Annotated in this window: 55 protein-coding genes and 2 pseudogenes (2 of these 57 only partly in view); 32 read left to right on the top strand and 25 right to left on the bottom strand. The window is 67.3% G+C overall.

Annotated features, from left to right (window positions below; genetic code table 11):
• A protein-coding gene (gene gcvA / locus DID98_RS10220) for a transcriptional regulator GcvA (protein WP_124489037.1) crosses the window boundary here: on the bottom strand, positions 1–150 show its beginning. Its footprint begins 750 nt before the window's first position; only the first 150 of its 900 coding nucleotides appear in the window; it begins with the start codon at positions 148–150; the stop codon falls past the left edge of the window.
• A 120-nt stretch (positions 151–270) separates the two neighbouring features.
• On the opposite strand from gcvA, the gene DID98_RS10215 reads away from it, so the two are divergent.
• Positions 271–975 (top strand): SDR family oxidoreductase, encoded by a 705-nt coding sequence (locus DID98_RS10215; RefSeq protein WP_124523727.1) that lies wholly within the window; start codon positions 271–273, stop codon positions 973–975.
• Between the two features lie 48 nt (positions 976–1,023).
• Here DID98_RS10215 and DID98_RS10210 read toward each other — a convergent pair whose 3' ends face one another.
• The 3 genes from DID98_RS10210 to DID98_RS10200 form a co-directional block, all read right to left on the bottom strand.
• Positions 1,024–2,163 (bottom strand): patatin-like phospholipase family protein, encoded by a 1,140-nt coding sequence (locus DID98_RS10210; RefSeq protein WP_124523729.1) that lies wholly within the window; start codon positions 2,161–2,163, stop codon positions 1,024–1,026.
• Between the two features lie 118 nt (positions 2,164–2,281).
• Positions 2,282–2,623 carry a cupredoxin domain-containing protein gene (locus DID98_RS10205; RefSeq protein WP_124489034.1) on the bottom strand — a complete coding sequence of 114 codons (342 nt, stop codon included), beginning with the start codon at positions 2,621–2,623 and terminating at the stop codon, positions 2,282–2,284.
• A gap of 35 nt (positions 2,624–2,658) precedes the next feature.
• Positions 2,659–3,603 carry a metallophosphoesterase gene (locus DID98_RS10200; protein ID WP_044846687.1) on the bottom strand — a complete coding sequence of 315 codons (945 nt, stop codon included), beginning with the start codon at positions 3,601–3,603 and terminating at the stop codon, positions 2,659–2,661.
• A gap of 244 nt (positions 3,604–3,847) precedes the next feature.
• Here DID98_RS10200 and DID98_RS36210 point away from each other — a divergent pair, with 244 nt between their 5' ends.
• From DID98_RS36210 to DID98_RS10185, 3 genes are all read left to right on the top strand, one after another.
• Entirely contained in the window at positions 3,848–4,102 is a 255-nt protein-coding gene (locus DID98_RS36210) for a phosphate transporter (protein WP_260426322.1), read from the top strand.
• A gap of 80 nt (positions 4,103–4,182) precedes the next feature.
• Positions 4,183–5,937 (top strand): ABC transporter permease subunit, encoded by a 1,755-nt coding sequence (locus tag DID98_RS10190; protein WP_124551245.1) that lies wholly within the window; start codon positions 4,183–4,185, stop codon positions 5,935–5,937.
• A gap of 11 nt (positions 5,938–5,948) precedes the next feature.
• On the top strand, positions 5,949–7,295 hold the full coding sequence (locus DID98_RS10185; protein ID WP_124521867.1) for an AAA-associated domain-containing protein: 1,347 nt from the start codon (positions 5,949–5,951) through the stop codon (positions 7,293–7,295).
• A 27-nt stretch (positions 7,296–7,322) separates the two neighbouring features.
• On the opposite strand, the gene DID98_RS10180 is transcribed toward DID98_RS10185, so the two are convergent.
• Positions 7,323–8,201, bottom strand: a complete 879-nt coding sequence (locus DID98_RS10180) for a MurR/RpiR family transcriptional regulator (protein ID WP_124521865.1) — start codon at positions 8,199–8,201, stop codon at positions 7,323–7,325.
• A gap of 368 nt (positions 8,202–8,569) precedes the next feature.
• Between DID98_RS10180 and ggt the strand changes: the two genes are divergently transcribed.
• Positions 8,570–10,321, top strand: coding sequence for a gamma-glutamyltransferase (gene ggt / locus DID98_RS10175; RefSeq protein ID WP_124521863.1), 1,752 nt, complete (start codon positions 8,570–8,572; stop codon positions 10,319–10,321).
• A gap of 227 nt (positions 10,322–10,548) precedes the next feature.
• Positions 10,549–11,877: a dicarboxylate/amino acid:cation symporter gene (locus tag DID98_RS10170; protein ID WP_044846692.1), complete on the top strand. Its 1,329-nt coding sequence runs from the start codon at positions 10,549–10,551 to the stop codon at positions 11,875–11,877.
• Here DID98_RS10170 and DID98_RS10165 read toward each other — a convergent pair.
• Positions 11,874–12,263 (bottom strand): DUF3331 domain-containing protein, encoded by a 390-nt coding sequence (locus DID98_RS10165; RefSeq protein ID WP_124521861.1) that lies wholly within the window; start codon positions 12,261–12,263, stop codon positions 11,874–11,876. The two genes, DID98_RS10170 and DID98_RS10165, sit on opposite strands and share 4 nt — an antisense overlap.
• Positions 12,264–12,307: 44 nt before the next feature.
• Positions 12,308–13,600 (bottom strand): NAD(P)/FAD-dependent oxidoreductase, encoded by a 1,293-nt coding sequence (locus DID98_RS10160; RefSeq protein WP_124521859.1) that lies wholly within the window; start codon positions 13,598–13,600, stop codon positions 12,308–12,310.
• A gap of 147 nt (positions 13,601–13,747) precedes the next feature.
• On the opposite strand from DID98_RS10160, the gene DID98_RS10155 reads away from it, so the two are divergent.
• Positions 13,748–14,401, top strand: a complete 654-nt coding sequence (locus DID98_RS10155; RefSeq protein WP_124521857.1) for a TetR/AcrR family transcriptional regulator — start codon at positions 13,748–13,750, stop codon at positions 14,399–14,401.
• Between the two features lie 211 nt (positions 14,402–14,612).
• On the opposite strand, the gene soxR is transcribed toward DID98_RS10155, so the two are convergent.
• Positions 14,613–15,089 (bottom strand): redox-sensitive transcriptional activator SoxR, encoded by a 477-nt coding sequence (soxR, locus tag DID98_RS10150; RefSeq protein ID WP_044846696.1) that lies wholly within the window; start codon positions 15,087–15,089, stop codon positions 14,613–14,615.
• A gap of 79 nt (positions 15,090–15,168) precedes the next feature.
• On the opposite strand from soxR, the gene DID98_RS10145 reads away from it, so the two are divergent.
• The 4 genes from DID98_RS10145 to DID98_RS10125 all read left to right on the top strand — a co-directional run bounded on the left by DID98_RS10145 (position 15,169) and on the right by DID98_RS10125 (position 23,052).
• Positions 15,169–16,395, top strand: coding sequence for an efflux RND transporter periplasmic adaptor subunit (locus DID98_RS10145; protein WP_124521855.1), 1,227 nt, complete (start codon positions 15,169–15,171; stop codon positions 16,393–16,395).
• 13 nt (positions 16,396–16,408) lie between these two features.
• Positions 16,409–19,582, top strand: coding sequence for an efflux RND transporter permease subunit (locus tag DID98_RS10140; protein ID WP_124570651.1), 3,174 nt, complete (start codon positions 16,409–16,411; stop codon positions 19,580–19,582).
• Positions 19,579–21,075 carry an efflux transporter outer membrane subunit gene (locus DID98_RS10135; RefSeq protein WP_124521853.1) on the top strand — a complete coding sequence of 499 codons (1,497 nt, stop codon included), beginning with the start codon at positions 19,579–19,581 and terminating at the stop codon, positions 21,073–21,075. The genes DID98_RS10140 and DID98_RS10135 overlap by 4 nt, the downstream gene beginning before the upstream one ends.
• A 459-nt stretch (positions 21,076–21,534) precedes the next feature.
• Entirely contained in the window at positions 21,535–23,052 is a 1,518-nt protein-coding gene (locus tag DID98_RS10125) for a cytosine permease (protein ID WP_260426256.1), read from the top strand.
• 189 nt (positions 23,053–23,241) lie between these two features.
• Here the strand turns inward: DID98_RS10125 and DID98_RS10120 are convergent, their stop codons facing one another.
• Both DID98_RS10120 and DID98_RS10115 read right to left on the bottom strand, forming a co-directional pair.
• Positions 23,242–23,997, bottom strand: coding sequence for a glucose 1-dehydrogenase (locus DID98_RS10120; RefSeq protein WP_124488201.1), 756 nt, complete (start codon positions 23,995–23,997; stop codon positions 23,242–23,244).
• A gap of 43 nt (positions 23,998–24,040) precedes the next feature.
• Positions 24,041–24,574, bottom strand: a complete 534-nt coding sequence (locus DID98_RS10115) for a VOC family protein (RefSeq protein WP_124521849.1) — start codon at positions 24,572–24,574, stop codon at positions 24,041–24,043.
• A 407-nt stretch (positions 24,575–24,981) separates the two neighbouring features.
• Here DID98_RS10115 and DID98_RS10110 point away from each other — a divergent pair.
• Together DID98_RS10110 and DID98_RS10105 are read left to right on the top strand one after the other, a co-directional pair.
• Positions 24,982–25,218: pseudogene (locus DID98_RS10110) on the top strand (MFS transporter); the annotation flags it as partial.
• Positions 25,219–25,368: 150 nt separating this feature from the next.
• Positions 25,369–26,619 (top strand): MFS transporter, encoded by a 1,251-nt coding sequence (locus tag DID98_RS10105; RefSeq protein WP_124521848.1) that lies wholly within the window; start codon positions 25,369–25,371, stop codon positions 26,617–26,619.
• Between the two features lie 265 nt (positions 26,620–26,884).
• Here the strand turns inward: DID98_RS10105 and DID98_RS10100 are convergent, their stop codons facing one another.
• Complete coding sequence (locus DID98_RS10100) at positions 26,885–27,361, bottom strand: nuclear transport factor 2 family protein (protein ID WP_124521846.1); 477 nt, start codon at positions 27,359–27,361, stop codon at positions 26,885–26,887.
• 259 nt (positions 27,362–27,620) lie between these two features.
• On the opposite strand from DID98_RS10100, the gene DID98_RS10095 reads away from it, so the two are divergent.
• Positions 27,621–28,007 carry a helix-turn-helix domain-containing protein gene (locus tag DID98_RS10095; RefSeq protein WP_124521845.1) on the top strand — a complete coding sequence of 129 codons (387 nt, stop codon included), beginning with the start codon at positions 27,621–27,623 and terminating at the stop codon, positions 28,005–28,007.
• A 297-nt stretch (positions 28,008–28,304) separates the two neighbouring features.
• Here the strand turns inward: DID98_RS10095 and DID98_RS10090 are convergent, their stop codons facing one another.
• A complete protein-coding gene (locus tag DID98_RS10090) occupies positions 28,305–28,679 on the bottom strand; it encodes a YXWGXW repeat-containing protein (protein WP_124521844.1) in 375 nt (124 codons plus the stop codon).
• Between the two features lie 612 nt (positions 28,680–29,291).
• Here DID98_RS10090 and DID98_RS10080 point away from each other — a divergent pair.
• A complete protein-coding gene (locus DID98_RS10080) occupies positions 29,292–30,398 on the top strand; it encodes a porin (protein WP_044846708.1) in 1,107 nt (368 codons plus the stop codon).
• 186 nt (positions 30,399–30,584) lie between these two features.
• Here the strand turns inward: DID98_RS10080 and DID98_RS10075 are convergent, their stop codons facing one another.
• Positions 30,585–30,983 carry a GreA/GreB family elongation factor gene (locus tag DID98_RS10075; protein WP_044846709.1) on the bottom strand — a complete coding sequence of 133 codons (399 nt, stop codon included), beginning with the start codon at positions 30,981–30,983 and terminating at the stop codon, positions 30,585–30,587.
• 514 nt (positions 30,984–31,497) lie between these two features.
• Here DID98_RS10075 and DID98_RS10070 point away from each other — a divergent pair.
• A complete protein-coding gene (locus tag DID98_RS10070; protein WP_044846710.1) occupies positions 31,498–31,827 on the top strand; it encodes a DUF4148 domain-containing protein in 330 nt (109 codons plus the stop codon).
• 153 nt (positions 31,828–31,980) lie between these two features.
• Here DID98_RS10070 and DID98_RS10065 read toward each other — a convergent pair whose 3' ends face one another.
• Positions 31,981–32,442, bottom strand: coding sequence for a CBS domain-containing protein (locus DID98_RS10065; RefSeq protein ID WP_044846711.1), 462 nt, complete (start codon positions 32,440–32,442; stop codon positions 31,981–31,983).
• Positions 32,443–32,619: 177 nt separating this feature from the next.
• Between DID98_RS10065 and ribA the strand changes: the two genes are divergently transcribed.
• Positions 32,620–33,270 carry a GTP cyclohydrolase II gene (gene ribA, locus DID98_RS10060; protein ID WP_044846712.1) on the top strand — a complete coding sequence of 217 codons (651 nt, stop codon included), beginning with the start codon at positions 32,620–32,622 and terminating at the stop codon, positions 33,268–33,270.
• Positions 33,271–33,526: 256 nt separating this feature from the next.
• Positions 33,527–34,096: a GNAT family N-acetyltransferase gene (locus DID98_RS10055; protein ID WP_124570650.1), complete on the top strand. Its 570-nt coding sequence runs from the start codon at positions 33,527–33,529 to the stop codon at positions 34,094–34,096.
• Between the two features lie 21 nt (positions 34,097–34,117).
• Here the strand turns inward: DID98_RS10055 and DID98_RS36625 are convergent, their stop codons facing one another.
• The 5 genes and pseudogenes from DID98_RS36625 to DID98_RS10035 form a co-directional block, all read right to left on the bottom strand.
• Entirely contained in the window at positions 34,118–34,345 is a 228-nt protein-coding gene (locus DID98_RS36625; protein WP_409362335.1) for a hypothetical protein, read from the bottom strand.
• A 49-nt stretch (positions 34,346–34,394) separates the two neighbouring features.
• A pseudogene (locus DID98_RS36620) lies at positions 34,395–34,445 on the bottom strand (hypothetical protein); the annotation flags it as partial.
• Positions 34,446–34,837: 392 nt separating this feature from the next.
• Positions 34,838–35,605, bottom strand: coding sequence for a hypothetical protein (locus tag DID98_RS10045; protein ID WP_185640840.1), 768 nt, complete (start codon positions 35,603–35,605; stop codon positions 34,838–34,840).
• A gap of 52 nt (positions 35,606–35,657) precedes the next feature.
• Complete coding sequence (locus DID98_RS10040; protein ID WP_124488193.1) at positions 35,658–36,269, bottom strand: acyl-homoserine-lactone synthase; 612 nt, start codon at positions 36,267–36,269, stop codon at positions 35,658–35,660.
• A gap of 209 nt (positions 36,270–36,478) precedes the next feature.
• Positions 36,479–36,922, bottom strand: coding sequence for a DUF4902 domain-containing protein (locus tag DID98_RS10035; RefSeq protein WP_044843158.1), 444 nt, complete (start codon positions 36,920–36,922; stop codon positions 36,479–36,481).
• A gap of 73 nt (positions 36,923–36,995) precedes the next feature.
• Here DID98_RS10035 and DID98_RS10030 point away from each other — a divergent pair, with 73 nt between their 5' ends.
• Positions 36,996–37,715 (top strand): autoinducer binding domain-containing protein, encoded by a 720-nt coding sequence (locus DID98_RS10030; protein WP_124488191.1) that lies wholly within the window; start codon positions 36,996–36,998, stop codon positions 37,713–37,715.
• A 48-nt stretch (positions 37,716–37,763) separates the two neighbouring features.
• Here DID98_RS10030 and DID98_RS10025 read toward each other — a convergent pair whose 3' ends face one another.
• The 5 genes from DID98_RS10025 to DID98_RS10000 all read right to left on the bottom strand — a co-directional run bounded on the left by DID98_RS10025 (position 37,764) and on the right by DID98_RS10000 (position 43,770).
• On the bottom strand, positions 37,764–38,471 hold the full coding sequence (locus DID98_RS10025; protein WP_044843160.1) for an MgtC/SapB family protein: 708 nt from the start codon (positions 38,469–38,471) through the stop codon (positions 37,764–37,766).
• A gap of 318 nt (positions 38,472–38,789) precedes the next feature.
• Positions 38,790–40,349: a TolC family protein gene (locus tag DID98_RS10015; RefSeq protein WP_124570649.1), complete on the bottom strand. Its 1,560-nt coding sequence runs from the start codon at positions 40,347–40,349 to the stop codon at positions 38,790–38,792.
• Complete coding sequence (locus DID98_RS10010) at positions 40,336–42,450, bottom strand: FUSC family protein (RefSeq protein WP_124570648.1); 2,115 nt, start codon at positions 42,448–42,450, stop codon at positions 40,336–40,338. Before DID98_RS10010 ends, DID98_RS10015 begins: the two co-directional genes overlap by 14 nt.
• On the bottom strand, positions 42,431–43,480 hold the full coding sequence (gene mdtN, locus DID98_RS10005) for a multidrug transporter subunit MdtN (protein ID WP_124570647.1): 1,050 nt from the start codon (positions 43,478–43,480) through the stop codon (positions 42,431–42,433). Before mdtN ends, DID98_RS10010 begins: the two co-directional genes overlap by 20 nt.
• Positions 43,477–43,770, bottom strand: coding sequence for a hypothetical protein (locus DID98_RS10000; protein WP_124488186.1), 294 nt, complete (start codon positions 43,768–43,770; stop codon positions 43,477–43,479). The genes mdtN and DID98_RS10000 overlap by 4 nt, the downstream gene beginning before the upstream one ends.
• A gap of 494 nt (positions 43,771–44,264) precedes the next feature.
• Here DID98_RS10000 and DID98_RS09995 point away from each other — a divergent pair, with 494 nt between their 5' ends.
• The 4 genes from DID98_RS09995 to DID98_RS09980 all read left to right on the top strand — a co-directional run bounded on the left by DID98_RS09995 (position 44,265) and on the right by DID98_RS09980 (position 48,001).
• Positions 44,265–45,413 carry a metallophosphoesterase gene (locus DID98_RS09995; protein WP_124570646.1) on the top strand — a complete coding sequence of 383 codons (1,149 nt, stop codon included), beginning with the start codon at positions 44,265–44,267 and terminating at the stop codon, positions 45,411–45,413.
• Positions 45,414–45,508: 95 nt separating this feature from the next.
• A complete protein-coding gene (locus DID98_RS09990; protein WP_044843167.1) occupies positions 45,509–46,114 on the top strand; it encodes an alpha-ketoglutarate-dependent dioxygenase AlkB in 606 nt (201 codons plus the stop codon).
• 356 nt (positions 46,115–46,470) lie between these two features.
• Positions 46,471–46,677, top strand: coding sequence for a hypothetical protein (locus DID98_RS09985; RefSeq protein WP_044843168.1), 207 nt, complete (start codon positions 46,471–46,473; stop codon positions 46,675–46,677).
• A 379-nt stretch (positions 46,678–47,056) separates the two neighbouring features.
• Entirely contained in the window at positions 47,057–48,001 is a 945-nt protein-coding gene (locus DID98_RS09980; RefSeq protein WP_124488184.1) for an IclR family transcriptional regulator, read from the top strand.
• A gap of 120 nt (positions 48,002–48,121) precedes the next feature.
• On the opposite strand, the gene DID98_RS09975 is transcribed toward DID98_RS09980, so the two are convergent.
• The gene (locus DID98_RS09975) at positions 48,122–49,201 is read right to left on the bottom strand and encodes a porin (RefSeq protein WP_124520793.1); all 1,080 of its coding nucleotides are present in this window, start codon (positions 49,199–49,201) and stop codon (positions 48,122–48,124) included.
• Between the two features lie 451 nt (positions 49,202–49,652).
• Between DID98_RS09975 and DID98_RS09970 the strand changes: the two genes are divergently transcribed.
• From DID98_RS09970 to DID98_RS09930, 9 genes are all read left to right on the top strand, one after another.
• On the top strand, positions 49,653–49,970 hold the full coding sequence (locus DID98_RS09970) for a non-heme iron oxygenase ferredoxin subunit (RefSeq protein WP_006758060.1): 318 nt from the start codon (positions 49,653–49,655) through the stop codon (positions 49,968–49,970).
• 3 nt (positions 49,971–49,973) lie between these two features.
• Complete coding sequence (locus DID98_RS09965; RefSeq protein WP_044843171.1) at positions 49,974–50,285, top strand: recombinase-like helix-turn-helix domain-containing protein; 312 nt, start codon at positions 49,974–49,976, stop codon at positions 50,283–50,285.
• A 60-nt stretch (positions 50,286–50,345) separates the two neighbouring features.
• Positions 50,346–51,416 carry an aromatic ring-hydroxylating dioxygenase subunit alpha gene (locus DID98_RS09960; RefSeq protein ID WP_124570645.1) on the top strand — a complete coding sequence of 357 codons (1,071 nt, stop codon included), beginning with the start codon at positions 50,346–50,348 and terminating at the stop codon, positions 51,414–51,416.
• On the top strand, positions 51,409–52,179 hold the full coding sequence (locus tag DID98_RS09955) for an SDR family oxidoreductase (RefSeq protein ID WP_124570644.1): 771 nt from the start codon (positions 51,409–51,411) through the stop codon (positions 52,177–52,179). Before DID98_RS09960 ends, DID98_RS09955 begins: the two co-directional genes overlap by 8 nt.
• Before the next feature lie 33 nt (positions 52,180–52,212).
• Entirely contained in the window at positions 52,213–52,740 is a 528-nt protein-coding gene (locus DID98_RS09950) for a cupin domain-containing protein (RefSeq protein ID WP_034180369.1), read from the top strand.
• 18 nt (positions 52,741–52,758) lie between these two features.
• Positions 52,759–53,655 carry an alpha/beta fold hydrolase gene (locus tag DID98_RS09945; RefSeq protein WP_124520789.1) on the top strand — a complete coding sequence of 299 codons (897 nt, stop codon included), beginning with the start codon at positions 52,759–52,761 and terminating at the stop codon, positions 53,653–53,655.
• 100 nt (positions 53,656–53,755) lie between these two features.
• Positions 53,756–54,613, top strand: a complete 858-nt coding sequence (locus DID98_RS09940) for an IclR family transcriptional regulator (protein WP_124570643.1) — start codon at positions 53,756–53,758, stop codon at positions 54,611–54,613.
• Positions 54,610–55,407 carry an SDR family oxidoreductase gene (locus DID98_RS09935; protein ID WP_124488178.1) on the top strand — a complete coding sequence of 266 codons (798 nt, stop codon included), beginning with the start codon at positions 54,610–54,612 and terminating at the stop codon, positions 55,405–55,407. The genes DID98_RS09940 and DID98_RS09935 overlap by 4 nt, the downstream gene beginning before the upstream one ends.
• Positions 55,400–55,417, top strand: the beginning of a protein-coding gene (locus tag DID98_RS09930) for a thiamine pyrophosphate-binding protein (protein WP_124570642.1). It continues 1,653 nt past the right edge of the window; only the first 18 of its 1,671 coding nucleotides appear in the window; its start codon is at positions 55,400–55,402; the stop codon falls past the right edge of the window. The genes DID98_RS09935 and DID98_RS09930 overlap by 8 nt, the downstream gene beginning before the upstream one ends.

The following is a 55,417-nucleotide window of genomic DNA, read 5'->3' as shown; positions in this document are numbered from 1 at the left end:
CTCCAGATGCCTGACCTGTTGCGCCACCGCGCCCTGGGTCACGCCGAGTTCGTCGGCGGCCAGCCGGAAATTGAGGTGTCGCGCGGCGGCCTCGAACGCGCGAAGCGCATTGAGCGGCGGGAACCGGCGGATACGCGATAGCGCCTTCATGCAGTAGAAATTCTACAGGGTGGGTGGAGAAATCATGGTTCGACAAGCCGATTATAGAGTCCTACAGTGCTGCCATGGACGATGATCGCGGCGCTGCGCCGACCCATTCAGGAGAACAGCATGACTGTAGAGAAAGTGGCTTTGGTGACGGCGGCGGGCAAGGGCATGGGCGCCGCGATTGCGCGGGATCTCGCGGGCAACGGTTATCGCGTCGCGCTGATGTCGCCGTCCGGCAGCGCGGTCGAACTGGCGAAGGAACTCGGCGGGTTCGGCGTGGCGGGGTCGGTCACCGAAGACGCCGACATCGCGCGCTTCGTGAACGAGACGCTCGCGAAGTACGGCCGTATCGATGCGGTCGTCAACAATACCGGGCATCCGCCGAAGGGCGACCTGCTCTCGATCGACGACGACAAATGGCACGAAGGGCTCGACCTGATCGTGCTCAACGTCGCGCGCGTGCTGCGCCGCGTGACACCGGTCTTCCTGAAGCAGGGCGGCGGCGCGGTGGTCAACATCTCGAGCTTCGCGGCCGACGCGCCCGAGCAGGCGATGCCGGTGTCGTCCGCGCTGCGCGCGGCGCTCAGCGCCTTCACGCGCCTGTACGCCGACCGGTACGCGAAGGACAACATCCGCATCAATTCGGTGCTGCCCGGCTTCATCGACAGCTGGCCGGAGACGCCCGAGATCGTGGCCCGCATTCCGGCCGGCCGTTTCGGCAAGACACAGGAGATCGCGCAGACCGTGACGTTCCTGCTTTCGGAAGGCGCCGGCTACATTACCGGGCAGAACATTCGCGTCGACGGCGGCATCGTCCGCGCGCTTTAAGCCGCTGCCGGGCAGGGCGGTGCGCGCGCGGACGTTGCGCCGGCTGCCTCAGTTGTGCCGTTCGCCGATCCGGTTCTCCTCCGGGCTCCAGACGCTGAGCCCTTCCGTCGGGTCCATCGGCTGATCCCACGGTCTCGCGGCGATCGCCTGCATCGTCGCGTCGAACCCGGCCTGCCGGCGCGCCGCGATGCCGTCCGGCGTGAAATCGATGTCCTTCCACTGATCGTCGCCGTCGAGCCGCGGCGCCGCGAGCTTGATCACGTGCATCGTCGTCTGGCAGCCCCACGCGGCGAGCGCCTGCACGTCGGCCGACGTGCGCTCCGCCTCCGGCAGCCGCATCACCAGTTCCTTGATCACGTGGCGCAGCCGGTGAATCTGCTGTTGCCGCGCGATGTTGCCGTCCGTGCGGCTCGCGTACTGGATGTCCTTCTGCCGCTCCGACACCTGCCAGATGCTTTGCGGCTCGGGCCCGACCGGATTCCACATCTGCACCGAGAAGATGATCGAGCTGCGGCGCGGCGCATCGTCGAGCACGACCTCGACCGGCGTATTCGAATAGATGCCGCCGTCCCAGTAGGGTGCGCCGTCGATCCGCACGGCCGGAAACGCGGGCGGCAGCGCGCCCGAGCTCATCACGTGGTCGAGGTCGAGCGGCCGGTCGCGCGAATCGAAATATCGCATCGTGCCGGTGCACGCGTTGACCGCGCCGACGGTCAGTCGCGGCCGGCACGCATTCAGCAGGTCGAGGTCGATCAGCGACGCGAGCGTGTCGCGCAGCGGCTCGACCACGTAGTACGACGCGTGCTCGACGCCGACCCGCGCGAGCGGCCCGAGCCACGCGGCGGGATTCGGCCGAAAGAATCCCGTGAGGCCCGCGCCGATCACCGCGAGTTCCGAGCCGATCTTGTCCCAGGTCGTCGGGAAGCCCGGCACGGTCACGGCGGGCCGTTCGGTGACGTGGCGCCAGAATTCGGCCATTCGCTGCGCGCGGTGCGCGGGCGCGTTGCCGGCGATCAGCGCCGCGTTGATCGCGCCGATCGACGTGCCGATCACCCAGTCGGGCTGGATGCCCGCCGCGTCCATCGCCTCGAATACGCCGAGCTGGTATGCGCCCAGTGCGCCGCCGCCCTGGAGCACGAGCACGACCTGCCCAGGTAGCTTCGGGTGTGCGGGTTGACTTGCCGTCATCGCTTGCCTCGTGGTCGGTGACGGCCGGCGGGGGCCGGCCGGTTGGAACCAGTGTAGGCGATCGGCGGGCGTCGCTCCGCGGTGCCGGACCTTCGCGCGCGTGGCGCGGCGCGCCGCGTCATTCCACGGTGATGGTCTCCTTCATGTACGGATGAATCCCGCAGAACACCTTGTAGACCCCCGGCTTGTCGAAGCGGAACGAGTAGGTCTCGTCCTGGTCGAGCGCATTCGAATGGAAGATGCCCGCGTCGTTGACGACGGTATGCGGTTCCGCGTCGAGGTTCTTCCACGTGACCGTCGTGCCGGCCTTGATCGTGGTCGACATCGGCGAAAACATGAAGTTGTGGATCGTCACGAGCGGGCCGGCCGGGGGTTGCGCGAATGCGGCGAGCGGCGTGCCGGCGGCGGCCGCGCACAGGGTCAGCGCCGCCAGCAGCGTCGAGGGCTTGAGGATGGTCATGTCGGTCTCCTTGCGTAGCGGAATCGGGCGAGGGATCAGGCCAGCGTCGTGTCGCGCAGCGACGCCGCCACGGGATGGCCGGCGAAGTCGACGGTCGTCACGCCGAGCATCGCGGGCAGCCGGTCGCGCGGCACGGTGAGCGGCACCGGGCCGGGGCCGTTGCCGGCGGTCGGCTGCGGGAACGCGGTGGAGCGCGCGGTGTGGAACGTCACGTTGCCTTCGACCTTCGACACGATCTGGTGAATGTGCCCGTTCAGCACGGTGACCGAGCCGAATCGGCGCAGCAGCGCCATCGTCTGCGGTGCGTCGCCGGTGCCCCAGCCCCACGGCTCGTAGATGGTCCACATCGGCATGTGCGAGAACACGACGATCGGCGTGCTCGACGATTGCCCCTTCAGATCCTGCGCGAGCCACGCGAGCTGCTCGTCGCCGAAGCTGCCGAGCCCGTTCGGCTTGAAGTGCATCACGTTGACGAGCGCGACGAAGTGCACGCCCGCGTGATCGAAGCTGTAGTAGCCGCGGTTGTCCGACGCCTTGCCGAAGCGGCTGAAATATTCGGCACCCGAGCCGTCGGTCACGTCGTGTTCGCCAGGCACCGTATGCAGCTCCGGCACGCGCAGCGCGGACAGCAGCTGCGACGCCTGGTCGAACTCCGCTGCCTTGGACAGGTGCGTGATGTCGCCGGTATGGATCGCGAGCGCGGGCGTGGCAGGCATCGCGTTGACGAGCTCGATGGTCTGCCGCAGCGTGGCCGCGACGTCGGGATTCGCGTCCTTGTTGAAGCCGATGTGCGTGTCGCTGATCTGCACGAACAGCGGCCGGCCCTTGTCCGCGGGGAGTGCGGCGCCGCTTTGCGCGAGCGCGAGGTCGAACGGCGTCAGGATGCCGCCCGACAGTGTAAACAGCGTGCCGAGGCCGCCGAACGCCATGCATTGCAGGGCCTTGCGACGCGACGGGCGGGTGGGATTCGATGAAGACATGTGAGCCTCGCATTCGTGTGACGGAACCGGACGGCCGGATCGTCCTGGAATAAGCCGGCGCCTTCGTATGCCATACCGCTGCGGCGGCGGATTTATTCCCGCGCGTTGCGAGGTTGCTCGCGGCTTGCGGCGCAATGACCGACCACCGGCGGATGACCTGTCAATGTCCTGTAAGTGACACGTCACGTTTGCGTCATGTCCGCCCGATAGCCTGCGACACCGAATCACTTCTCCGGAGCCCCTCATGCCGAATCTCGCGGCAACGGAAACCAGCGGTGCGGGCGGTCATCGCACGCGCACCATCGGCTTCGCGCCGTTCGTGCCGATCGTTGCCTGCGGCATCGTCTACGTCGGCGTTCACCTGAGCGTGGATCCCGGTCCGGTCAAGGAAGGTTCGGTCCTGCCGATTATGCTGCCCGCCGTCGCGCGGGTGCTGGTCTTGCCCGCGTCGATCGCGCGTTCGGCGGTCCTGTGCCGGGCCCGCCACAAGCCGTTCTGAGCCGCGCCGGCTAACGGCGCATCCGGCCGCGCGTCACGCGGCCGATCCCATCGATTTTCAATTCGACCAAGACGCTACCGATGGATATCAGTTTCTTCGATCCGAATCGCACCGCCAACGCGTCCGCGTGGCGCGTGCTCCCCAACCGCTGGGATGCGGTCGCGTTTCCGCTGATCATCGGCATACTCGCAATGGCGATCGTCGGCTTTCATCAGACGATGGCGCCGATCGCCGTGCTGCAGACGCAGAAGATCTCGCTCGATCCGTCGAACCTGCCCGAATACGCGTTGCGCACCACGCTGCGGATGCTCGCCGCGATGGTCGCGTCGCTCGCGTTCACGCTGGTGTACGGCACGCTCGCCGCGAAAAGCCGCCGTGCCGGCATGGTGCTGATCCCGATCCTCGACATCCTGCAGTCGGTGCCGGTGCTCGGCTATATCTCGTTTACGGTCACGTTCTTCCTCGCACTGTTCCCGGGCCGCGTGCTCGGCGCCGAGCTCGCGGCGATCTTCGCGATCTTCACGAGCCAGGCGTGGAACATGACGTTCAGCTTCTACCAGTCGCTGCGCACGGTGCCGCGCGACCTGAGCGAAGTGTCGCGCGGCTTCCACCTGACGCCGTGGCAGCGCTTCTGGAAGCTCGAGGTGCCGTTCTCGATGCCGGGGCTGATCTGGAACATGATGATGTCGATGTCGGGCGGCTGGTTCTTCGTCGTCGCGTCGGAGGCGATCACCGTCGGCAACCAGACGATCACGCTGCCGGGCATCGGCGCGTATCTCGCGCAGGCGATCGCCGACAAGAACCTCGGTGCGGTGGGCTGGGTGATCGTCGCAATGTCGGTCGTGATCCTCGCGTACGACCAGTTCCTGTTCCGCCCGCTCGTCGCGTGGGCCGACAAGTTCCGGATGGAAAACACCGCGTCGGGCGATGCGCCGCAGTCCTGGCTGCTCGACATGCTGCGCCGCACGCACCTGATCCACCAGCTGCTCGTGCCGGCCGGCTGGCTGCTGTCGCAGGCCGCGCGGATTCCGTTGCGCGTGCCGGCGCTCACGGGCAAGCGCTCGCGCGGCACGTCGGCGCGCGGTTCGTCGCGCGTCGGCGACGTCGTGTGGGGCGCGTTCGTGATCCTGCTGACGGTGTACGTCGGGTGGCGCGTCGTCAGCTTCGTGGCGACCGGCGTGACGATGGGCGAGGTCGGCCACGTGGTGGTGCTCGGGCTGATCACGTTGCTGCGCGTGCTGGTGCTGATCGCGATCGCGTCGGTGATCTGGGTGCCGCTCGGCGTGCTGATCGGGCTGCGCCCCGCGCTGGCCGAGAAGATCCAGCCGCTCGCGCAGTTCCTCGCCGCGTTCCCGGCGAACCTGCTGTTCCCGGTGTTCGTGATCGTGATCGTCCATTTCCATCTGAACGCGGACATCTGGCTGTCGCCGCTGATCGTGCTCGGCACGCAGTGGTACATCCTGTTCAACGTGATCGCCGGCGCGATGTCCTATCCGAACGACTACAAGGAAGCGACGAAGAACTTCCGCATTCGCGGCTGGCAGTGGTGGCGCCAGGCGATGCTGCCCGGCATTTTCCCGTACTACGTGACCGGTGCGATCACCGCATCGGGCGGCGCGTGGAACGCGAGCATCGTGTCCGAGTTCGTGCAGTGGGGCGACACCAGGGTCGTCGCGCATGGCCTCGGCTCGTACATCGCACAGATGACTGCCGCCGGCGATTTTCCGAAGATCATCCTGGGCATCGCCGTGATGTCCCTGTTCGTTACCCTGTTCAACCGTCTGCTGTGGCGTCCGATGTACGCCTATGCGGAATCCCGGCTCCGTCTCGATTGAGAGTAAGCGCGATGCAAAACCAGACCGTAATCAACGCCCCTGTCCAGACGTCCCAGCCGCTTCAGCCGCCGCGCCTCGGCGAGGAAATCCTGCGCGTCGAACACGTGAATCGCGGCTTCAACAAGTCGCAGGGCGAGTTGCTCGTGCTCGACGACGCGAACCTGTCGTTGCGCGAAGGCGAGATCGTCGGGCTGCTCGGCCGCTCCGGTTCGGGCAAGTCCACGCTGCTGCGGATCATCGCCGGGCTGATCGAGCCGACCGGCGGTGACGTGACCTATCTGGGCAAGCCGCTGCGCGGCCCGGCCGAAGGCGTCGCGATGGTGTTCCAGACCTTCGCGCTGTTTCCGTGGCTGACCGTGCTGCAGAACGTGGAAGCCGGCCTCGAAGCACTCGGCGTCGGCGCACGCGAGCGGCGCGAACGCGCGCTCGCCGCGATCGACCTGATCGGTCTCGACGGCTTCGAGAACGCGTATCCGCGCGAACTGTCGGGCGGCATGCGCCAGCGCGTGGGCTTCGCGCGCGCGCTCGTGGTCGATCCGACGATCCTGCTGATGGACGAGCCGTTTTCCGCACTCGACGTGCTGACCGCCGAGACGCTGCGTACCGACCTGCTCGACCTGTGGACGCAAGGCCGCATGCCGATCAAGTCGGTGCTGATCGTCACGCACAACATCGAGGAAGCGGTGTTCATGTGCGACCGCATTCTCGTGCTGTCGTCGAATCCGGGCCGCGTGATCGCCGAGATCAAGGTACCGTTCAAGCATCCGCGCAACCGGCTGGATCCGGATTTCCGCAAGCTGGTCGACGACATCTACGCGAAGATGACGGCCCGCCAGACCAACGAGGCGACGAAGAAGGGGCTCGAGCTCGGCAGCTGGATGCCGCGCGTGTCGACCAACCTGATGGCCGGCCTGATCGAGACGCTCGCGATGGCGCCGTATCACGGTCGTGCCGACATGCCGGAAATCGCGCGCACGCTGCATCTGGAAGTGGACGAACTGTTTCCGATCGCCGAAGTGCTGCAGTACCTCGGTTTCGCCGACGTGCGCGAAGGCGACGTGTTCCTGACGCCGCCCGCGCGCGTGTTCGCGGAATTCGGCACGCAGGAACGCAAGCTGATGTTCGCGGATCACCTGCTGAAGCACGTGCCGCTCGCCGCGCGGATCCGGAAGGTGCTGAACGAGCGCCCCGGCCATCGTGCGCCGCGCGTGCGTTTCGAGCAGGAGCTGGAGGATTTCCTGTCGGACGAGGCGGCCGAGGAAACGCTCGACGCGGTGATCGACTGGGGGCGTTACGGCGAAGTCTTTTCGTATAACGACAAGACGGAAGTGTTCAGTCTCGAGGACGTGGAGAGCTGACGTCCGCGCCCGAATGACGCGCGACCGTCATTCGGGCAAATCCCGCTGATTCGCGTCCTGCGCGCTGCCGCCCGTACTGAGCCGCTCGATCTTTTCCATCCTCTGCCGCGCCAGTTCGGGAAGCCGGTTCGTCACGCCGATCACCAGCGCTTCGGCGAGCGCCAGCGCCGGCACGTTGGTCTGCAGCATCGCGAACGGGCGCCCCTGGATCCGCAGCACGATCTCGGCGAACGCGCTGATCGGCGAGCGCCATTCGTCGGTGATCAGCAGCACGCGCACGCCGAGCTGGTGCGCGGCCTGCGCGAACCGGATGCTGTCCTTCTGATAGCGGCGAAAATCGAAAATGACCAGCACGTCGCCGGGCCCCATGTCGGTCAGCGACACCGACGCGAGATTCAGGTTCGGCTCGACGTACTGCACATGCGGGCGTGCATACGCGAGCGTGAACGAAAACAGCGACGCGAGCGGCGCGGTATAACGCCCGCCGCCGCAGAACACGCGGATTTCCGGATCGGCCAGCAGCGTCACCGCTTCGTCGAACGCCGCCGCGTCGAGTCCCTCGATCGTGGTGGCAAGCGATTGCGAGAGCCGCTGGAAGATCGCCGCATGGCTGTCGCGCATCCCCGATTCCGAGTGGAACGCATCCATCCGCGCGAGCGGCGAATTCATCGCGGTATCGATCTCGTCGTGCAGCGCCTGCTGGAACGACGAGTAGTTCGGGAAGCCGATTCGCACGACGAAGCGGAACACGGTCGGGTCGCTGACTTCGGCTTGCTTCGCGAAGCTCGCGATCGGCCCGAGCCCGAGGCTCGGATAGCGATCCAGCAGCGCGTGCGCGACCTTCTGTTCCGACGGCGTGAAGCTATCCATCTGGGATAGCAGCAACGCCCTGATGCTTGTCCCCATCGGGCACTCCGGCTTGTTTTTATCTGAATGAATGACAAACGGCAGGCATGCGTCTGCCGGCGACGCCGTGCATGTTAGCCGATCGCCGCGCCGCGGACCGTGTGAGGCCACAGATTAGAGGGGCGCATCATTCGGGTCGTCAATCGGCTGATTATGTAATGTATTAAACATTATCGATCGGAACGTTTCCATAAATTCATCGAGAATTCAGTAATTACCCTAGGTTTTGACATGAAAATGCCGATGCTATGATCGCGGCCTCGCCGGAATGTATGGTTTATTACATGCCGGATCAGCGGCGTCGTCCGGCCTTCCGAGTCGGTTGCGCATCCCGGTATGGCCCGGTCATTCGTCTGGAGGATTCCGTCATGAGGCGGCTCGTCGTACTTACTCTGTTGTCGGCCATCAGCGCAGGCGCGCTCGCCGCTTCGGAACCCGCGGTGGAAGCGAAGAACGGCATGGTCGTGTCGTCGCAGCACTTCGCGTCGCAGATCGGCGTCGACATCCTCAAGGAAGGCGGCAACGCGGTGGACGCCGCAGTGGCGGTCGGCTACGCGCAAGCGGTGACCAATCCGTGCTGCGGCAACATCGGCGGCGGCGGCTTCATGACCCTGCACCTGGCCGACGGCCGCGACCGCTTCATCAACTTCCGCGAGACCGCGCCGGCCGCGGCGTCGGCGAACATGTATCTCGATGCGAACGGCAACGTCATTCCGGACGACAGCCTGTACGGCTATCGCGCGGTCGGCGTGCCGGGCACGGTCGCGGGTCTCGACCTCGCGCAGCGCAAGTACGGCAAGCTGACGCGCAGGCAGGTGATGGAGCCGGCGATCCGGCTCGCGCGCGACGGCTTCGTGCTGACGCGCGGCGATACGGACATCCTCGACACGACGATCCAGCGCTTCAGGAAGGACCCGGAAGCCGCGCGCATCTTCCTGCGCCCGGACGGCACGCCGCTGCAGCCGGGCGACCGCCTGGTGCAGAAGGACCTGGCACGCACGCTCGAGCGCATCGCGGAGCAGGGCCCCGACGCGTTCTATCACGGCGAGATTCCGAAGATCGTCGAAGCCGCGGCGAAGCGCGGCGGCGGCGTGATCACGGCGGCCGATTTCGCGTCGTATCGTGCGCAGGACATGGCGCCGCTGACCTGCACGTATCGCGGCTACGAGTTCGTGTCGGCGCCGCCGCCGAGCTCGGGCGGCGTGACCATGTGCGAGACGCTGAACGTGCTCGAAGGGTATGACCTGCGCAAGTTCGGCTACCAGTCGGCGTCGGTGGTCCACTACATGACCGAGGCGATGCGCCACGCGTATGAGGATCGCAACACGCTGCTGGGCGACCCGAACTTCATCGACAATCCGGTCGCCAAGCTGACGAGCAAGCAGTATGCGGCCGAGATCCGCAAGCAGATCAGCGGCGACATGGCGACGGCATCGGTCGACGTGCAGCCGGGTGTCGGCGTGCACGAGAAGCCGGAGACGACCCACTACTCGATCATCGACCGCGACGGCAACGCGGTGTCGACCACGTACACCGTCAACGGCCGCTTCGGCGCCGTGGTGATCGCGCCGGGAACGGGCTTCTTCCTGAACGACGAGATGGACGACTTCACGGTCAAGGTCGGCGCGCAGAACCTGTTCGGCCTCGTGCAGGGCACGCGCAACTCGATCGCGCCGGGCAAGCGTCCGCTGTCGTCGATGGCGCCGACGATCGTGAAGAAGGACGGCAAGGTGTTCATGGTGGTCGGCTCGCCGGGCGGCTCGCGCATCATCACGATCACGCTGCAGACCGTGCTGAACGTGATCGACTACGGGATGACGCCGCAGGATGCGGTCGGTGCGCCGCGCATCCATCATCAATGGCTGCCGGATCAGGTCTATTACGAGACCCGCGGCCTGTCGCCCGACACGCTCGCGATCCTGCGCAACATGGGCTACAAGATGGTCGAGCAGACGCCGTGGGGCGCCGCCGAGCTGATCATGGTCGGCCTGCCCGGCACCGAGGCGGTGAGCCATCAGAGTTCCGGCAACGATTCGTCGGTGTCGGGCAACGTGCGCGTCGGCTACATCTACGGCGTCAACGATCCGCGCCGACCGGCCGGTTCGGCGATCGGCTACTGACCTGAGCTGATTTGATTTGATCTGATTGCACCAGGCTGAACGGTTGCCCCGGCGTTCGCCATCGCGCGAGCGCCGGGGCAGCGACAGCGCGTCCGTTCGCGGACGTCCGCAGTATCGGGCGGGGCGGGTGCCCGGAATGCCGGGCCCGACCGACCCGCAATGCGCGCCGTGGCACGGCACTGACGCGCGCATTTTTTTCATTCCTGCTCCGTGCATCGAGTTCCGTTATGAACAAACGAATGTCTGCGGCAGTCTGGATCCTGCTCGCGATGGCGGCCGGCATCTTCATCGGCTACATGATCTATACGCAGTTTCCGGACAAGCAGTCCGCGACCGAGATCGCCGGCTACATCTCCCTCGTGTCCGACGTGTTCCTGCGGTTGATCAAGATGGTGATCGGCCCGCTGGTGTTCTCGACGCTCGTCGTCGGCATCGCGCACATGGGCGACGCTTCGTCGGTGGGACGCGTGTTCGTGAAGGCGTTCGGCTGGTTCGTCACCGCGTCGCTGATCTCGCTGCTGCTCGGGCTGCTGATGGCGAACCTGCTGCGCCCGGGCGAGAACCTCGGCCTGCCGCTGCCGGACATCGGCGCATCCGCGCATCTCGCGACCTCCAAGTTCACGCTGAAGGATTTCGTCAGCCACATGGTGCCGAAGTCGATCGCCGAGGCGATGGCGAACAACGAGATCCTGCAGATCGTCGTGTTCTCGATGTTCTTCGGCGTCGCGCTGTCGGCGCTCGGCGAGCGCGGCAAGATCCTCGTCGCCGCGATCGACCAGCTGGCGCACGTGATGCTGAAGATCACCGGTTACGTGATGAAGCTCGCGCCGCTCGCGGTGCTGGCGGCGATGGCCGCGACCGTCGCGGTCAACGGGCTGTCGGTGTTGTTGAAGTTTGCGGTGTTCATGGGCGACTTCTACGTGAGCCTGTTCCTGCTGTGGAGCACGCTCGTGATCGCCGGCCTGCTGTTCCTCGGGCCGCGCGTATTCAAGCTGCTGGTGCTGATCAAGGAAGCGTTCATGCTGTCGTTCGCGACGGCGAGCTCCGAAGCCGCGTATCCGAAGATCCTCGACGCGCTCGACCGCTTCGGCGTGAAGCGCAAGATCTCGAGCTTCGTGATGCCGATGGGCTATTCGTTCAACCTCGACGGCTCGATGATGTACTGCACGTTCGCGTCGCTGTTCATCGCGCAGGCGTACAACATCCACCTGTCGCTCGGCACGCAGGTCACGATGCTGCTGGTCCTGATGCTGACGTCGAAGGGGATGGCCGGCGTGCCGCGCGCATCGCTCGTCGTGATCGCGGCGACACTGCACCAGTTCGACATCCCGGAAGCAGGACTGCTGCTGATTCTCGGCGTCGACACGTTCCTCGACATGGGGCGCTCGGCCACCAATGCGGTCGGCAATTCGATCGCCAGCGCGGTGGTCGCGAAGTGGGAGGGCGAGCTGATGTCGGAGTCCGAAGCGCAAGCACATGCCGCGCATCTCGACGCGGAACTGGAACGGCAGAACCGCGATCCGGCCTATGGTGCCGGTCAGGCGACGTCCGTTTAAGCGGCACACGCCTCGTCGATGCACGCCGCCAGCACCATCGCGGCGGCGTTGCCCGGCGCCGAGCCGAGCAGTTGCGGCGCGTAGACGCTGTCGCCGCGCGCGATCGGCCGCCCCGACAGCGCGCAGACGCCGCGCTTGCGCGTCGTGAACAACCGCCGCTTCTGGTAGCCGTAGTGGCCGGTGCACGCGTCGCACCACGAAATCATCACGGTGTCGGCCGTGGGCCGCTCGAGCACGCTGATCGACGGCTGGCTCGTCGCATCCCACGACGGCAGGCGATCGCGCGTGATGCTGCGCCGTCGCGGGGCGGCCCATGAAACGGACGGCATGTCGAAGCTGCCGATCGCGGCGACGGTCCTGAGCCAGGCAACTGCACTGTTGCTCATCTTTGCTTTCCTCGAAACGTTGGGCGACGCCGCGAAACGCGGCGTCACGACAGGCGGATGCGCGGTTGCACGCAGCCGTTGATCCGTTCGGCGAGCCACAGCAGCGTCGCCTTGGAGAATCCGTGCAGCGCCTGCTGGTGGCGCCGGTACAGCATCAGGTGGCTGAATTGCGCGAAACGCCCCTGGATGAAGCCGCCGCGGAAGAACCCGAATTGGCCGAGCGTGCCGAACGCGTCGTAGTCGCTGATCGACACGAGCGCGCCGAAATCGTGGAACGCGAACGGCGGCATCGGCTTGCCGTCGAGCCAGGCGGGCAGGTGTTTCGCGAGATGTTCGGCCTGCTGGGTCGCCACCTGCGCGGTGGGCGGCAGCGGCCGTTCGTGGCCGTCGGGCTGCAGGCTGGCGCAATCGCCGATCGCGAACACGTGCTCGTCGGCCGTGGCCTGCAGCGTGGGCCCGACCAGGATCTGGTTCGCGCGGTTCGTGTCGAGCCCGCCCAGTGCCTGCATGAAATCGGGCGCCTTCACACCCGCCGCCCACACCATCAGATCTGCTTCGGCGAACGAACCGTCGCCGTAGTGGAAGCCGTTCGCATCGGCCGCCGTCACGCGCGTGGACGTCAGCACGTGAAAGCCGATCTGCTCGAGCCGCCGCTGCGCCGACGCGGAAATCCGCGGCGGAAATGCGGCGAGAATGCGCGGGCCACTCTCGAGCAGCGTGAGCCGCAGCCGCTCGCGCACCGTCGCGTCGCCATACGCCTGCGCCACTTCCAGCAGCCGGCTCAGTTCCGCCGCCAGCTCCACGCCCGTCGCGCCCGCGCCGACGATCGCGACGCGAAACGGCTCGTCGCGCGCGATGCTGCGGAACACGCGCATCCGCAGCGCTTCATTGAAGGTTTCGGCCTGCCGCTGGCTGTCGATGAAGTAGCAGTGCTCGCGCACGCCCGGCACGCCGAAATCGTTGGCCTGGCTGCCGAGCGCGAGGATCAGCACGTCGTATTCGAGTTCGCGCGCGTCGACCACGCGTTCGCCGTCCTGCGAGCGAATCTCGCCGAGCTGCACGCGACGGCGCGCGCGATCGAGCCCCGTCAATTCGCCGGGCTGGTACGTGTAGCCATGATCGCGCGCATGGGCGAGAAAGATCACCTGCTGTTGCTGCACGTCGCGCGTACCGGCCGCGATCGTGTGCAGCATCGGCTTCCAGACATGGGTCGGGCTGCGGTCGACCACGGTGACCTGGGCACGCCCGGTGCGGCCGAGACGTTCGCCGAGGCGGGTTGCGAGCTGCAATCCGGCGATGCCGCCGCCGACGATCACGATGCGAGTAGGGGTTGTCATGAATAAATCATCACGTGATGAATAAGGTATGATCCTAGCGCTTCCCGGCTTCGCGTGTCAACGGAGCCGGGCAGGCGACCCGGTTCCGCGGACGCGAACCGGGGCCCGGACACGGGCATTCGATTCATTCAACGGGAGCAGGAAAACGTGGCTGAAGTCACTGAGCGCGCGCCGTCGAAGCGGCGTACGCGCGGGCGGCCGCTGGCGGAGGCGTCCGTCGGACCGGACGTGATATTGCGGGCCGCGCGCCGCACGTTCGCGAAGCGCGGCTATGACGCGACGAGCGTGCGCGAGGTCGCGCGCGAGCTGGGCATCGACGCGGCGCTGATCGCCCATCATTTCGGCGCGAAGGAGACGCTGTGGCTGGCTGTCGTCGGGCAGATCGTCGACCTGGCCGAGCCGCTGTTCGACGCGTTGCGCGCGCTGCGCACGTCGTCATTGCCGCATCGCGAGCGCGTGCGGCGCGCGATCGAGCTGTGCGTCGATCACGAGTTCGCGGAGCCGGACATCGGCATGTTCTTCTCGACGGCAGCGACCGAGGAGGGCGGGCGGCTCGACTGCCTGCAGCAGCGGATCGTGCGCCCGTATCACGACGCGATGTTTCCGCTGCTGGCCGACGCGGTCGAGGCCGGCGAGATCCGCCCGGTCGATCCGAACGTGCTGTTCTTCATGATCGCGAGCGCGGTCGGCACGACGGTGTCGTACAGCCACATGATGCTGGAGTTCACGTCGCTGCCCACGCGGCAGGAGGCGTTCCGGCAGGCCGTGCTCGACGTCGCGCTCGGCATCCTGAGCGTCTGAGCGCCGCGCGCGACGCGAAGCCGGCTGGCGCGCCGGCGCGATTGACCTTACGCCGGGCAGGGCCCGGACTGCCATTGCTGCCAACCGGCAACGTCTGCGCAGACTGGCGCCCTCACGGGCACGGCGATCGCGGTGAGCGGCGGGGCGGGCGGGTCGGGTGACGCGGGACGCCGGCGCGGCATCGTGCATCGCGCCGGCCGCCGCGCATGCGTCAGTCGAGATCGGGCGGCGTATCACCGAGCCAGCGCCGTGCGCCCGGCCCGTTGCGTCCCGCGCGGTCCTCGGGATTGGTCAGCTTGCAGCGCTTCAGCGACAGGCAGCCGCAACCGATGCATTCGTCGAGATTGATGTAGAGCCGCTGCAGTTCCTCGATCCGGTTCGCGACGCGCTGTTTCCAGCCGCGCGACAGCCGCTGCCAGTCCTTGTTGGTCGGCGCGGTGTCTTCCGGCAGGCTCACGAGCTGTTCGGCGATCTCGTCGAGCGAATAGCCGATCTTCTGCGCGAACACGATGAACGCGATCAGCCGCAGCACCGCGCGCGAATAGTGGCGATGGCTCGAGCCGTTGCGGTGCGACTTGATGAGCCCGCGCGTCTCGTAGAAACGCAGCGTCGATGCCGGCACGCCGCTGCGCGCGGCCACTTCGCGGATCGACATCAGCGGCCATTGCGGGATTTCGTCGATACCCATGACGCCCTCCGGGAAAGCTTGACTTGAAGTTAACTTCAACTTTTATGCTACGCGGCAGTTTAACCCGTCGCGAGGCATCATGCTCTCCTTATCCCTACGCAGGACCTCGCCTTTGGGCGCGGCCTGCGCACTGCTGCTGGCGTTGTCGGGCTGTCACGACGGCAAAGGCGAAACGGCGGCCCAGCCGCTTCCCGAAGTCGGCGTGACGACCGTCGCGCCGCGCACGATTCGCCTCGCGGACGAGTTCAACGGACGCGTCGAAGCAGTCGACGCGGTCGAGCTGCGGCCGCGCGTGAGCGGCTATCTGCAGCGCATCGCGTACAAGGAGGGCGACCTCGTCGCACAGGGCGCGGTGCTGTTCGAGATCGATCCGCGTCCGTACCGGATCGCGCTCGACCGCGCGAACGCACAGCAGCAGCGGGCGCGCGCGGCCGCGAGCCTCGCCGATGTGCAGCTCAAGCGCGTGCGGACACTGATCGATGCGCATGCAACTTCCGAGGAGGAACTCGACAACGCGCGCGCGACCGCCGAGCAGGCGCGCGCCGACCTGCGGGCGGCCGACGCGGCCGTCGCCGACGCGAAGCTCAATCTCGGTTTCACCGAGGTGCGTGCGCCGATCGCGGGGCGCGTCGGCCGCGCGATCGCGACCGCCGGCAACCTCGCGCGCGCCGACGACACGCTGCTCACGACCGTCGTGTCGCAAGACCCCGTCTACGTGTATTTCGACTGCGACGAGCAGAGCTACCTGCGCTACAACGCGCGGCGCGCCGACCCGAAGCATCGCGCGATCGGCGCCGATCCGGTGCGCGTGGGGCTCGCGAACGAGACGGGTTTCCCGCACGCGGGCACCGTCGATTTTCTCGACAACCGGCTCGATCCGCAAACCGGCACGATTCGTGCGCGCGTGCGGCTGCCGAACGCGGACCACACGTTCACGCCGGGCCTCTATGCGCGCGTCCAGCTCGTCAGCGGTCGCGACCAGGATGCGCTGCTCGTCGACGACAAGGCGGTGCTCACCGACCAGGACCGCAAGTACGTGTACGTGATCGGCGCCGGCGACAAGGCGCTGCGTCGCGACGTCACGATCGGCCGTGCGCTGGACGGCGAGCGGATCGTCGAGAAGGGGCTGGAGCCGGGCGATCGCGTGGTCGTCGACGGCGTGCAGCGGATCTACTATCCGGGCGCGCAGGTGAAGCCGAAGGTGCTGCCTGCACGCGCGGATGCGGACACCGGCACCGGCCCGGGCAGCGGCACGCAGGCCGCAGCGGTGGCGGTGGCCGACGCCGGCGCGCCGGCCGCGCGGTAACGGGAGGCCCGCAATGGATTTCTCCCGCTTCTTCATCGACCGGCCGATTTTCGCGGTCGTGTTGTCGATCGTCATCTTCGCGATCGGCCTGATCTCGATCCCGATGCTGCCGGCCGGCGAATATCCGGAAGTCGTGCCGCCGAGCGTCGTCGTGCGCGCGACGTACCCGGGCGCGAACCCGAAGGAAATCGCCGAATCGGTCGCCGAACCGCTGGAAGAGGCGATCAACGGCGTCGAAGGCATCATGTACATGAAGTCGGTCGCCGGTTCGGACGGCAGCCTGCAGGTCGTCGTCACGTTCCTGCAGGGCGTCGACCCCGACACGGCTGCCGTGCGCGTGCAGAACCGCGTGAGCCAGGCGTTGTCGCGCCTGCCGGACGAGGTGCGCCAGTACGGCGTGACCACGCAGAAGCAGTCGCCGACGCCGCTGATGTACGTGAGTCTCTATTCGCCGGACAACAGCCGCGATTCGCTGTATCTGCGCAACTACCTGACGCTGCACGTGAAGGACGAGCTGTCGCGCCTGACCGGCATCGGCGACGTCGGCGTGTACGGCTCCGGCGACTACGCGATGCGGCTCTGGCTCGACCCGAACCGGCTGGCGTCGCGCGGGCTGACCGCGAGCGACGTGATCGCCGCGGTGCGCGAGCAGAACGTGCAGGTGTCGGCCGGCCAGCTCGGCGCGGAGCCGACGCCGAAGAAAAACGACTTCCTCGTGTCGATCAACGTGCGCGGCCGGCTGCGCACCGCGCAGGAATTCGGCGACATCGTGCTGCGCAACGGCGACGACGGCCAGGTCGTGAAGCTGTCCGACGTCGCGCGCATCGAGCTCGGCGCGGGCGACTATACGCTGCGCTCGTACTTCAACGACAGGCACTCGGCCGTGGTCGGCATTTTCCTGTCGCCTGGCGCGAACGCGCTCGACGTCGCGAAGGCGGTGTATGCGAAGCTCGACGAACTGTCGAAACGTTTCCCGCCGGGCGTCGCCTATCGTCCCGTGTGGGACCCGACCGTGTTCGTGCGCGAATCGATCCGCGCGGTGCAGCACACGCTGATCGAGGCCGTCGTGCTGGTCGTGCTCGTCGTGATCCTGTTCCTGCAGACCTGGCGCGCGTCGGTCATTCCGCTCGTCGCGGTGCCCGTGTCGGTGGTCGGCACGTTCGCGTGGCTCTACCTGCTCGGCTATTCGATCAACACGCTGACGCTGTTCGGGCTCGTGCTCGCGATCGGGATCGTCGTCGACGATGCGATCGTGGTGGTCGAGAACGTCGAGCGCAACATCGCACAGGGTTTGAGCCCGCGCGACGCCGCGCACCAGGCGATGCGCGAGGTGTCGGGGCCGATCGTCGCGATCGCGCTCGTGCTGTGCGCGGTGTTCGTGCCGATGGCGTTCATGTCGGGTGTGACGGGCCAGTTCTACAGGCAGTTCGCGGTGACGATCGCGATCTCGACGGTGATCTCCGCGGTGAACTCGCTGACGCTGTCACCCGCCCTCGCCGCGAAACTGCTGCGTCCGCACGGTGCGCCGAAGGATGCGTTGACCCGCGTGCTCGACCGCGCATTCGGCTGGCTGTTCCATCCGTTCAACCGCTTCTTCGAGCGCAGCTCCGATCGCTATCACGGCGTGGTCGCGCGCACGCTGAAGCGGCGCGGCGCGGTGTTCGCGGTCTATGCGACCTTGCTCGCCGCGACCGCGCTGCTGTTCAACGCGGTGCCGGGCGGCTTCATCCCCGTGCAGGACAAGCTGTACCTGTTCGCCGGCGCGAAGCTGCCGGAGGGCGCGTCGCTCGCCCGCACCAGCGCGGTCACCGAGCAGATGACGAAGATCGCGCTCGGCACCGACGGCGTCGAGATGGTGCCGGCGTTTGCCGGGCTGAACGCGCTGCAGGGCGTGAACACGCCGAACATCACGAACTCGTACGTGATCCTGAAGCCGTTCGACCAGCGTCACCGCAGCGCCGCGCAGATCAACGCGGACCTGAACGCACGCTTCGCGGCGATCGGCGGCGGCATCACCTATGCGCTGATGCCGCCGCCGATCCAGGGCCTCGGCAACGGTTCGGGCTACTCGCTGTACCTCGAGGATCGCGGCGGGCTCGGCTACGGTGAATTGCAGAAGGCACTGACGGCGTTCCAGGCCGCGGTCGCGAAGACGCCTGGGATGAGTTACCCCGTCAGCTCGTACCAGGCGAACATCCCGCAGCTCGAGGTGAAGGTCGACCGGCTGAAGGCGAAGGCGCAAGGCGTCGCGCTCACCGACCTGTTCAACACGCTGCAGGTCTATCTCGGCTCGATGTACGTGAACGACTTCAACGCGTTCGGCCGCGTGTACCGCGTGATGGCGCAGGCCGATGCCGGTCACCGGCAGACGGCCGCGGACATCGCGAACCTGCGCACGCGCAACGCGAAAGGCGAGATGGTGCCGATCGGCTCGATGGTGACGGTCGCGCCCGCGTATGGGCCGGACCCGGTCGTCCGCTACAACGGCTATCCGGCCGCGGACCTGATCGGCGACGCCGATCCGAAGGCGATGTCGTCGTCGCAGGCGATCGCGAAGCTGCAGCAGATCGCGAAGGACGTGCTGCCGCCGGGCATCACGCTCGAATGGACCGATCTCAGCTACCAGCAGGTCACGCAGAGCAACGCGGCGATCGTCGTGTTCCCGCTCGCGGTGATGCTCGTGTTCCTGGTGCTCGCGTCGCTGTACGAGAGCTGGACGCTGCCGCTTGCGGTGATCCTGATCGTGCCGGTGTGCATGTGCGCGGCGCTGTTCGGCGTGTGGCTGTCCGGCGGCGACAACAACGTGTTCGTGCAGGTCGGTCTCGTCGTGCTGATGGGGCTCGCGTGCAAGAACGCGATCCTGATCGTCGAGTTCGCGCGCGAACTCGAAATCCAGGGCAAGGGTGCGATCGCAGCGGCGCTCGAGGCATGCAGGCTGCGGCTGCGCCCGATCGTGATGACGTCGGTCGCGTTCATCGCGGGCTCGGTGCCGCTCCTGATCGGCGGCGGCGCGGGCAGCGAAGTGCGCGCCGCCACCGGCGTCACCGTATTCGCGGGGATGCTCGGCGTCACGTTGTTCGGGCTGTTCCTGACGCCCGTGTTCTACGTGGCGATCCGCAAGCTCGCGCGCGGCACGCCGGCCGTGTGGAGCGAACAGCACGGCACCCTCGAAGGAGAAAACCGATGAGCGCCGCATTCCGTCTTTCCGCGCTCGCGCTGTCGGTGATGCTCGCCGCGTGCGCGGTCGGCCCCGATTTCAAGCGGCCCGATACGGCGAGCGCCGCGCGCTTCGCGCGCGACGCGCATGCGACCACGCCCGATGCGTCGCCGCCCGTTGCGTCGGCCGCTGCCGATGCCGCGTTCTGGCGCGGCTTCGGCGACCCGGCGCTCACGCAGCTGATCGATGCGGCGCTCGCCGCGAACCAGGACCTGCAGGTCGCCGTATCGCGCTACGACGCATCGAACGCGCTGCTGTCGCAGGCCGCGTTCGACCGCTATCCGACGATTACCGCGAGCGGCCGGATCGGCCATCAGCTGACGAGCAGGGACCAGGCGTTCGGCGCGCCGCGCAGCCAGCGCGATACGCCGATCTCCAGTGTCGGGATCAATGCGGCGTGGGAACTCGACCTGTTCGGCCGCGTGCGCCGCTCGATCGAGTCGCAGTGGGCGGAAACGGCTGCGAGTGCGGCCGACGTACGCGCGGTGCGTGTCGCGATCGCGGGCGAGGTCGCGAGCACGTACGTGGATCTGCGCGGCTCGCAGGAGCGGCTGCGGATCGCACGCGAGAACGCCGACAACCAGAAGCAGACGCTCGCGCTGATCAATGCGCGCGTCGGCGCGGGACGTGGCTCCGAACTCGATGCGGCGCGAGCGCGCGCGCAGTACGAATCGACGACGTCGCGGATCGCCGTGTACGAAGCGGCGATCGGCGTCGACGAGCATCGGCTCGCGGTGTTGACCGGGCAGACGCCGGATGCGCTGATCGGCCGGTTCGACATCCCGAACGCTGCCGCATCGAAAGGCGCGCCGGTACCGCTGCCGGCGCTTGCAGCCGACATCGATCCCGGCACGCCGGGCGACCTGCTGCGCCGCCGCCCCGATGTCGCTGCCGCCGAAGCACGGCTGCACGCGGCGACCGCGCGCGTCGGCGTCGCGACAGCCGACCTGTTTCCGCGCTTCACGCTGTCGGGGCTGCTCGGCAGCGCGACGAGCAGCTACGGATTCTTCCGTGCGGGCAGCGATACGAACCTGATCGCGCTCGGCATCGACTGGTCGTTCCTCGACGTCGGCCGCGTGCGCGCGCGGATCGCGGCGAGCGACGCGGACGCGGCCGGCCAGCTCGCGCAGTACCGGCAGACCGTGCTCGGCGCGCTGGAGGAAACGGAGAACGCGCTGCTGCGTGTCGCCCGCACGCAGGAGGAGACCGCGCACCTCGTGCGCGCGGCGGACGACAGCGCTCGCGCGGCACAGCTTGCACAGACGCGCTTCTCGGCCGGTGCGATCGACTACTACGAAGTGCTCGACGCGCAACGGACGCTGCTGCAGGCGCAGGACGCGGCGGCCGACGGGCGGATGCGCAGCGCGGCATCGACGGTCGCGCTGTACAAGGCGCTCGCGGGCGGCTGGCCGTCGGAAACGGCGCAGCAGGCACCCGGTCCGCTCGCGCGATCGGGGGAGTAGGGCGAGGGTCGCACGGCGGGCAGGGACGTTGGGTCCGCCCGCCGGGCGATCGACTTCGCATCGCCGGGTTGGCGCCTGCGTCCCCGTTGCCGGCGCGTAACGGCGTCGCATGGACTGACGACGTTCGATGCGGCGCCGGTCCCGTGGATCGGCATGGCGCTCCGTGTGCCTGCCTTACAGCGATGCCGGCCGTTCGGCGGGGCCGGATCGCCGGTCGGCTCGCGCGCCGGCGGCGGCCCGGCGCATCGGTCGGCGCACCTTGCATCGCCCGGGCCGCCCGCGCGGCGCGCCAACCGGTCGATTCCCCGTCGCGAAACATTGTTCTGCCTCGTCGTAAACGTCTCGAATGCGTGATATTTGCGCTGCCCGATCCGGTTTAGAGTGGCCGCAAATCGATGACGATGTGTCGTATGGCCGCAGTCGCGGGCCGTACCGATGCACCAGAGGAGCTGGAGACAAATGACTGAAGGCAGGATTACCCAAGTCGAATCGTTCGGTTTCGAGCGTATTCCCGACGTATCGCGCTATGCGCGTCCGATCGATCTGTTCCGGTTGCTGTTCGGCGGCTGCAACACGTTTTCCACGTCGGTGCTCGGCAGTTTTCCCGTGCTGGTCGGGCTGTCGTTCAAGGCCGGCATGTGCGCGATCGTGCTGGGCGTGCTCGCCGGCACCTGCATCCTCGCGCCGATGAGCCTGTTCGGCCCGCGCAACGGCACGAGCGACCCCGTGTCGTCCGGCGCGCATTTCGGCATTCATGGCCGGATCGTCGGGTCGTTCCTTGCGCTGCTCACGTCGATCGCGTTCTTCTCGCTCGCGGTGTGGAGCTCGGGCGATGCGCTCGTCGGCGGCGCGCACGACATGGTCGGCGTGCCGGTCAACGGCTTCACGCTCGGCGCCGCGTACATGGTGTTCGCGGTGCTCGTGCTGATCGTCTGCATCTACGGCTTTCGCTTCATGCTGTGGGTCAACAAGATCGCCGTGTGGGCGGCGAGCCTGCTGTTCGTCGCCGGCCTGTTCGCGTTCGCGGGGATGTTCGACCTGAACTACGCGGGCACGCTGAACCAGGGCAGCGCAGGCTTCTGGGCCGCGTTCGTCGGCGCCGTGCTGGTTGCATTGAGCAACCCGGTGTCGTTCGCGTCGACGCTCGGCGACTGGGCGCGCTACATTCCGCAGCAGACGCCGAAGCGGCGCGTGATGGCCGCCGTGTTCGCCGCGCAGATCGCGACCTTCGTGCCGTTCTTCTTCGGGCTCGCGACCGCGACCATCATCGCGTCGAAGGCGCCCGCGTTCATCGCGTCGAACGACTACGTCGGCGGGCTGCTCGCCGTGTCGCCGCGCTGGTTCCTGCTGCCGATGTGCCTGATCGCGATCATCGGCGGGATGTCGACCGGCACGACCGCGCTGTACGGCACGGGCCTCGACGTGTCGAGCATGTTCCCGCGCTTCCTGAACCGTGTGCGCGCGACGCTGCTGATCGGCACGATCGCGATCGCGTTCATCTTCGTCGGCCGCTTCTGGTTCAACCTCGTCGAAAGCGTCGCGACGTTCTCGACGCTGATCGACACGTTCAGCTGCCCGTGGATGGCGATCATGGTGATCGGCTACGTGACGCGTCGCGGTTACTATCTCGCGGACGACCTGCAGGTGTTCAACCGCGGGCTGCGCGGCGGCCACTACTGGTTCACGCACGGCTGGAACCTGCGCGCGATGGGCGCGTGGCTGCCGGCGGCCTTCATCGGACTGTCGTTCGTGAACCTGCCGGGCCAGTTCGTCGGGCCGCTCGGCAACCTCGCGGGTGGACTCGATCTCAGCGTGCCGGTGTCGCTGGCGGTCGGCGGGCTGCTGTATTTGGTGCTGCTGACGGTGTATCCGGAAGCGGAAGGCGTGTACGGCGCGCGCGGACGTTTCCTCGTGCGCGGCGGCAGGCAAGCGGCGCGCGGTGTCGGCGCCCCGGCAATTCAGCCGAAGGGGTATTGAGCGCAGCATCGCGCGTCGCTGCGCGCTGGAAATACCGGTGCCGCCGCGCGGGAGATCCGCCGGCGGCATGGTTGTTTCGGGATGCCGGGTTGTATGCGCGTATGGGATGCCGCCCCTGACTTCTCCCTCGCTCGGCCGAAAACGACAGCACCCGCCGGGCAGGCGGGCGTGTGTCGACTCCGCTGCGGATCAGTGGAACGTGCTGCCCGCGAGCATCCCGCCGTCGACGATGAATTCCGAACCCGTGCAATACGCGGATTCGTCGGACGCGAGGAACAGTACGAGGCTCGCCACCTCGTCGGGTTTGCCGATACGCGCGATCGGCAGCCCGCTGTAGATCGATGACGAATCGAAATCCGCGTATTCCGGCGGGCGTGCCATCACGGTGTCGATGCCGCCCGGATGGACCGAGTTCACGCGGATCCCGTAGCGGCCGAACTCGAGCGCGGCGGCCTTCGTCATCCCGCGCACCGCGAACTTGCTCGATACATACGCGCTGCCGCCGGCCACGCCTTCCATCCCGGCCGTCGACGACACGTTGACGATCGAGCCGCCACCCGCATCCTTCAGCGCGGCCAATGCCGATTTCATGCCGAGCCAGCAGCCGACCTGGTTCACGTCGATCACCTTGCGATAGTCGTCGAGCGAACAGGACTCGATCGGCACGAGCTTCAGGATCGCCGCGTTGTTCACGAGGATGTCCAGCCGCCCGAAATGCGCGAGCGTCGCATTGACGGCGGTGTGCCAGTCGCCTTCGTTCGTCACGTCGAGATGCTGGTAGCGCGCGGCGTCGCCGAGTTCGGCCGCGACGCGCCGGCCCGCGTCGTCCAGCACGTCGGCGATCACCACGCGTGCGCCCTCGGCGACGAACCGGCGTGCCTCCGCCTCGCCCTGGCCGCGGGCGCCGCCCGTGATCAGCGCTACCTTGCCTTCGAGTCGTTTCATCCTGTTTGCTCCTGTGAGTGAAGGGGGACGCGCGCGGGCCCGCTCAGGCGGCGGCCGACGCGTCGATGATGCGGACCGGATCGGCGCCGTCCCAGGTATGCGCTTCGGCGATGCCGTGCGCGATCATCGCGCGCATGCCTGCACCTTCGATTACTTCGACGCGCACGCCTGGATCGTCGGCGTCGTCGAGATAGGCGACGCGCGTGGCCGGGTTGTGCGCGTCGAACACCACGCGCAGCCCGCGTGCCGTAAGTTGCGCGACGGCGGCATCGAGATCGTCGACCACCCATGCGACGTGATGCAGGCCCGTGAGCAGTTGTCCGTGCGCATCGCGGTACGGCGACGGCGCGTCGTTCGTCACGTGGATCAGTTCGATCTGCAGATCGGCGCGATACGCGAGCCCGACGTCCATCGTGACCGTCGTCGCTTCGCCGAAGCAGCGGCCGTCGAGCCGCACGTTGCGGAACACGGTCCATGGGCCGACATCGTGGCGGGCGCGCCAGCGCGCGATGCTGCGGTCGAGATCGGCGACCACATAGCCGATCTGGTCGATGGGGCCGAGGATAGGGGCGTTCATGGTGTCTCCGTGGCGGGCGCGAGCGGGCGCGGCGCCGTTTCGTGCGGCAATCGGCGCGCGATGAATGACGGTCATGATGGCAACAAAGGCGGTGCGGCGTGCCGTCCAAACGGACTAGCTGCACGCTATGCGGACGGCCCTGGGCGCTGCATCGCTGACGACGGATTTGCGTACAGGGCAGGACGAGCGAGGAAGGCGAGGAAAGCGAGGAAGGCGAGGAAGGCGAGGAAGGCGAGGAAGGCGAGGAAGGCGAGGAAGGCGAGGAAGGCGAGGAAGGCGCGGAAAGCGCGGAAAGCGCGGAAGCAGGAAAGCGGCAAGCGGCAAGCGGAGAAGCAGGGAAGCAGGGAAGCAGGGAAGCAGGGAAGCAGCAAAGCAGGGCGGAGCCGAAGCTGACGAAGCGCGTAAACCGGACGAGATCGACCGGCGTCGCGCTCGCGTACAACGTTGCCGTGATGGTGTTCGGCGGTTTCGCGCCGTTCATCGTCACATGGCCGACGCGTGCGAGCGGGTCGCCCGTCGCGCCCGCGTGGTACGTGCTGTTCGCCGCGTCGTTCGGGCTGGCCGCGAGCGTGTTCATGCACGACGGCGCGCCGTGCGTGCTCGCGCGCCGGCAGTTCTCGGGCGAGCCGCTGAGCGCCAAATAGTCGTTCGCCATTCGGGGCGATCAGCCATCGGCCCGGGCGGCATGCGGCGTATCGGCGCCGCCGATGGTTAGCATCGCGGACAGCGGCCTACCGGGGCCGCCGCCCGCTCGTTACGCTTGCGCAATCATCCACTCTGTCCGGAAGGTCGCCATGTCCCGGCTCGACTACACGCTGCTCGGCCCCTGCCTGCTCGCCATCGCGATCGACGCGATGGGGTTCGGGCTCGTCTACCCGATGATGTCCGCGATCTTCAGCGATCCGCACGCGGGCATCCTGCCGGCCGACGCCGGCGAACACGCGCGCAATTTCTACCTCGGTGTCGGCTACGGGATCTATCCGCTCTGCATGTTCTTCGGCTCGTCGCTGATGGGCGAGTTGTCGGACCGTTACGGCCGCCGCCGGATCCTGCTGCTGTGCGTGCTCGGCCTTGCTGCCGGCTACGCGCTGATGGCCGCCGGCGCGTGGCACGGGAGCGTCGCGCTGTTGCTGGCCGGCCGCGGGCTCACCGGTTTGATGGCAGGCTGCCAGGGCATCGCGCAGGCGGCCATCACCGACCTGAGCACGCCCGGGAACAAGGCGTACAACATGAGCATCATGTCGCTCGCGTTCAGCGCCGGCGTGATCGTCGGCCCCGTGCTCGGCGGCGTCACGTCCGACCGGACGATCTCGCCGCTGTTCGACTACGGCACGCCGTTCGTGCTCGTCGCCGCGCTGTCGCTCGTGTGCGCGTTCTGGACCTCGGCGTCGTATCGCGACACGGCCGCGCCGCGCAGCGACACGCGCATCGATCCGCTGCTGCCGCTGCGGATCATCGGGGAAGCCGCACGTCAGCGCAACGTCGCGTTCCTGTCGGTGGTGTTCTTCCTGATGCAGGTCGGCTATGGACTCTACCTGCAGACCATCATGCTGCTGCTGCAGGCGAAGTTCGGCTATACGAGCGCGCGGCTCGGGCTGTTCAGCGGCGTGATCGGCATCTGCTTCGTGTTCGGCCTGCTGTTCGTCGTGCGGCTGATGCTGCGCGTGTGGCGTGTGGTCGACATCGCGAAGACGGGCCTGCTCGTCGCGGGCCTCGGCCAGATCGCGTCGGCACTGTTTCCGCACGAGCCGGTGCTGTGGGTGCTCGCGATGGTGGTCGGCTGTTTCGACATGGTCGCCTACACGACCATGTATACGGCGTTTTCCGATGCCGTCAGCGAGGACCGGCAGGGCTGGGTGCTCGGCGTCGCGGGCTCGGTGATGGCCGTCGCATGGGTCGTGACGGGCGCGCTGACGAACCTGCTGCCGGTATTCGGCGAGAGCGGGCTGCTGCTGATCGGCGGCGCGGGCTTCCTGCTCAGCTTCGTGATGATGGTGGGCTACGGGCGCAAGCAGGCCGGCGGGCGCACGGCCGCGCTATCGTAGACGGTTGCGCGCAGGTTGGCCCGATCCTGTCGGACGTTGTCCTGCGGGCCGCTGTCGCGCGTGACCGCGCGGCCCGGCACTGGCGCCTCGCGGTCACGACGGGTCAGCCCACGGCGGCAATCTGGCGCGGGGCCGCGTGCGGCGACGTGCTGACGACCGGGCAGGTGCTCGCGCTCGATGTCGCACGACGCATGCGTGGCCGGTGCGCTGGCCGCGTTCAAGCGTGCGAAGCGGTCGGCCGCGCATCGGCGCGCGGCCCGCCCGGTCAGAACATCGTGTTCCCGTTCGCGGCTTTTTCGGGCACCGGCTGGATCACGTCCCAGTGCTCGACGATCTTGCCATCCTTCACGCGGAAGATGTCGACCACCGCTTCGCCGCGATCGCCCGGGCGCTCGGTCGCATGCACGTGCAGATAGACGAGGTCGCCGTCGGTCGCGCTGCGGACGATCTGCGCGCGCGATTGGGGGGTCTTCTGGAACGCGCCGACGAAGTACGACACGAACGGCTTCTTGCCGTCGGGCACGTGCGGGTTGTGCTGCTTGTAGTCGTCGGCGACGACGGCGGCAGCCTCGAGCGCTTCGTGCTTGTTGAAGAAGCGGTCGTAGAACGTCAGCACGAGCTGGCGGTTGGCTTCCTCGGCGGCCAGGTCGCGCGCGGCCGGGCCGGCGGCCGGCGCGGCGGTCGATGCGGCAAGCAGGACGAACGCGGCAACGGTGCGGACGGGCGAGCGGAGCGATGACATGCGGCAGGTTCCTTGTCTGGAGATGCGTGGACGGACGCGCGGTGCGTGGTGTGCGACTGCGGATGACGCCGATCGTCGTCATCGGCGGCGACGGGGTGCCGGTGGTGCGCGTGCGCATGCTTCGTAGAACTGGCAAGTCCGCTCGGCCATCGAGTCGATCGAATGGTACAGTTGCCGCGAACCCGTCACAAGAAGTCACCGCGGTGTGAACAGGTCACACCGCGGTGACCGTGCATTGCCCGTGAAAGAGAATCCCGTCATGTCGTTTCCGTCCGCCGACGAATCCGTCGAACTCGATCAGCCGTGCCCGATCCGCGATGTGCTCGACCGCATCGGCGACCAGTGGAGCCTGCTCGTGCTCGAGGCGCTGTCCGGCGGCACGATGCGTTTCAACGAACTCGCCCGTGCGATCGGCGACGTGTCGAAGCAGATGCTGTCGCGCACGCTCAAGCGGCTCGAGCAGGACGGCTTCGTCAGCCGCACGCTGTATGCGGAGGTGCCGCCGCGCGTCGAATATGCGTTGACGGACCTCGGGCGTTCGTTCCTGACGCCGATGCACGCGGTGATCCGCTGGGCCGACGAACATCATCGTGCGATTTGCGCGGCCCGTCGCCGCGCGCGCGAGCAGGAAAGCAGCGGGCGTTGAGCAGCGTGCGTCGTGTGGTCGCGTGACGACCGGCGACAGGATGCGTGCGTTGCGGCAGCAACAGATGATTTCGTTATCCGAACGTTTCGAGGGCGCTGCTTTCGCGTGCGGTGTCGCGAAGGGCGCAACGCACGCGTGGCGATCGGCGTTTGAGGGGGGCCGACGACCGTCGTGACCGGGGCGAGCGCGATCGGCATCCGCCCGGTCGGTCAGCTCGAATGCAGACAGGGCGGCGTGTCGATCGGCAAGGGCGCGGAAGCGGCGGCTTCGCGCCGAGCCACGGCCGCCGCGGACGACTTAACGCCAGGTGCCGTCGACGTAGACCCACACTTGACCCTGGCGCCGCCAGTATCCAGGTACCCACCTGCGCCCGGGGCGGCGGGCGACCCAGCGTCCGGACACCCATATATAGTGGCCGCGCTGCCAGCGCCAGTAGCCGTCGGTCCAGACATAGCCGTGCGGCCGTGGAGGCGGCGGCCGGCGATCATGCCGCGGTGCAGGCGGCGCGAAGCCCGGGCGATCGGAATAAGGCGGCCTGCCGTGGCCGGGAGGCGGTCCCGGCCGCCGGTACCCGGGTGGGGCGGGCTGGGCCGAGGCGGTACGCAGCCAGCCGCCGGTGGCGGCGAAGGCGGCGGTCAGTCCGACGGCGCGCAGCAACGAGCGTCGATTCATGGCGGGTCCTCTATATATGTTGTCAGAGCCGCCTTACATTAGCCTGCCGGTCCCGGAGCCGGGTTACGCGGGCCGTTAAGGCTGTTACCGCATGTCACGGCGGCCCGGCGGCACCCGGGGTGCCGCCGCCGATCTCCCCGTTGCAGTTGGCGCCGACGGCCAATGGGGTCGGCTACGGCCGCGCGGCCGAATGTTTACCGTTCAGTCGCTGCGTTTTAGGCGGCCAGGCCCAACATTTGAGATTGTTTTGGGTAAAAATTACCGTTTTCGTGTGGTTCCATCGATTCCGTTTGTTGTTTCTATGCAACCGTCAAGACGATGACACGAAAGAATGGTGGGATGAAAGCCTCCAAAAAACATCCGTCAATAGGTCAAAAAAAGACGTTAAAACAAATACTTATAACGCGTCCCCACTTTCATTATTTCTAGTTCTGGAAAAGCTTATTTCTTTATTTGCAGATCGCGCCCCTAGGGTACACCCCTAAACTCACGGTTCCCAAACGGGCAACTATCCGGGCGCGGCCAGAAGGACCGATGGCGCTCCCGGGCGGTTGCAGACCGTTTATGAACAAGGTCGCGAGACCTGCCTCTTTTTAGAAGGGAGCTCCACGAATGAACAAGACTCTGATCGTTGCAGCAGCTGCAGCATCGTTCGCTACCGTCGCTCACGCGCAAAGCAGCGTCACGCTGTACGGCGTGCTGGACGCAGGCATCACCTACCAAAGCAACGTCCAGAACGCAGCTGGCCAAGGCAAGTCGCTGTGGTCGATGGGTTCGGGCATTGACCAGAGCCGCTTCGGTCTGCGTGGTTCGGAAGACCTCGGTGGCGGCCTGAAGGCAATCTTCACGTTGGAAAGCGGCTTCAACATCGGCAACGGCAAGTTCGCGAACAACAACGGCATGTTCAACCGCCAGGCTTTCGTCGGCCTGTCGAGCCAGTACGGCACGGTTACGCTGGGTAAGCAGTACGACTCCGTCCAGGACTACCTGGCACCGCTGACCGCAACGGGCTCGTGGGGCGGTACGTACTTCGCTCACCCGTTCAACAACGACAACCTGAGCACGAACGGCGGCTACTCGGCTAACAACACGATCAAGTTCGCAAGCGCGAACTACGCTGGCCTGCAATTCGGCGGCACGTACTCGTTCTCGAACAGCACGAACTTCGGCAACAACCGTGCTTACAGCGGCGGCGTGTCGTACCAGTACCAAGGCCTGAAGCTGGGTGCAGCTTACTCGCAAGCGAACAACCCGAACAACAACGGCACGGGCGCAGTTGACTCGTCGTCGGCTCTGTTCAACGGCCAAGGCCGCCTGCGCACGTACGGCGCGGCTGCTGCATACGCATTCGGCCCGGCGCAAGTTGGCGCAGCATGGACGCAATCGCGTGTCGACAACCAAGCTAACGGCGCGGCTACGTTCCACGCTGACAACTACGAAGTCAACGCGAAGTACAACCTGACGCCGGCTCTGGGCCTGGGCGCAGCGTACACGTACACGAACGCGAAGGTTGCTGGCGAAAGCACGCACTGGAACCAGTTCGGCCTGCAAGCTGACTACTCGCTGTCGAAGCGCACCGACGTCTACGCACAAGCTGTGTACCAGCGCGCTGCGAAGAACGGCGTTGGCGCATCGATCTACAACGGCGACGTCAACACGCTGCCGAGCTCGTCGATCAACCAAACCGCAGCAACGGTTGGTCTGCGTCACCGCTTCTAAGCGTGACGGCTGGGTAACCAGCTTCGCAGTATCGAAAAAGGCGCCTTCGGGCGCCTTTTTTTTCGCCCGCCGCATCGGCGATGCGGGCTGCGATGACGCTGCGTATCGTCCGGCCGCAAAAAAAGCGAGGCGCTGAGCCTCGCTTTTTGCTCGGTGTGCCGACGTGTGCGCTGCCGGCCGGCAGCATCAGCGCGTGTATTCGCCGTTGGCTTCCGGCTGGAACACGATCGCGGCGACCTTCATCAGCCTTTCGGCGCCGCTCGGCTGCAGCACTTTCACCAGCTGACCGCGTTGCGTGCCGAGCAGCGCCATGCCGACCGGCGAGAACACGTTCAGGCGGCCGAGCTCGAGATTGGCGGCGTCCGGATAAACAATCGTCCAGGTGGCCTGTTCCTGGGTCGCTTCGTCGAGCAGTGTGATCTGCGAGTTCATCGTGACGACGTTTGCCTTGATGGCGTCCGGTTGCACGATGTCTGCGCGCTCGAGCAGCGTGTCGAGCATCGTCTGGAAGCGCGGGTTGTGTTCGGCGTGCTTCTCGAGGCGAGCAACGTCGAGTTCGGTCAACTGGTAAAGGCGTTGTTTCATGGCAGTTCTCCAAATGATCGGCATGGGGCAGGCGGGGCGTGCCTATGGGGATCGCCCGGAGCCTGTCTGACCTGGCTCCGGGAAGGAGACCGAGCCGTCAGATCAGGCGCCGGGCAGGCGCGAGCGGCGCCTGGGCCGTGCGTCGAGCGAGGGGGTGCGCCGGCTGGCCGGCGCGCACGCGCACGCCGACCAGGCCAGGCGGCGAAACCGGAACGAGCATGGGCGCGTGCATGGTGAATGGGGTATCGGAAGGTGAATAAAACCTTACGATTCTACAACACAACCTTCCGGATCGGTGCTTCGGCTGTCGGCCTTTCGTCAGGCATTGTTGTGAAAATGATTTAAGTAATAGCGATCGCGCACGGTGACAGCGGTCGATTTTTTCCGAAAATGCAACGCTGTATGTTCAAACCAAGGGTTTCCCCTTGGTATCGCCAGCACTACACTTGATCCATCGCTTCAGACAGTCCCGCCGGGAGCGACGTCAAAAGAGAACATATTTCGGAGGTCCACCATGAAGTCGATCATCTACGCAGCGATCGCTGCATCCGTTCTTGCCGCCCCGATCGCATCGTTCGCACAGTCCGAGCAGGGCCTGACTCGCGACCAGGTTCGGGCCGAGCTCGTGCAACTCGAACAGAACGGCTACAAGCCGCTCGCGAGCGATTCGCAATATCCGGACAACATCCAGGCCGCGGAACAACGGATCCAGCCGAACCAGCCGATGCTCGCCCAAGCCGATACGAGCGGTTATGGTGCGGTGGCGACGGGCGCAGGCCAGTCGGGCCGCCGCATGACGCATGAAGCCGCGAATCCCGTGAACTCCGTCTACTTCGGCAACTGAACATTCCCGGGTCTGCCCGAGCACAGCATGTGACCGACGGGACGCGCGCCGCTTGCGCGCGTCTGCGTCAGCAGAGCAGAACCTCCGTCGCCGCATTCCGGCGGCTTTTCCGCCCAGACGCTCGCGCGTTTGGGCCTTTTTCGCTGGGACGGATCAGGCGGACGTGACCGTCGGGGTGCCGTGGATATAGTGTTCCAGTTGGCTGATCGTGAATTGCTGGTCGGCAATCACGCTCTTCACGAGGTCGCCGATCGAGATCAGGCCGATCAGCTTGCCGTCCTGGATGACGGGCAGGTGGCGCATCCGGTGCTCGGTCATCAGTGCCATGCACTCGTCGGTGGATTGCGACGGTTCGACGTAGCGCACCTTGGCCGTCATGATTTCCTCGACGCGGGTGGCTTTCGACGAACGGTCCTGCAGCACGACCTTGCGCGCGTAGTCGCGCTCGGTGACGATGCCCGCGATGTCGTCGCCGTCCATGACCAGCAATGCGCCGATTCCCTTTTCCGCCATCAGCTTGATGGCGTCATAGACGAAATCGGCTTTCTTGACGGTGTAGATCGTGCGGCCGGAATCCGGCTTGGCTTTGAGAATTTGCGCGACAGTCGTGCTCATTTGCTTTCTCCGTGTGCGGGACGATGCAGGGAAGGCAGGGCGTGATGCGCGGCACCCGACGGGCCCAGTATAGCCGGGCCTGCTGCGGCAGTCGCGTGACGTTTCCAGATTAGCGGTAAACTCCGGTCACGCACTATCCACACAACTCCTACATTCCAGATCGTTTCGATTGAATTCATGATGTCTTCGCGTCCCCAATCGCCCACGCAGGGCAATGGCCAGGCAGACGAGTGCGTGACGCTCGTCGCCACCGCGTCGCTGCCCACGCGCTACGGTACGTTCACGTCGTACGCTTTCCGCGTATCGGGCAGCGATGCCGAACATCTTGCGCTCGTGATGGGCGACGTCACCGGCGAGCAGTCCGTGCTCACGCGGCTGCATTCCGAATGCCTGACCGGCGACGTGTTCGGCTCCTTCCGCTGCGATTGCGGCGAGCAGCTCGATCTCGCGCTGCGCTACATCGCGGCGGAAGATCGCGGTGTGCTGCTGTATCTGCGCGGCCACGAGGGGCGCGGCATCGGCCTGAGCAACAAGATTCGCGCATATGCGCTGCAGGAGCAGGGGCGCGACACCGTCGAGGCGAATCTCGACCTCGGCCTGCCCGACGACGCTCGCGAATACGATTCGGCCGCCGCGATCCTGCGGATCCTCGGCGTGACGTCGGTGCGGCTGATGAGCAACAACCCGAAGAAGTTCGACACGCTCGTGAAGCACGGCATTCCCGTGTGTGAACGCGTGGCGCTCGCAGTGCCCGTGCGCGAGGAAAACGAGCGTTACATCCGGACCAAGCAGGTCAAGTTCGGGCATTACTTCGAAGAGAACGAGTAATCGCGTTCGACGCGTGGGCGCCCGATCGGGCGTCGCGCTCATTCCGTGAACGCCGGACGGGACGATGCGTCCCGCTGCATTCGATTCCCGTCGCCGGTTCTCGCGACTGTCGCCGCTGGTTGCCGGCGCAGCTGACGAGCGCGATTGCTTCGTCCCTCCGCTTCGCCTTCGAGCTCGCTCCTGCGTTACGAGAACGGTGTACGCGGCCCGACGCACCCCATGCCTTCTGCACCTCCCGATCACGGTTGATCCGCCATTGAAGATAGAAACCGAACGTTTGACGTTGCGTCGCTGGCGGCCGGGCGATGCCGGTGCGCTGGTTGCGATGCACGCGGATCCCGATGTGACCGCGTGGCTGGCGCGTGGCCCGATGTCCTTCGATGAGGCGGAGGCCGTCATCGCACGCTTCGAAGCGCATTTCGACGCGCACGGTTTCGGTGTGTGGGCGATCGAGCGCCGTGCGGATGGCGCGCTGATCGGGCTCTGCGGGTTGTCGCGTGAAGTTCGTGACGAGCATCCGATGGCGCCGTGCGTCGAGATCATGTGGCGCCAGGCCCGCACATCGTGGGGGCATGGCCATGTCGCGGAAGCGGCCGCTGCGGTATTGGTCGACGGGTTCGGCCGTGTGGGGCTCGGCGAGATCTTTGCATGGACGGCTGCTGCCAACCAGCGATCGGAGCGTGTTGCGCAGCAACTCGGGATGGCGCGGCAACCGATGCGCGATTTCGAGCATCCTGCGTTGCCGCCGGGGCATGCGCTGCGACCGCATGTGGTGTTTGTCGCGCACGCAACTCCCGTTCGTCCGGATGACTACGTCGGCGCGTAACGCGCCCCGGGCACGCGGCCGTTAATGCCGCCTCGCGTTCTGCAGCACGATGCGGTAGCCGTCGGCGTCCTCGAACGTCTGTCCTGACGCATTCCAATATGGATTGAACGATGTCGCCCGCATGAAGCCGTGCGCGACTGCGCGTGCGTACGCGGCTTCCCATGCCGGGCGGTCGGGAGGATAGAAGACGATCAGGTCTTCGGGGCGGCGACGGGGCGACCGGATGCGCCGGACAGTGCGTGAATTCAAAGTGGTAATCGAGTCCTTCGCGTCCCAGTATCACGCCGGAGAAACCGTCGTGATCGTCGAAGCGCGCGAGCACTGCTGGCTCGAATGCGTCGCGGTACATGTGCTCGGTTGAGGTCGGCGACGGGGCGGGCGATGCGCAGGTGGGCGTGCATGACGATGTCGGCTAGGGGGGAGCGATTCGTCGATGCCGCCGGGCAGGCGCGGGCGCGCTGCTCGCAGGGGACTTTGATATGTCCCCGATAAATTATCGCAGGCAAGAAAAAGCCCGCTACTGGAGCGGGCTGAATCCATGTTTGGAGACATGGAGGAGACGGATGTAACTTTAAGGGAAAACCCGAGGGATGGCAAGCCCTAGTTGTAATTGTGCAACGCAGCGCCGCCGGCTTTTCTGACCAGGCTGGTGCTGCACGCCATCCAGCTGTCGCGGGCGTTCCACCGTGTCGTGCCGAACAGCCGCCGCACCGTCGCGTATCCGCGGAGTCGCCGCCGGTCCTACATTGAGCCTGCCCGCGCGTGCGCGGCAAACGCGCCGAACCGCTCCTGCGCAACCGGCACCGCGTACTTGTTGCGCATTTCCGTCTCGATCCACGCGCAGGCCTCGCGCGCGCAGTCGGTCAGCGCATGCCGCGTCGCGTGTCCGTCGATGTCGTAGACGAAGCGCACGCCCACCTCGTCGTCGGCGACTTGCCGTTGCAGCTGATTGAGCTGCAGTTGCGGCCCGTGACGCTGCGACAGCGCGCGCAGCTCGTCGAAGTGATATTCGAGCCAGTCGGCAAAGAATAGCGCGTCGCTATGGCAGCGCAGACGGAACGCCGCACTACGCGACGGACGCTGCGCGCCGCCGCCGCCGCCGACGGCCTGCGGCTCGCCGTTCGGCGCGATGGTCGCATCGACGGGCGCAAGCGGCTGCCCGGTCTGCCGGTACGGTTTGCGGTCGCGCAGTGCGTGCCACAGCAGTTCGTCGCCGGCGGCACCGGACGGCTGCATCGTCAGGTCGCGCCGGCCCTCGCCGACAGCGGCGACGTCGCGGATCACGAGGCGCAGCGAGCAGAGCGGCTCGTCCGCTACCAGCAGCGTCGCCGTGCGCGGCAGCCCGCACACGAGCGGCGCGGCGCCGGCGGCCCGGAACACGAGCCCGCGGCGATCGAGCCGCACGAGCGGCAGCGGCCGCGCAAACGACGGGTAGGCGACTGCGACGCGGGCGCCGCCGGCACCCGTCAACCCGGGCATCATCGCGCGAAAGACCTGAGACTGGTCCACGGTGGTTCTCCTTCGTTACGGTGCCGCCCGGCCGGACTACGCGCGTTCCGGCTCAGGCGGCGATGGCTTGCCGGGCAGCCCGTCCCGGCTCGATTCCTAGTGCGGCAAACGTTTGCGGATCGATGTCGATCCAGCACGCGACAACCAGACGGCCGTCCACCTGTTTCGGGGGACCTGCCCGGTGCGCGTGCACGCCGATCCGGCGGAACAGCCGCTCCATGCTCGCGAACGTCACGCCGATCAGCTGCCGCGCGCCCCGTTGCGCCGCGCATTCGACGACCGCGGCGAGCATCGGGCGGACGGCCCACTCGGCATTGCCGGGACCGCCTTCGTCGTCGCCGGTCGCCGCGAACCGCGACAGCTCCCAGACGGCAGCCGATTGCGGCAGTGCGACGTCCGCGGCGATCAGGTCGGCGAACAACGACTTCAGCAGATACGGGCGGGTGGTCGGCAACAGGCGCGCACATCCGCACACTTCGCCGCCGGCGTTTCTCGCGAACACGTAGACGGTATCGTCGCGATCGAACTGGTCGCGCTCGAAACATTCGTTCGCCGACGGGAGCGCCCAACCGAGCTGTTCGACGAACACATGGCGCCGATAGCGCCCGAGATCCGCTGCAAGTTCGTGTGGTAACCGCCCTTCATCGTGAACGAAGGTCCGCATGGTGTCCTCGGATCGGTACTTTGGTATGCCCGCATTACATCGCGCGTCCCGAGGAGGCGGTAACTGGTAACTCTTACAGGGTGAGGCCGCGCCGACACCATTCGACCGGTGGTAACGGTTTCTTGATCGGCGGGATTGAAATACCGGCGGCTTTTGCTTATAAAGAGCGCCAGTCTTGCGGAAATGTCAGACGAAAGCGCGGCCGGTTGTCACTGGAGCACGGGACCGGCATGATAGACGTCGTTGCGACCGAGCAATGCCGACGCAACCGCGGCCGGCCAATCGATGTGTGCGAGCCGCGCGGCCAGCACGGCGGCGGTGCGGAACATGCCGAGGTCGGCGCCGGTGGCGTCGACGGCCATGATGTTGCTGCGGACGTCGCCGCCCGCGATCGCGAACGTGCCCGTCGCGCGCTCGAGATACCAGTCCCAGCCGACCGTCAGGTACGCGAGGCCGGCACTGGCCGGGCGGTGCCATTCGGTGTAGCCGGCCAGACGCGCGTCGACGGCGCTGTCGCGCAGTTCCGCGAGCAGCGATGCATCGAGGCCGCTCGCGACATGGTCGAGCGCGAGCGCGGCCAGCGCGCTTTCGGACAGGCGCACGTAGCCGTCCGGAGACGGGCCGCGGACCGGGTGCAACAAAGGTGAAGTCATGCGCGGAATGTATCAGCCCCGAACCGGCGCTGGCACCTGACAGGTATGACAGCGTAACGTTGTCGGAGAATGAATGGAACTGCGCTGGCAGGATGCCTACCAACAATTCAGCGCCGCGGAAGACGAGCAGCAGCTCTTCCAGCGGATCGCCGCTTATTCTAAACGCCTCGGCTTCGAATATTGCTGTTACGGCATTCGCGTGCCGTTGCCCGTGTCGAAGCCTGCCGTCGCGATCTTCGATACCTATCCGGACGGCTGGATGGCCCACTACCAGGCGCAGAACTACATCGAGATCGACTCGACGGTGCGTGACGGCGCGCTCAGCACCAACATGATCGTCTGGCCGGACGTCGACCGGATCGATCCGTGTCCGCTTTGGCGGGACGCGCGCGACCACGGGCTGTCGGTGGGCGTCGCGCAGTCGAGCTGGGCGGCGCGCGGCGCGTTCGGGCTGCTGAGCATCGCGCGTCATGCGGACCGGCTCACGCCGGCCGAGATCAACATGCTGACGCTGCAGACCAACTGGCTCGCGAACCTGTCGCATTCGCTGATGAGCCGCTTCATGGTGCCGAAGCTGTCGCCCGAGGCGAGCGTCACGCTGACCGCGCGCGAGCGCGAGGTGCTGTGCTGGACGGCCGAAGGGAAGACCGCGTGCGAGATCGGCCAGATCCTCAGCATCTCGGAGCGCACGGTGAACTTCCACGTGAACAACATCCTCGAGAAGCTCGCCGCGACCAACAAGGTCCAGGCGGTGGTCAAGGCGATCTCGGCCGGGCTCATCGATACGCCTTGACGCGGCGCCGGCGGCGGGGCGGTCGTGCCGAGCCGGCCGCCTTTGCGCTCACTCCATCATCGGCTCCGCTTCCTTCGCGGTCCAGCTCACGCTCGAAATGCTCTTCTCCATGCTCATCCGGCTCGCGATCTGCTCGAGCTTCTGCTGATCCTTCGGATGCAGCTTCAGCGTCGCGGTCACCTTCAATCGGTCCGGCTGCTCGGGCACGTCCTCGCTCGTCAGGCTCTGGAACGACAGCGGTTTCGCATACATCGCATTCGACAGCAGCGTGCGGATGTGCACTTCGTCGGCGGCGAGGCAGATCACGGTGATCTGGTATTCGCGCACGAGGTCGGCATTCGACACGGGGGTCGCGTTGATCGCCTGGCTGACGCCGCGCAGCACCGTGTTGGTGAGCAGCACGACGCCCGTGCCGGCCAGGGCCGGCACGTAGTGGCCGGACCCGGCCAGCACGCCGACGGCGGCCGAGCACCACAGCGTCGCGGCCGTGTTGATGCCCTGGATCGAACCCTTGTCGCGCATGATCACGCCGCCGCCGAGAAAGCCGACGCCCGACACGACGTAAGCAGCGATCTGCGTGACGCCGGCCACGCCGTTGCCGGTCAGCACGCCGAGCGTGACGAACAGGCAGGCGCCGCTCGCGACGAGCGTGATCGTGCGCAGCCCCGCCGTGCGTTGCCGCATCTGGCGTTCGAGGCCGATCGCGACGCCGCAGGCGAACGCAGTGAAAAGACGGAGTGCGAAATCGAGAGTCATGATGGTCCTGCCGTGCCAAGTGCGCATGCCGGCCCGCGGCGCGGCGGCGCGAAGCCGAACGCGGCACGATGGCCGTCATCGCGCGGTACTGTACCGCGCGGATGCGTCATTCAATGTGAAACGGATGGCGTGCGGGCTCGCGGAACGCGAGCCGCGGCAGGAGAACTGCGTCGGACAGGCGTTCAGGCGGCAAGCGGCGCACGCAACGGAGTGCTGCAACTGTCCACGATGGTTCCTGAAGGAAGAATGGGCGGCATTCTAGTGGGCCGCGCGCGCAGGCGTCAACCCGTCTGGCGGCCGGCCGCGAACGGCCGGTGGTCACTGCGACGGTGACTGCGACGCGCCGATCGTCCCCGTCGCGAGCGCGAGCGCGGCGGCGGCCGACAGCGCGCCGGCGTAGCTGTCGACCTCCGCGTTGCGGGCCGCGAGCAGCTGGCTTTGCGCGATCGTCGCATCGGTGACCGAGCCGACGCCGTTGCGGTACGCGGTCAGCGCCGCGTCGTAGCTCGTCTGCGCGGCATCGACGAGCGCCTTCGCCGCGTCGTGCGACGCGAGGCTCGTCTGCACCGCGTTCTGCGCGGCGACGACCTGGCGGACGGCTTCCTCCTTGGTCCGCGTGAGGCGCGCGGATGCGCTCTGCGCATCGTTGCGCGCCTGCATCAGCACCGCCGAGCGCAGGCCGCCGTCGTACAGCGGAATCGTCACCCCGAGGAACACGCCGCCGCCGTAGTGGCTGCCGTTCAGGTTCACGGTCGGGGCCTGGTCGCCGATCGCGGGCAGCGCGGTGATCGCCGTGCCGCCGCTGGCGTAGGACGTCGACGCCGACAGGAAGATCTTCGGCATGAAAGCGGCTTGAGCGGCCTTGATCTTCGCGCGGTTGGCCTGCTCGAGCGCATAGGCGCCCTGCAGGTCGGGGCGGCGCGCGATCGCGTCCGACACGATCGCGTCGACCGACGACGCGAGCGCGGGCGGCAGCGCTCGCCTGGGCAGCGCGGCGATCGACGGTTTCGACAGCGGCGAGATGCCGAGCGCGGAAACCAGCGCGAGGTAGCCGTCGCTTTCCGTGCCGTTCGCCTGGACCAGCGCGAGGTTCGCCTGTGCGCGATTCTGCGTCGCCTGCGCGAGTTCGACGACGGTGCCGACGCCTTGCCTGAGCCGTGCGCGCGACGCCGCGAGAATCGCGTCCGCGTTCGCCAGGCCCTGCTGCGCGCTGACCGCGCGCGAGCGGGCGGCTTCGTAACGGTAATACGCGACGGTCACGTCGTGGATCACCTGCTGATGCACGGCCGTGAACGCGACGTTCGACGCGACCGACGCCTGTTCGGCCGCCTCGACGCGCGCCGCGCGGCCGCCGAAATCGAACAGCAGCCATTGCAGCGACAGCGCCGAGATCGCGCCGTGCACGGTCGTATTGCTCGACGAGTCGCCGAGGATCGTCGACGTCGAGCCGTGACTCGCCTGGTACGCGCCCATCGCGGTCGCGGACAGGTTCGGCAGGTATGCGGCCTTCGCGATGCCGACCGCGAGCGCCGCGTTGCGCGCGTCGTTCCATGCGATGCGGGTCAGCGGGTTCGTCGATTCGGCGAGATCGATCAGCTCGGGCAGCGTGTACGGATGCGCGGCATCGAGCGCGGCCGGCGGCGACACCGATGCGAGCGCGGGCGAGGCCGGCAGCGTGTAGTCGTGCGGCGCACGTTGCGCGGATGCAAGCGGTGGCGCCGGCACGATGTCGCCGGCGGCCGACGTTTGCGGCTGCCACGGGCGGTCGGGGGCCTGCGGCGCGAGATCGACCGACGACGTGGCGCAACCGGTCAGCGCGATGGCGGTCGCGAGCGCGGCGGCGGCGATCGATGCGGCCGGCGGTTCAGGGACGCGCATGAGGGGCAGGCTCCTTCGGGGTGTCTGGACGCGCGGCGTCGGCGATGTGCGCGAGCCGCGTGTCGATCAGGTTCAGCAGCGCGTCGCGTGCAGGGTCGGTGGAGGTGGCGGCCGGCGGCGGGGCCGGCTCGGCTGCCGCGCCTGCCGTCGACGACGGCGGCGACGAAGCGGCGTCGGCGGTCGGGGCGTCGTCGCGCAGTTCGACCACGCGCGCGAGGTGCGCGCCGATCGCCGCATCGCCCGGCGTACGCTCGGCGAGCAGGAACAGCGGGCCTTCGAGCGCGCCGAGTTCCGCGAGCGCGCGTCGCCGGGTGGCGAGCCACGTGGCGGCCGGCCGCACCCACGACGGTTCGTAGTGGATCAGGCCGAGCTCCTGCGCGATCGCGCCGTGGCGCGCGAACGCTTCGGCGGCGAGCGTGCGGCGTTCGGCCGGCTGCACGACCTGCGCGATACGGCGCCATTGATCGAGCAGCGCCGCGAACGCGACGTCGATCTGCTTGCCGATGCTGACGGGCCAGATGCGCGTGAACACGAGATACACGACGACGTTGCCGAGCAGGATGCCGATCGTGCGATCGCGCGCGAGCGTCAGGTCGAAGCCGGGGCCCGCGCCCTGGATCACGCACAGGAAGAACGCGAACGCGACCTGGAAGCCAGCGTACGCAATGCGCGGCGAACCGAACGCGACCCACGCGGACAGCCACGCGCCGACGAACACGAGCGCCATCAGCTCGCCGATCGACGACAGCGCCGGCACGACGAACACGAGCGCCGCGGTGCCGATCAGCGCGCCGACGATGCAGCCGGCGATCCGCAGCGTGAGCTTCTCGACCGTTTCGGCCGTCGAGCCGAGCGACACCATGTAGCAGGTGATGAAGCAGGTATGGATGCCCGACCAGTCGAGCTGCGAGTACAGCAGGTAGCAGAACATCGCCGCGACGGTCGTCTTCAGCGCGTAGCGGATGTGGTCGGGGTTGGTGCGGGCGTCCGGCAGGAAGAAGCCGCCGCGCGGCGCGGCGGGTGCGTTGGCGTTGGCGGTTGCAGCCGATGCGTCGGGCGGAGCCTCCGTCGGTGCGGCAGATGCGGCCGATGCGGCCGGTGCAGTCGCTGCAGTCGATTCAGCAGGTGTGGCCGGCTCGGCGAACTGCGTGATGGCCGTGTGCAGATCGGTTGCGACGACGCGCGCGAGCGGCGGCAGCGTATCGGCCGGCGGCAGCCCCAGCGTCACGTCGACCGGATAACCGCCTTGCTCGAGGATGCCGGCCATCTCGTCGAGTGTCGCCGCAGCCGGTTGCGCGAACGCGGCGGGCAGCCGCGCGTCCGGTTCGCGGTCGGCGAGCGCGACCGCGACGAGCAGCGCGGTGCTCGACGCGATGGCTTGCCGTATCGCGGGTGCGTCGGCGGCGGGCGTCGACCCTTCGAGCGTCGACAGTTTGAGCCACGTGAGGAGCTGCTTGTCGCCTTCGCGCAGGCTCGCGTCGAAGGCCGTGCGCGCATCCTCGTCGCCGCGCAGCCGCTGCGCGGCGAGCCGCAGCCGTTTCGCGAGCCGCGCGAGCGCGAGCTTGCGCGGCGAAGGCGCGATCAGCAGGTTGACGACGATCGCGACGCCGACCGGAATCGCGACCATCAGCCATGCGTAGAGCAGCGCACGCGTCGCGGCTTCGCCGACCGGCGCGAGGCCGAGCTGGTCGAGCCCGAAGCCGACGATCATCGCGAGGATCGCGCCGACCGGGCGCAGCTTGCTCGCCGACGTGAGGTACAGCAACCCGGCCGACAGCACGGCCATGCACGCGACGCGCAGCACCGAATAGTCGATGCTGAAGATCGCGACGCCGATCACGAGCGCGATCACGAGCGTGATGAGCAGCAGCATCGCGACCGCGAGCACGACGCTCGTCACGCGGTCGGCGCGGTTCAGGAAGAACACGACGTACGCGGAGATCGCGGCTTCCGGCGTGCCGTAGCCGCTCGTCACGAGCACGACGAGCGCGCAGATCAGTGCGACCCGCGCGGCCATCGCGGCGCGCCCCGGAAACGGCGCGAGCAGTCGCAGGACTTCGCGCGGGCCGGGCGAGCGGACTTCAGCGGCAGGCTGAACCATGCCGGACCTCGACGATCGCGCTCGCGCCGACGCGCACGAGCTTGCCGTCGGGTTCGTCAAGCTTCACACGCACCGGGAAGCGCTGTGCGACATGTACCCAGTTCACCGAGCGCTGCACGATCGGCAGCGCGCGCGGCAGGTTGATGCGGTCGCTGTCCGAGATGCCCGCGCCGATCCCGACGACCTTGCCCGTCAGCGGCCGGCTGCGGTCGATCATCGAATAGACGGTCGCGCAGTCGCCGACCGCGATGCGGTTCAACGACGTTTCGCGGAAATTGCCGACGGCGAACCATTCGCTCGCATCGATCAGCGTGAAGATCGACTGGTTCGGCGCGAGGGTTTCGCCGGCAAGCACGGTCAGGCCCGTCACGAGCCCGTCGTGCGGCGCGCGCACCACCGTGTCGTCGAGCGCGTGCTGCGCGCGGGCGAGTGCGGCTTCGCGTGCATGGAGCGTGGCGATCGCATCGGCGTCGTCGCCGATCGTCTGCGCGGACGCTCGCTGTTGTTCCTGCGCCTGCGCGAGCGACACGGCCGCGTCGCGCTGCCGGACCTTCGCCTGGTCGAACTGCTGTGCGCTGACGTAGCCCTGCGCCGCGAGCGGCGCGAGCCGGTTCACGTCGCGCGTCGCGAGATCGTGATTCTGCGACGCGCGCTTGACCTGCTCGGCGGCGACGGCTGCGTTCGAGCGCTCGCCGATCAGCGACCGGCGGCGCGTGTCGAGCGACGCGCGCGCGAGTTCGAGGTCGGCCTGCGCCTGCGCGACCGTCAGCCGGTACGGCACCGGATCGATCTGATACAGCAGGTCGCCTTTTGCAACGCGCTGGTTCTCGTGCACGGCAAGCTGCACGATGCGGCCGCCGACGGGCGACGCGACGTGCACGACGTCCGCGTCGATCGACGCGTCGTCGGTGGACGGGTAGGCCGTCGTGCGGTGGTACGCGTACGCGAGCGCCGCGATGCCGAGCGCGACGATCGCCAGCGCGATCACGCGGCCTTTCGTGGACGGGCGGGTGGTGCCGGCGGCCTTCATGCGAACGGCCCCGTGCCGGTGAGCCACACGATCACGGCGACCACGAGCCCGATCGCGGTGCAGACGGCGAGCTGGTAGGGCACCGTGGCGGCCCAGCCGGTCGCGACGAACACGCGGTGCGCGACGATCGCGCCGACGATGCCGACTATCGCGCTGACGAGCCAGAGCGGGAAATACGCGCCGAACAGGACGTACGACGGTGCGCCGCGCGACGTGCAGCCCGCGAGCGGCAGGGCGGGCGCGAGGACGGCGGCGACACGCAGCGGCGCGCGCGGCGTTGTTTTTCTCATGGTGTGACGAGCTCGACGTTGGGGGTGGATGCCGGGCGCGGCGCAAGGCGGTTCGTCGCCGCGACGACGATTCCGCGATACGGAGCCGATAATAAATCAGCGCGATGTAGACCGCCAGCGATGCCCGGCGTGCCTGCCGCACGCACGGGGCTGCCCGGTGGGCGCTTCGGTGCGATCGATGGCGGTTCGCGATTCTGCCAGCGCATGCACTGGCAGGGTTGCTGACGGACTGTAAAGGATCGTCAGACGAAACCGGGCCGATGCCGTTTGTCTGCCGATGAAGCGGGAATCGGCGAGCCGAATGCGGAATTGACGCGCAGTCGCGGATGAATCCGCGTTCGGGCCGCGCGGTGCGTCCGCCGTGGCCGTGACCGTCGTGCCGGCCGGTATCTGTGTACCATCGTGCGAAGAGCGCGACGCGTGAAGAGGCTTGACGGCACGGTCCCGTCCGACGCGCGGCGCGGAAGCGGTATCGCAACGAGGACGAGTATTCCATGCGAAGTTTCTTTGTCCGGTTCATCGCAATCGGCGTGGTGTTCCATTTGTATGTCGGGCTGCGGATCATTCCCGACGCCTTCACGTCGCCGCTCGCGCGCACGATCGCGGCGCTGATGCTGGCGAGCTTCGTCGTGCTGATTCCGGTCGGCATGTTCTCGCGCCGCTTCGACGAAGGCTGGGCCGCGACTCTGGTCGGCTGGCTGGGTTCGATCGCGATGGGTTTCTTCTCGTCGCTGCTGGTGCTGACATTCCTGCGCGAGCCGGTGCTGCTCGGCGTCGTCGTCTGGCGGCATCTGGGGCATGACGGCGCCTGGAGCGGCGCGGCATCCGACACGGCGCTCGGCGTGCTGGCGGGCGCGGTGCTGGTCAGCGCGCTCGGATTCGTCGGTGCGCGCCGCACGGCCGCGGTCAAGCGCGTGTCGATTCCCGTCGACGGGCTGCCGGCCGCGCTCGACGGCCTGACGATCGTGCAACTTTCGGACATTCACGTCGGGCCGACGATCAAGCGCCCGTATATCGAGCGGATCGTGCGCGCGGTCAATGCGCTCGAGGCCGATCTCGTCGTCGTGACGGGCGACGTGGTCGACGGCTCGGTCAAGCGGCTGCGCGAGCACACGGCGCCGCTCGGCCGCATGCAGTCGCGGCACGGCAGCTTCCTCGTGACGGGCAACCACGAGTACTACGCCGGCGCGCACGCATGGATCGACGAGTTCCGGCGGATCGGGTTGACGGTGCTGCTCAACGAACACGTGCTGATCGAACACGACGGCGCGCGCGCGGTGCTCGCCGGCGTCACCGATTTCACGGCGGGCGGGTTCGATCCCGCGCATCGCAGCGATCCCGAGCAGGCGCTGGCGGGCGCGCCGCACGACGTCGGCACGAAGATCCTGCTCGCGCACCAGCCGCGCAGCGCGGAAGCGGCGAGCCGCGCCGGTTTCACCGTGCAGCTGTCCGGCCATACGCACGGCGGGCAGTTCCTGCCGTGGCCGCCGTTCGTGCGCCTGCAGCAGCCCGTGATCGGCGGGCTGAACCGGTTCGGCACGATGTGGCTCTATACCAGCCGCGGCACCGGCTACTGGGGGCCGCCGAACCGCTTCGGCGTGCCGTCCGAGATCACGCTGATCCGGTTGACCCGCGGCCGCTAGCGCGCCGGAATGACAGCGCATGGCGTCGCGCGTCGCCGTTGGCTACCATGCAGACGTGGTTTCCCCGCACCGTTCATTTGCTGCCTGATCGCGACATGTCGACGCCCGATCTTTTCGCCGATTCGCCCGTGCCCGACGTGGACTGGTACCCGGACTGGCTCGCGCCGGCCGACGCCGATCGCGTGCTGGCCGCGCTGATCGACGAGGTCGCGTGGCGGCAGGACACGATCCGCACGCCGCGCGGTCGCATTCCGCTGCCGCGGCTCACCGCGTGGCAGGGCGAGCCCGACGCCGTCTACGTGTATTCGGGGATCCGCAACGTGCCCGCGCCGTGGACGCCGGCCGTGCTCGACCTGAAGCGCGCGGTCGAGGCGACCTGCGGCGCGCGATTCAACAGTGTGCTGCTCAATCGCTATCGCAACGGGCAGGACAGTCTCGGCTGGCATGCCGACAACGAGCCGGAGCTCGGCGACGCGCCGGTGATCGCGTCGGTGAGCCTCGGCGCGATGCGCGTATTCGACCTGCGTCATCGTGCGACCGGCGTCGTGCACGCGTACCGGCTGACACACGGCAGCCTGCTCGTGATGCGCGGCCGCACGCAGGCCGAATGGCAGCACCGCGTGCCGAAGGCGCCGGCCGTGCAGGGTGAGCGCGTCAACCTGACGTTCCGGCGGGTGGTGTCGGCGGGAAGCGGCCGGTAGCGGCCGGAGATGCCGACCGGCGGGCGCCACGGGCCGACGAAGGTGGTGGTCCGGCGCACGCGTGCCGGTCGCACCCCGTTTTTCATCCAGGCGAGGCAAGCCGCCGTCGATGCGGCACGTTGCCGCACGCAGGTGTCCGGGGCGGCTTGAACCGGCCTGCGAGGCCCGTCCCATAAGGGTTTCAGGTGGTTTTGATTGACCGCCCGGTTCTGATAGGCAGGTGTAAGCCCTGATGGTGCGTCGCAACATTCATTGACTAGACTGTCGAATGGCTGAAACGCGCCGGACGCCGGCGCATTTTTTCGACATGCCTGACGCGTCGCCGACGTGATGCGCAGTGCAGGAGCATAAAACCCGTGACCGTACTGGACTCATCCCTCGAACCCTCGCTGCACGTCTTCGAACAAGACGGCGGATGGCAATGGGCGCTGACGGTGAAGCGGGCGTCGGGTGTCGGTGTGAAAGTCGTCGCATTCAGCACGGACGGCTTTCGCGGTGAAGCCGACGCATACGCCGCTGGCCAGCTCGCCCGTGCCGAGTACGACGCTGCCGTGACGGCCTGACGTCGCGTCGCGCCGATCCCGCTCGCGGATCGGTGCGGTCGTTTGTTTCCTCGCGTTTCTTCCCCCTTTCGTTTTCTAGTCGCACATCGGCCGTGATCGTGCCGGCCGGTACCGCACGTGAGGCATCCCGATCGCGGATGAGCAGGGCCGGCGGCCCGCCTTGCCTAAGGCGACGTTCCGATGGGCAGTCCTGTCTATCGCTGTTATCCTTTCGATCGCATCAGGCTATATGAGTCCGGCTACCCGATCGGGCGCGCCGGGCCATCGGCCGCCTGCGCCGGATCGTGTTGATCCGGTCCGGTCGAAATTCCATAATCAAGCATTGCGGGTCATTCGTGAACGCTTCCATTCCGTCCATGTGCACAGGATCAATCCAACGATGAGCGGCGCATCGAAACCGCCGGCGAAGCCGGCAAGTGCGCCGCGCGCGACAGCCGGCGACGACGTCGACCACGACGCGTCGAAGCAGGGCGCGGGCGACGACGAACCGTCGGGCGGCGCGTCGTCGTATCTGGTGCCGGGCCTCGAGCGCGGGCTGCGGATCCTCGCCGAATTCTCCGCGCGCGAGCCGGTGCTCGGCGCGCCCGAGCTGTCGAAGCGCATCGGCATTCCGCGCACGACCACCTTCCGCCTGCTGCAGACGCTCGAAGCGCTCGGCTTTCTCGAGCGCGTGAACGGCGACCGCTATTTCCGGCTCGGCGTCGGCGTGCTGCGGCTCGGCTTCGAATACCTGAATTCGCTGGAACTGACCGATCTCGGCACGCCCGTGCTCGAACGATTGCGCGATGCGACCGGCCTGTCGACGCACCTGCTGATCCGCGACCAGCGCGATGTCGTGTTCGTCGCGAAGGCGCAGAGCAACACGTCGATGTTCGGCTCGGTGAAGGTGCACGTCGGCACGCGGCTGCCCGCGCACGCGACCGTGCACGGCCATGTGCTGATGGGCGACCTCACGCGCGACGCGCTGCGCCAGCTGTATCCGGAGAAGCGGCTCGAACAGTTCACCGAGCGCACGCCGGGCACGGTGGACGAGTTGTACGAGCGTGTGCGTCATTACGCGCGGCTCGGCTACGCGGTCAGCGAAGCCGCGTTCGAGAGCGGCATCTCGGCCGTGACGGCACCCGTGCGCGATCATTCGGGCGCGATCGTCGCGGCGATCACCGCGACGGTGCCGCGCTCGGAAATCGGCGAGGCCGGCGAGAAGGAGCGGCTCGTCGAAGCGGTATGCGGCGCGGCGGTCGACCTGTCGCAGCGGCTGAACTACCGGCCGCTCGAAAGCGACCCGACGTTCGCGCACGCGCGCCATCGCGTCGCGATGTTCTGATTCGCGGCATGAGCCGCGTCGCGCGGCTTCGTCAGTAGCCTGTCGCAAGTAGCCAAAAAAAGAGCAGCCCCCGGGCTGCTCTTTTCGTTTCCGCCGTCGGGCGCATCCGCCCGCCGCCGCTCAGAACGAGTGATGGATGCCGGTCAGCACGATCACCTGGTTCGCGGTGCTCGACGCGCCGGCCGTGAAGAACGCGGCCTTCGCGCCGCCCGAACCGTGCTCGTACAGCACGTTCGCATACAGCTGCGTGCGCTTCGACAGCGCATAGATGTCGCCGAGCTCGACCTGCGTCCAGCGGCGGCCGGCCAGCGTCGTGGTCGCCGCGCCGCCCGCGATCGTGTTGAACGCGCTGCTGCGGTAGTTCACGCCCGCGTCGTAGCTCTGGAACGTGTCGGAAAACCCGTTCGACTGCATCTTCACGCGCGTATAGAGGCCGTGCACGAGGAAGTCGCCGATCTGGTAGGACGCGCCCGCGCCGATGTTCTCGACCTTGTTCGCGATGTAGCCGGTCGCGGTGTTCTGCCCCTGGAACGACGTGATACCCGTCTGGCTGATCAGGATCGAGCGGTCGTGCTCGTTCGAGTAGACGGCCGATGCCTTGAACGGCCCGTTCGCGTAGTTCAGCGCGACCCCGACCGACTTGCCGGTCGAGAAGTTCGTCGTGTTGCCGAGCGCCATCGCCGCCGCGGCCGAGAAGCCGGCGAAGCTCGGCGAACGGTACTTGACCGCGTTGTTGTACGGCACGTTGCCGGTCGCGGCGAGCCCGTCGATGTTGCCCGGATGGAACGCATACCAGCTCAGCGCGAGATACGCGGTGCTGAGCGGATCGAGATAGTCGAACGTCAGCGGCGTCTGGCGGCCGAGCGTCAGCGTGCCGTAGCGGTCGGAGCTGAGGCCGACGAAGGCCGCGCGGTTCCAGATCGTGTTCGCGGTCGCGAACTGGCCGTTGTTCGTATAGAAGCCGTTTTCGAGCTGGAAGATCGCCGACAGGCCGCTGCCGAGGTCTTCCTTGCCTTTCAGGCCCCACCGGTCGGGTTGCGTGTTGCCCTGGATCATCGCCCACTTCGCGTGGCCGCCGACGTTGTTCACATAGGCGACGCCGGCATCCAGGCTGCCGTACAGCACCACGCTGCTTTGTGCCCAGGCGCCCGACATCGCGCCCATTCCGATGATTGCTGCTGCTACCGCTTGCTTGACCATTTGATCTCCTGACTCTCCAAACCTGATGAGAAACGTGCCGTGGCGGCGGGCGCGGGGGGACGGCCGGCCGTCGCGCGTTCTTCACCACCGGGCGGGCATTTTTAATGTTCCATATAAGGAACAATGTGCCTCTGATGGAATGAAGTATAGAGGTGTCGCGCGCCGGATCAAAAATAAATTTATCGGGCCGGATGCGGGTGGTGACGATCCGCAACACGGGACCGAGCGTCCTGAAAAAAGGACTTAAATCCCCGCCACTAAACAAAAAATCACCTTTTGGAAGATGAGTGGCGGCGATCGTCGACCCGGCGGTCGGTGTTTTCCCTAGGACGTGCAGCTTTTTGTTTTACTCGTGGGAAGTCACTTCTATAATCACCATCCATAAACTGCTGTTCCGGGTATGGAACAAACCCGGGGCGAACCGAGAGTCGATCAGAAGGAAGGGTGTGAGATGTCTGAACAATGGGTTTGTGCCGGGCACGCCGGCGCGCTGTCGGAAGACACGCCGATCGAGTTCAAGCGGACCGACGGCGTCGAAATCGGGATCTACCGCGTCGGCGACGAGGTGTATGCGCTCGAGAACGTGTGCCCGCATGCCTACGCGCTGCTGACGCAGGGTTTCGTCGACGAAGGCACGGTCGAATGTCCGCTGCACGAGGCCGTGTTCGACATCAAGACGGGCGAATGCCTGAAGGGCCCGGGCGGGCGCGCGCTGAAGCAGTACGCGGTGCGCCTGGCTGGCGAGGAAATCCAGATCAAGGTGGAGTAACCGATGAAAGAAGCGACCGTCAACTTCAATCCGTTCCTGAAGCCGTGGGTGGCGCCGCAGCCGAACAACGTCGCCGGCAAGGGGCAGATCGAGATCCCGGGCCAGGTCGAGAACCGCATCTGGCAAAACCGCAAGGCCGAGCCGACGCAGTACGAGAACGATCTGGGCGACGCGCTCGAACGCGTGTTCGAGAGCGGCGCGACCGAGCTGGACGAGGTCGTCGCGGGCCTGAACCGCATCGGCTTCCGCGCGCCGGACGGCACGGCGTGGACGCCCGAGCGCTTCCGCGCCGAAATGGCCTCGCTGGCGGAATGAGCGCACCGACCGCGCCGCACGCCTGAGCGCCGACCCGACAACCGCATCCGGAGCACACTGATGACGTCCCCCGCACAAAACGAAACACAACACGACCCGGTCCGCGACTACCTCGACCGCGGCATCAAGAACTACTGGTATCCCGTCGCCCCGAGCTGGCAGGTGTCGAACGCGCCCGTTGGCCTCACGCGCCTGTCCGAGCAGATCGTGCTGTGGCGCGATCACGAAGGGAAGGTCCATGCGCTCGAAGACCGTTGCCCGCACCGCGGCGCGCGCCTGTCGCTCGGATGGAACCTCGGCGGCAGCATCGCGTGCTGGTATCACGGCATCGAAGTCGACGGCGGCGGCACGGTCAACCGCGTGCCGGCCGTATCGAACTGTCCGCTCGAAGGCACGAAGTGCGTGAAGTCGTATCCGGTCGAAGAGAAGGCCGGTGCGATCTTCCTGTGGTTCGGCGACGAAGCGCACGGCGAGCCGGCGCCGCTGAACCTGCCGGAAGAACTGGTCGCCGACGAATACGCGCACTTCCTGTGCGTGTCGAACTGGAAGTGCAATTACCAGTACGCGATCGACAACGTGATGGACCCGATGCACGGCGCGTACCTGCACGCGACGTCGCACTCGATGGCCGAAGGCGACAAGCAGGCCGACATGCGTGTGCGCAAGACGGAAACGGGCCTGATGTTCGAGAAGATCGGCCAGCGCGACGTGAACTTCGACTGGGTCGAGCTCGGCGAAACCGGCTGCCTGTGGATGCGCCTCGCGATTCCGTACAAGCAGAAGTTCGGCCCGGGCGGCAACTTCGGGATCATCGGCTTCGCGACGCCGGTCGACGGCGACAACTGCCAGGTCTACTTCTGGCGTACGCGCAAGGTCAGCGGCTGGCAGCGCGACGTGTGGCGCTTCATGTACCGCAACCGCCTCGAGGGCCTGCACTGGGACGTGCTCGAGCAGGACCGCTACGTTCTCGAAAGCCTCGCGCCGCACGCGCGCGATCACGAATACCTGTACCAGCACGACGTCGGCATCACGCGCGTGCGCCGGATGCTGCGCCAGCGCGCGCAGGAACACCTGTCCGCGCTCGACGCGCATCGCGCGGCGCACGCCGCGGCGGAGCCCGCGAATGGCTGAGGTCGCTCCGGTCGTGTCTCTGCCGGGGCGCCGCGTGCTCGTCACGGGCGGCGCGCGCGGTCTCGGCGCCGCGTTCGTGAAGGCGCTCGTCGAAGCGGGCGCGCAGGTCGCGTTCGGCGACGTGCTCGCCGAAGAGGGCCGCGCGCTGGCCGCGCAGCTCACGCAAGCCGGCCACACCGCGCATTTCTTCACGCTCGACCTGGCCGATCCGGCGAGCGTCACGGCTTTCGTCGCGCAGGGCGCGGCGGCGCTCGGCGGCATCGACGCACTGATCAACAACGCGGCGATCACGAACTCGGGCGGCAAGCTGTCGACGGAGCTCGACGTGTCGACCTGGGATGCCGTGATGAACGTGAACGTGCGCGGCGTCTGGCTCGTGAGCAATGCGGCGCTGCCATACCTCGCGCAATCGGGCCGCGGCGCGATCGTGAACCTCGCATCGGACACCGCGCTGTGGGGCGCGCCGAAGCTGCTCGCGTACGTCGCCAGCAAGGGCGCCGTGATCGCGATGACGCATGCGCAGGCGCGCGAGTTCGGTGCGCACGGCGTGACGGTCAACGCGATCGCGCCGGGGCTCACCGAAGTCGAGGCGACGGCCTACGTGCCGGCGGAACGCCACGCGTTCTACATGCAGGGCCGCGCGCTGACGCGCGCGCAGGTGCCCGAGGACGTGACGGGCCCCGTGCTGTTCCTGCTGTCGGACGGCGCGCGCTTCGTGACGGGTCAATTGCTGCCGGTAAACGGCGGCTTCGTAATGAATTGATTTGAAGTTTTCACTCTGATGAAGGAGAGGACGATGGCGGACGCCGATCTCGAACGCAAGTCGTGGGACCAGCCGGAAGGCGCAAGCTTCAACGACTGGATGGAAGGGCGCGTCGCGCGCTACGCGACGCGGCGCTACGACTGGGACGCACTGAAGTTCCAGGCCGACTACGACCCGAAGTACCGCCGTGCGCAGATGCGCTACGTCGGCACGGGCGGCACGGGCGTCGCGAAGGACGTCAACACGGTGCCGGCCGGCAACTTCACGTTCTCGACGATGGTCATTCCGGCCGGCAACATCGGCCCGAGCCACATCCATATCGACGTGGAAGAAATCTTCTTCGTGCTGCGCGGCAAGATGAAGGTGATCTGCGAGCGCGACGGCGAGACCTGGGAAGCGATCCTCGGCGAGCGCGACCTGATCTCGGTGCCGCCGGGCGTGTACCGCACGGAAATCAACATCGGCGAGGAAGACGCGCTGATGTGCGTGATGCTCGGTTCGCCGAAGCCCATCACGCCGACGTATCCGCCGGATTCGCCGCTCGCGAAGATCAAGCGCTGAGACGGGGCGGAGCAAGCAATGCGTGTCATCGACAAACGTGAACGCGACCGCACCGCGGCGTTCGCCGCGCTGCTCGGGCAGTTTCCCGAACAGCGCTGCGCGGCCGGCGCGGCGGGCACGATCGGTTATCGCGAGGCCGGCGCGCAGCATGCGGGCCGCGCGCTGCCCGTCGTGCTGCTGCACGGGATCGGCTCGGGCGCCGCATCGTGGGTGTGCCAGCTCGACTCGCTCGGCTCGTCGCGCCGCGTGCTCGCTTGGGATGCGCCCGGCTACGGCGTGTCGACACCCGTGCACGGCGCGTCGCCGGCGGCCGCCGATTACGCGGCGTCGCTGAACGCGTGGCTCGAGGCACTCGGCATCGAACGCTGCGTGCTGGTCGGGCATTCGCTCGGCGCGATCGTCGCGGGCGGGTTGGCCCGCGTGATGCCCGCGCGGATCGCCGGCCTGCTGCTGATCTCGCCCGCGGGCGGCTACGGCAGCGCGCCCGCGGAAACGCGCGACACGCGCCGCGATGCACGCCTCGCGATGCTCGACGAACTCGGCCCGGCCGGGCTTGCCGAACAGCGCAGCGGCAACATGCTGTCGGGTTTCGCGAGCGAGGATGCGCGTGCATGGGTGCGCTGGAACATGGCGCGCATCGTGCCGGCCGGCTATGCGCAGGCCACGCATCTGCTCGCGAACGCCGATCTCGCGTCCGATCTCGCCGGCTTTCGCGGCCGCACGGCGGTGGCGGTCGGCGCGAACGACGCGATCACGCCGCCGGCTGCCTGCGAGCGGATCGCCGCTGCCGCGCACGTCGGGCTGCAGGTGATTCCGCAGGCCGGTCATGCGGGCTACGTGGAAGCGCCGGCCGTGTATTCGTCGCTGATCGATACGTTCTGCCGTCAATGCGACCGTCAACAGGGGCTGGAATGAACTACCTCCACGCTCACATTCGTTCGCTTGGGGGCGCGCAGCCCGCCCGATCCCGACATGCATTTCAACGTGCCCCTGGGGCGGCCCGACCGGAGGCATCATGAGCGAACCGTTGCAACAACAGGATGCGGACACCGCGAAGTCCGAGGCCAACTACGTGGTGCCGGGCCTCGAACGCGGTTTGCGGATCCTCGCCGAATTCTCGCCGCGCGAGCCGGTGCTCGGCGCGCCGGAACTGTCCAAGCGCCTCGGCATTCCGCGCACGACGGTGTTCCGTCTGCTGCAGACGCTCGAATCGCTCGGCTTTCTCGAGCGTGCGGACAAGGATCGCAACTACAAGCTCGGCATCGCCGTGCTGCGGCTCGGCTTCGAATACCTGAGCTCGCTCGAGCTGACCGATCTCGGCCTGCCGGTGATCGAGAGCCTGCGCGATGCGACCGGCTTCACGACGCACATCGTGATCCGCGACGGCCGCGACGTGGTGTTCGTCGCGAAGGCGCAGAGCCAGTCGCCGGTGTTCAGCTCGATTCGTGTGAACGTCGGCACGCGGCTGCCCGCGCATGCGACGACCCACGGCCACGTGCTGATGGGCGACCTGTCGCAGAAGGAGTTGCGGGCGCTGTATCCGGAAGGCACGCTGAACCGGATGACGAGCGCGACGCCGGAAACGGTCGACGCGCTGTACGAAGTGATCCGGGAAGATGCGCTGCGCGGCTACGGCGTCAGCAATTCGTCGTTCGAGCGCGGCATCTCGGTGGTCACGGCGCCGGTGCGCAACGACACGCAGAGGATCGTCGCATGCATCACGGTGACGGTGCCGCGGCCGGAGATCGACGCGGCGCTGATCGCCGACGGCCTGATCGACAAGGTGCAGCGCGCGGCGGCGGAACTGTCGCGGCGGCTCAATTACCGCTCGGATGACGAGCACACGTTTCTCAAGGCTTTAGGACTGCGATGATTCAGATCGATCTGACCGGGCAGGTGGCGGTGGTGACGGGCGGTTCGTCCGGCATCGGCCTCGCGACTGCCGAACGGTTCCTGCAGGCCGGCGCGTCGGTCGCGATTTGCGGCCGCGACGGCGAGCGTCTCGCGCGCGCCGAGGCGATGCTCGGCGAGAAATATCCGGGCGCGCCGCTGCTCGCGGTGCGCTGCAACGTGCTCGACGAAGCCGACGTGGCCGCGTTCGCGCAGGCGGTGTCCGACCGCTTCGGCCGCGCCGACATGCTCGTCAACAACGCAGGCCAGGGCCGCGTGTCGACTTTCGCCGACACGACCGACGACGCATGGCGCGAAGAACTCGAACTGAAGTACTTCAGCATCATCCGCCCGACGCGCGCATTCCTGCCGCTGTTGCGCGATGCGGCCGCGCCGACGATCACCTGCGTGAATTCGCTGCTCGCGCTGCAGCCGGAGCCGCACATGGTCGCGACGTCGTCGGCGCGGGCGGGCGTGCTGAGCCTCGTGAAGTCGCTCGCGACCGAACTCGCGCCGCAGCGCATCCGCGTGAACTCGATCCTGATCGGCATCGTGGAGTCGGGGCAGTGGCGCCGCCGGTACGAAGCGCAGGCGCCGGCCGGCGAAAGCTGGGAGGACTGGACGGGCGCGCTCGCCCGCAAGAAGAACATTCCGCTGAACCGCTTCGGCAAGCCCGACGAGGCAGCCTGGGCACTTTTTTATCTCGCAACGCATCTGTCGTCCTACACGACGGGCAGCCATATCGACGTTTCTGGAGGCTTTGCACGCCATGTCTAAAAAAACCACG

Origin of the sequence: Burkholderia sp. Bp8984 (genome assembly GCF_003853755.1) — a bacterium.
GTDB lineage: Bacteria > Pseudomonadota > Gammaproteobacteria > Burkholderiales > Burkholderiaceae > Burkholderia.
This window is presented reverse-complemented; position numbering and strand designations above follow the sequence as displayed.

Bases quoted from the DNA above. Each gene is read 5' to 3' on its own strand.
- ggt (WP_124521863.1), top strand. From the start codon at position 8,570: ATGAGGCGGCTCGTCGTACTTACTCTGTTGTCGGCCATCAGCGCAGGC.
- DID98_RS09990 (WP_044843167.1), top strand. From the start codon at position 45,509: ATGTCGACGCCCGATCTTTTCGCCGATTCGCCCGTGCCCGACGTGGAC.
- DID98_RS09975 (WP_124520793.1), bottom strand. From the start codon at position 49,201: ATGGTCAAGCAAGCGGTAGCAGCAGCAATCATCGGAATGGGCGCGATG.
- DID98_RS09995 (WP_124570646.1), top strand. From the start codon at position 44,265: ATGCGAAGTTTCTTTGTCCGGTTCATCGCAATCGGCGTGGTGTTCCAT.
- DID98_RS10190 (WP_124551245.1), top strand. From the start codon at position 4,183: ATGGATATCAGTTTCTTCGATCCGAATCGCACCGCCAACGCGTCCGCG.
- DID98_RS10105 (WP_124521848.1), top strand. From the start codon at position 25,369: ATGTCCCGGCTCGACTACACGCTGCTCGGCCCCTGCCTGCTCGCCATC.
- DID98_RS09980 (WP_124488184.1), top strand. From the start codon at position 47,057: ATGAGCGGCGCATCGAAACCGCCGGCGAAGCCGGCAAGTGCGCCGCGC.
- ribA (WP_044846712.1), top strand. From the start codon at position 32,620: ATGATGTCTTCGCGTCCCCAATCGCCCACGCAGGGCAATGGCCAGGCA.
- DID98_RS10075 (WP_044846709.1), bottom strand. From the start codon at position 30,983: ATGAAACAACGCCTTTACCAGTTGACCGAACTCGACGTTGCTCGCCTC.
- DID98_RS09945 (WP_124520789.1), top strand. From the start codon at position 52,759: ATGCGTGTCATCGACAAACGTGAACGCGACCGCACCGCGGCGTTCGCC.
- DID98_RS10100 (WP_124521846.1), bottom strand. From the start codon at position 27,361: ATGTCATCGCTCCGCTCGCCCGTCCGCACCGTTGCCGCGTTCGTCCTG.
- DID98_RS10090 (WP_124521844.1), bottom strand. From the start codon at position 28,679: ATGAATCGACGCTCGTTGCTGCGCGCCGTCGGACTGACCGCCGCCTTC.
- DID98_RS10180 (WP_124521865.1), bottom strand. From the start codon at position 8,201: ATGGGGACAAGCATCAGGGCGTTGCTGCTATCCCAGATGGATAGCTTC.
- soxR (WP_044846696.1), bottom strand. From the start codon at position 15,089: ATGGGTATCGACGAAATCCCGCAATGGCCGCTGATGTCGATCCGCGAA.
- DID98_RS10025 (WP_044843160.1), bottom strand. From the start codon at position 38,471: ATGACTCTCGATTTCGCACTCCGTCTTTTCACTGCGTTCGCCTGCGGC.
- DID98_RS10120 (WP_124488201.1), bottom strand. From the start codon at position 23,997: ATGAAACGACTCGAAGGCAAGGTAGCGCTGATCACGGGCGGCGCCCGC.
- DID98_RS10185 (WP_124521867.1), top strand. From the start codon at position 5,949: ATGCAAAACCAGACCGTAATCAACGCCCCTGTCCAGACGTCCCAGCCG.
- DID98_RS09935 (WP_124488178.1), top strand. From the start codon at position 54,610: ATGATTCAGATCGATCTGACCGGGCAGGTGGCGGTGGTGACGGGCGGT.
- DID98_RS36210 (WP_260426322.1), top strand. From the start codon at position 3,848: ATGCCGAATCTCGCGGCAACGGAAACCAGCGGTGCGGGCGGTCATCGC.
- DID98_RS09960 (WP_124570645.1), top strand. From the start codon at position 50,346: ATGACGTCCCCCGCACAAAACGAAACACAACACGACCCGGTCCGCGAC.
- DID98_RS10010 (WP_124570648.1), bottom strand. From the start codon at position 42,450: ATGGTTCAGCCTGCCGCTGAAGTCCGCTCGCCCGGCCCGCGCGAAGTC.
- DID98_RS09965 (WP_044843171.1), top strand. From the start codon at position 49,974: ATGAAAGAAGCGACCGTCAACTTCAATCCGTTCCTGAAGCCGTGGGTG.
- DID98_RS10145 (WP_124521855.1), top strand. From the start codon at position 15,169: ATGCTCTCCTTATCCCTACGCAGGACCTCGCCTTTGGGCGCGGCCTGC.
- DID98_RS10000 (WP_124488186.1), bottom strand. From the start codon at position 43,770: ATGAGAAAAACAACGCCGCGCGCGCCGCTGCGTGTCGCCGCCGTCCTC.
- DID98_RS10135 (WP_124521853.1), top strand. From the start codon at position 19,579: ATGAGCGCCGCATTCCGTCTTTCCGCGCTCGCGCTGTCGGTGATGCTC.
- DID98_RS10095 (WP_124521845.1), top strand. From the start codon at position 27,621: ATGTCGTTTCCGTCCGCCGACGAATCCGTCGAACTCGATCAGCCGTGC.
- DID98_RS10210 (WP_124523729.1), bottom strand. From the start codon at position 2,163: ATGACGGCAAGTCAACCCGCACACCCGAAGCTACCTGGGCAGGTCGTG.
- DID98_RS10115 (WP_124521849.1), bottom strand. From the start codon at position 24,574: ATGAACGCCCCTATCCTCGGCCCCATCGACCAGATCGGCTATGTGGTC.
- DID98_RS09955 (WP_124570644.1), top strand. From the start codon at position 51,409: ATGGCTGAGGTCGCTCCGGTCGTGTCTCTGCCGGGGCGCCGCGTGCTC.
- DID98_RS10065 (WP_044846711.1), bottom strand. From the start codon at position 32,442: ATGAGCACGACTGTCGCGCAAATTCTCAAAGCCAAGCCGGATTCCGGC.
- DID98_RS10200 (WP_044846687.1), bottom strand. From the start codon at position 3,603: ATGTCTTCATCGAATCCCACCCGCCCGTCGCGTCGCAAGGCCCTGCAA.
- DID98_RS10080 (WP_044846708.1), top strand. From the start codon at position 29,292: ATGAACAAGACTCTGATCGTTGCAGCAGCTGCAGCATCGTTCGCTACC.
- DID98_RS10035 (WP_044843158.1), bottom strand. From the start codon at position 36,922: ATGACTTCACCTTTGTTGCACCCGGTCCGCGGCCCGTCTCCGGACGGC.
- DID98_RS10205 (WP_124489034.1), bottom strand. From the start codon at position 2,623: ATGACCATCCTCAAGCCCTCGACGCTGCTGGCGGCGCTGACCCTGTGC.
- DID98_RS09940 (WP_124570643.1), top strand. From the start codon at position 53,756: ATGAGCGAACCGTTGCAACAACAGGATGCGGACACCGCGAAGTCCGAG.
- DID98_RS10160 (WP_124521859.1), bottom strand. From the start codon at position 13,600: ATGACAACCCCTACTCGCATCGTGATCGTCGGCGGCGGCATCGCCGGA.
- DID98_RS10070 (WP_044846710.1), top strand. From the start codon at position 31,498: ATGAAGTCGATCATCTACGCAGCGATCGCTGCATCCGTTCTTGCCGCC.
- DID98_RS10015 (WP_124570649.1), bottom strand. From the start codon at position 40,349: ATGCGCGTCCCTGAACCGCCGGCCGCATCGATCGCCGCCGCCGCGCTC.
- DID98_RS09950 (WP_034180369.1), top strand. From the start codon at position 52,213: ATGGCGGACGCCGATCTCGAACGCAAGTCGTGGGACCAGCCGGAAGGC.
- DID98_RS10215 (WP_124523727.1), top strand. From the start codon at position 271: ATGACTGTAGAGAAAGTGGCTTTGGTGACGGCGGCGGGCAAGGGCATG.
- mdtN (WP_124570647.1), bottom strand. From the start codon at position 43,480: ATGAAGGCCGCCGGCACCACCCGCCCGTCCACGAAAGGCCGCGTGATC.
- DID98_RS10040 (WP_124488193.1), bottom strand. From the start codon at position 36,269: ATGCGGACCTTCGTTCACGATGAAGGGCGGTTACCACACGAACTTGCA.
- DID98_RS10140 (WP_124570651.1), top strand. From the start codon at position 16,409: ATGGATTTCTCCCGCTTCTTCATCGACCGGCCGATTTTCGCGGTCGTG.
- DID98_RS09970 (WP_006758060.1), top strand. From the start codon at position 49,653: ATGTCTGAACAATGGGTTTGTGCCGGGCACGCCGGCGCGCTGTCGGAA.
- DID98_RS10170 (WP_044846692.1), top strand. From the start codon at position 10,549: ATGAACAAACGAATGTCTGCGGCAGTCTGGATCCTGCTCGCGATGGCG.
- DID98_RS10165 (WP_124521861.1), bottom strand. From the start codon at position 12,263: ATGAGCAACAGTGCAGTTGCCTGGCTCAGGACCGTCGCCGCGATCGGC.
- DID98_RS10030 (WP_124488191.1), top strand. From the start codon at position 36,996: ATGGAACTGCGCTGGCAGGATGCCTACCAACAATTCAGCGCCGCGGAA.
- DID98_RS10125 (WP_260426256.1), top strand. From the start codon at position 21,535: ATGACTGAAGGCAGGATTACCCAAGTCGAATCGTTCGGTTTCGAGCGT.